General features: G+C 61.8%; 40 protein-coding genes. 18 read left to right on the forward strand and 22 right to left on the reverse strand.

Annotation, left to right across the window (positions count from 1 at the left end; genetic code table 11):
• Window positions 1-140 precede the first annotated feature (140 nt).
• The gene (gene zigA / locus BraRD5C2_RS27345) at window positions 141-1,346 is read right to left on the reverse strand and encodes a zinc metallochaperone GTPase ZigA (protein WP_223974011.1); all 1,206 of its coding nucleotides are present in this window, start codon (window positions 1,344-1,346) and stop codon (window positions 141-143) included.
• Window positions 1,347-1,590: 244 nt separating this feature from the next.
• Between zigA and BraRD5C2_RS27350 the strand changes: the two genes are divergently transcribed.
• Window positions 1,591-2,256 (forward strand): DUF2278 family protein, encoded by a 666-nt coding sequence (locus BraRD5C2_RS27350; RefSeq protein ID WP_223974013.1) that lies wholly within the window; start codon window positions 1,591-1,593, stop codon window positions 2,254-2,256.
• Between the two features lie 51 nt (window positions 2,257-2,307).
• Here the strand turns inward: BraRD5C2_RS27350 and htpG are convergent, their stop codons facing one another.
• The 3 genes from htpG to BraRD5C2_RS27365 form a co-directional block, all read right to left on the reverse strand.
• Window positions 2,308-4,170, reverse strand: a complete 1,863-nt coding sequence (gene htpG, locus BraRD5C2_RS27355; protein ID WP_223974020.1) for a molecular chaperone HtpG — start codon at window positions 4,168-4,170, stop codon at window positions 2,308-2,310.
• 85 nt (window positions 4,171-4,255) lie between these two features.
• A complete protein-coding gene (locus BraRD5C2_RS27360; protein WP_223974022.1) occupies window positions 4,256-5,062 on the reverse strand; it encodes an MBL fold metallo-hydrolase in 807 nt (268 codons plus the stop codon).
• A gap of 59 nt (window positions 5,063-5,121) precedes the next feature.
• Window positions 5,122-6,102, reverse strand: a complete 981-nt coding sequence (locus tag BraRD5C2_RS27365) for a helix-turn-helix domain-containing protein (protein ID WP_223974024.1) — start codon at window positions 6,100-6,102, stop codon at window positions 5,122-5,124.
• A 174-nt stretch (window positions 6,103-6,276) separates the two neighbouring features.
• On the opposite strand from BraRD5C2_RS27365, the gene BraRD5C2_RS27370 reads away from it, so the two are divergent.
• A complete protein-coding gene (locus BraRD5C2_RS27370) occupies window positions 6,277-6,834 on the forward strand; it encodes a sigma factor-like helix-turn-helix DNA-binding protein (RefSeq protein WP_223974026.1) in 558 nt (185 codons plus the stop codon).
• Here BraRD5C2_RS27370 and BraRD5C2_RS27375 read toward each other — a convergent pair.
• A complete protein-coding gene (locus BraRD5C2_RS27375) occupies window positions 6,813-7,913 on the reverse strand; it encodes an asparaginase (RefSeq protein ID WP_223974027.1) in 1,101 nt (366 codons plus the stop codon). The two genes, BraRD5C2_RS27370 and BraRD5C2_RS27375, sit on opposite strands and share 22 nt — an antisense overlap.
• A gap of 227 nt (window positions 7,914-8,140) precedes the next feature.
• Here BraRD5C2_RS27375 and BraRD5C2_RS27380 point away from each other — a divergent pair, with 227 nt between their 5' ends.
• The 4 genes from BraRD5C2_RS27380 (at window position 8,141) to BraRD5C2_RS27395 (ending at window position 12,080) form a co-directional block, all read left to right on the forward strand.
• Entirely contained in the window at window positions 8,141-9,313 is a 1,173-nt protein-coding gene (locus tag BraRD5C2_RS27380; protein WP_223974028.1) for an acyl-CoA dehydrogenase family protein, read from the forward strand.
• 85 nt (window positions 9,314-9,398) lie between these two features.
• Window positions 9,399-10,013 carry a TetR/AcrR family transcriptional regulator gene (locus tag BraRD5C2_RS27385; protein WP_223974029.1) on the forward strand — a complete coding sequence of 205 codons (615 nt, stop codon included), beginning with the start codon at window positions 9,399-9,401 and terminating at the stop codon, window positions 10,011-10,013.
• A gap of 175 nt (window positions 10,014-10,188) precedes the next feature.
• Window positions 10,189-11,358 carry an OpgC domain-containing protein gene (locus BraRD5C2_RS27390; protein ID WP_223974030.1) on the forward strand — a complete coding sequence of 390 codons (1,170 nt, stop codon included), beginning with the start codon at window positions 10,189-10,191 and terminating at the stop codon, window positions 11,356-11,358.
• A gap of 11 nt (window positions 11,359-11,369) precedes the next feature.
• Window positions 11,370-12,080 (forward strand): alanyl-tRNA editing protein, encoded by a 711-nt coding sequence (locus BraRD5C2_RS27395; RefSeq protein WP_223974031.1) that lies wholly within the window; start codon window positions 11,370-11,372, stop codon window positions 12,078-12,080.
• Window positions 12,081-12,107: 27 nt separating this feature from the next.
• Here BraRD5C2_RS27395 and BraRD5C2_RS27400 read toward each other — a convergent pair whose 3' ends face one another.
• The 3 genes from BraRD5C2_RS27400 to BraRD5C2_RS27410 form a co-directional block, all read right to left on the reverse strand.
• Window positions 12,108-13,397: an MFS transporter gene (locus tag BraRD5C2_RS27400; RefSeq protein WP_223974032.1), complete on the reverse strand. Its 1,290-nt coding sequence runs from the start codon at window positions 13,395-13,397 to the stop codon at window positions 12,108-12,110.
• A 230-nt stretch (window positions 13,398-13,627) separates the two neighbouring features.
• Window positions 13,628-15,292 carry an amidohydrolase gene (locus BraRD5C2_RS27405; protein ID WP_223974036.1) on the reverse strand — a complete coding sequence of 555 codons (1,665 nt, stop codon included), beginning with the start codon at window positions 15,290-15,292 and terminating at the stop codon, window positions 13,628-13,630.
• A gap of 12 nt (window positions 15,293-15,304) precedes the next feature.
• The gene (locus BraRD5C2_RS27410) at window positions 15,305-15,700 is read right to left on the reverse strand and encodes a hypothetical protein (protein WP_223974038.1); all 396 of its coding nucleotides are present in this window, start codon (window positions 15,698-15,700) and stop codon (window positions 15,305-15,307) included.
• A 127-nt stretch (window positions 15,701-15,827) separates the two neighbouring features.
• On the opposite strand from BraRD5C2_RS27410, the gene BraRD5C2_RS27415 reads away from it, so the two are divergent.
• Together BraRD5C2_RS27415 and BraRD5C2_RS27420 are read left to right on the forward strand one after the other, a co-directional pair.
• Window positions 15,828-16,259: a winged helix-turn-helix transcriptional regulator gene (locus BraRD5C2_RS27415; protein ID WP_223974040.1), complete on the forward strand. Its 432-nt coding sequence runs from the start codon at window positions 15,828-15,830 to the stop codon at window positions 16,257-16,259.
• A 202-nt stretch (window positions 16,260-16,461) separates the two neighbouring features.
• Window positions 16,462-17,979 carry a helicase HerA domain-containing protein gene (locus tag BraRD5C2_RS27420; protein ID WP_223974042.1) on the forward strand — a complete coding sequence of 506 codons (1,518 nt, stop codon included), beginning with the start codon at window positions 16,462-16,464 and terminating at the stop codon, window positions 17,977-17,979.
• Between the two features lie 162 nt (window positions 17,980-18,141).
• Here BraRD5C2_RS27420 and BraRD5C2_RS27425 read toward each other — a convergent pair whose 3' ends face one another.
• A complete protein-coding gene (locus BraRD5C2_RS27425; protein ID WP_223974044.1) occupies window positions 18,142-25,143 on the reverse strand; it encodes a hypothetical protein in 7,002 nt (2,333 codons plus the stop codon).
• 42 nt (window positions 25,144-25,185) lie between these two features.
• Window positions 25,186-26,496, reverse strand: coding sequence for an autotransporter strand-loop-strand O-heptosyltransferase (locus BraRD5C2_RS27430; RefSeq protein ID WP_223974046.1), 1,311 nt, complete (start codon window positions 26,494-26,496; stop codon window positions 25,186-25,188).
• Window positions 26,497-26,643: 147 nt separating this feature from the next.
• On the opposite strand from BraRD5C2_RS27430, the gene BraRD5C2_RS27435 reads away from it, so the two are divergent.
• Complete coding sequence (locus BraRD5C2_RS27435) at window positions 26,644-27,447, forward strand: FkbM family methyltransferase (protein WP_223974048.1); 804 nt, start codon at window positions 26,644-26,646, stop codon at window positions 27,445-27,447.
• Between the two features lie 21 nt (window positions 27,448-27,468).
• Here the strand turns inward: BraRD5C2_RS27435 and BraRD5C2_RS27440 are convergent, their stop codons facing one another.
• Window positions 27,469-28,881, reverse strand: a complete 1,413-nt coding sequence (locus BraRD5C2_RS27440) for an HlyD family type I secretion periplasmic adaptor subunit (RefSeq protein WP_223974050.1) — start codon at window positions 28,879-28,881, stop codon at window positions 27,469-27,471.
• On the reverse strand, window positions 28,865-31,006 hold the full coding sequence (locus BraRD5C2_RS27445) for a type I secretion system permease/ATPase (protein WP_223974051.1): 2,142 nt from the start codon (window positions 31,004-31,006) through the stop codon (window positions 28,865-28,867). Before BraRD5C2_RS27445 ends, BraRD5C2_RS27440 begins: the two co-directional genes overlap by 17 nt.
• Window positions 31,007-31,732: 726 nt before the next feature.
• Here BraRD5C2_RS27445 and BraRD5C2_RS27450 point away from each other — a divergent pair.
• Both BraRD5C2_RS27450 and BraRD5C2_RS27455 read left to right on the forward strand, forming a co-directional pair.
• Window positions 31,733-34,600 carry a hypothetical protein gene (locus tag BraRD5C2_RS27450; RefSeq protein WP_223974052.1) on the forward strand — a complete coding sequence of 956 codons (2,868 nt, stop codon included), beginning with the start codon at window positions 31,733-31,735 and terminating at the stop codon, window positions 34,598-34,600.
• Between the two features lie 128 nt (window positions 34,601-34,728).
• On the forward strand, window positions 34,729-35,856 hold the full coding sequence (locus tag BraRD5C2_RS27455) for a hypothetical protein (protein WP_223974053.1): 1,128 nt from the start codon (window positions 34,729-34,731) through the stop codon (window positions 35,854-35,856).
• A gap of 120 nt (window positions 35,857-35,976) precedes the next feature.
• On the opposite strand, the gene BraRD5C2_RS27460 is transcribed toward BraRD5C2_RS27455, so the two are convergent.
• Both BraRD5C2_RS27460 and BraRD5C2_RS27465 read right to left on the reverse strand, forming a co-directional pair.
• Window positions 35,977-36,714 (reverse strand): metallophosphoesterase family protein, encoded by a 738-nt coding sequence (locus BraRD5C2_RS27460; RefSeq protein ID WP_223974054.1) that lies wholly within the window; start codon window positions 36,712-36,714, stop codon window positions 35,977-35,979.
• A gap of 81 nt (window positions 36,715-36,795) precedes the next feature.
• The gene (locus BraRD5C2_RS27465; protein WP_223974055.1) at window positions 36,796-37,041 is read right to left on the reverse strand and encodes a hypothetical protein; all 246 of its coding nucleotides are present in this window, start codon (window positions 37,039-37,041) and stop codon (window positions 36,796-36,798) included.
• A 366-nt stretch (window positions 37,042-37,407) separates the two neighbouring features.
• Between BraRD5C2_RS27465 and BraRD5C2_RS27470 the strand changes: the two genes are divergently transcribed.
• Entirely contained in the window at window positions 37,408-38,814 is a 1,407-nt protein-coding gene (locus BraRD5C2_RS27470) for an exopolysaccharide biosynthesis polyprenyl glycosylphosphotransferase (protein WP_223974057.1), read from the forward strand.
• Between the two features lie 88 nt (window positions 38,815-38,902).
• Here BraRD5C2_RS27470 and BraRD5C2_RS27475 read toward each other — a convergent pair whose 3' ends face one another.
• Window positions 38,903-39,163 carry a hypothetical protein gene (locus BraRD5C2_RS27475; RefSeq protein WP_223974062.1) on the reverse strand — a complete coding sequence of 87 codons (261 nt, stop codon included), beginning with the start codon at window positions 39,161-39,163 and terminating at the stop codon, window positions 38,903-38,905.
• A gap of 551 nt (window positions 39,164-39,714) precedes the next feature.
• Here BraRD5C2_RS27475 and BraRD5C2_RS27480 point away from each other — a divergent pair.
• From BraRD5C2_RS27480 to BraRD5C2_RS27495, 4 genes are read left to right on the forward strand one after another with little or no spacing between them, the layout of a single operon-like run.
• Window positions 39,715-41,799 carry a right-handed parallel beta-helix repeat-containing protein gene (locus BraRD5C2_RS27480; RefSeq protein ID WP_223974064.1) on the forward strand — a complete coding sequence of 695 codons (2,085 nt, stop codon included), beginning with the start codon at window positions 39,715-39,717 and terminating at the stop codon, window positions 41,797-41,799.
• Window positions 41,796-42,932 carry a glycosyltransferase family 4 protein gene (locus tag BraRD5C2_RS27485; RefSeq protein WP_223974066.1) on the forward strand — a complete coding sequence of 379 codons (1,137 nt, stop codon included), beginning with the start codon at window positions 41,796-41,798 and terminating at the stop codon, window positions 42,930-42,932. Before BraRD5C2_RS27480 ends, BraRD5C2_RS27485 begins: the two co-directional genes overlap by 4 nt.
• A 39-nt stretch (window positions 42,933-42,971) precedes the next feature.
• On the forward strand, window positions 42,972-43,709 hold the full coding sequence (locus BraRD5C2_RS27490; RefSeq protein ID WP_223974068.1) for an FkbM family methyltransferase: 738 nt from the start codon (window positions 42,972-42,974) through the stop codon (window positions 43,707-43,709).
• Entirely contained in the window at window positions 43,706-45,049 is a 1,344-nt protein-coding gene (locus BraRD5C2_RS27495) for a hypothetical protein (protein WP_223974070.1), read from the forward strand. Before BraRD5C2_RS27490 ends, BraRD5C2_RS27495 begins: the two co-directional genes overlap by 4 nt.
• Before the next feature lie 79 nt (window positions 45,050-45,128).
• Here BraRD5C2_RS27495 and BraRD5C2_RS27500 read toward each other — a convergent pair whose 3' ends face one another.
• Window positions 45,129-46,628: an arabinofuranosidase catalytic domain-containing protein gene (locus BraRD5C2_RS27500; RefSeq protein ID WP_223974072.1), complete on the reverse strand. Its 1,500-nt coding sequence runs from the start codon at window positions 46,626-46,628 to the stop codon at window positions 45,129-45,131.
• Window positions 46,629-46,730: 102 nt separating this feature from the next.
• A complete protein-coding gene (locus BraRD5C2_RS27505; RefSeq protein ID WP_223974074.1) occupies window positions 46,731-47,993 on the reverse strand; it encodes a lipase family protein in 1,263 nt (420 codons plus the stop codon).
• Between the two features lie 511 nt (window positions 47,994-48,504).
• Between BraRD5C2_RS27505 and BraRD5C2_RS27510 the strand changes: the two genes are divergently transcribed.
• A complete protein-coding gene (locus BraRD5C2_RS27510) occupies window positions 48,505-49,824 on the forward strand; it encodes an MATE family efflux transporter (RefSeq protein WP_223974076.1) in 1,320 nt (439 codons plus the stop codon).
• A 155-nt stretch (window positions 49,825-49,979) separates the two neighbouring features.
• Window positions 49,980-50,663 (forward strand): acyltransferase, encoded by a 684-nt coding sequence (locus BraRD5C2_RS27515; protein ID WP_223974077.1) that lies wholly within the window; start codon window positions 49,980-49,982, stop codon window positions 50,661-50,663.
• Between the two features lie 226 nt (window positions 50,664-50,889).
• On the opposite strand, the gene BraRD5C2_RS27520 is transcribed toward BraRD5C2_RS27515, so the two are convergent.
• The 5 genes from BraRD5C2_RS27520 to BraRD5C2_RS27540 form a co-directional block, all read right to left on the reverse strand.
• Entirely contained in the window at window positions 50,890-51,648 is a 759-nt protein-coding gene (locus tag BraRD5C2_RS27520; RefSeq protein ID WP_223974078.1) for a hypothetical protein, read from the reverse strand.
• Window positions 51,649-51,652: 4 nt separating this feature from the next.
• Window positions 51,653-53,890 carry a polysaccharide biosynthesis tyrosine autokinase gene (locus BraRD5C2_RS27525; RefSeq protein WP_223974079.1) on the reverse strand — a complete coding sequence of 746 codons (2,238 nt, stop codon included), beginning with the start codon at window positions 53,888-53,890 and terminating at the stop codon, window positions 51,653-51,655.
• 112 nt (window positions 53,891-54,002) lie between these two features.
• Complete coding sequence (locus BraRD5C2_RS27530; RefSeq protein WP_223974080.1) at window positions 54,003-54,632, reverse strand: hypothetical protein; 630 nt, start codon at window positions 54,630-54,632, stop codon at window positions 54,003-54,005.
• 60 nt (window positions 54,633-54,692) lie between these two features.
• Window positions 54,693-56,138, reverse strand: a complete 1,446-nt coding sequence (locus BraRD5C2_RS27535) for an O-antigen ligase family protein (protein WP_223974081.1) — start codon at window positions 56,136-56,138, stop codon at window positions 54,693-54,695.
• A gap of 35 nt (window positions 56,139-56,173) precedes the next feature.
• Window positions 56,174-57,370, reverse strand: coding sequence for a polysaccharide biosynthesis/export family protein (locus BraRD5C2_RS27540; protein ID WP_223974082.1), 1,197 nt, complete (start codon window positions 57,368-57,370; stop codon window positions 56,174-56,176).
• Between the last annotated feature and the right edge of the window lie 301 nt (window positions 57,371-57,671).

Below are 57,671 nucleotides of genomic sequence, written 5' to 3' on the forward strand. Positions count from 1 at the left end.
CCCTTGGATGAAGCGGTCTCCCGTCCGCTACCGCACCGGACACTCTATCCGATCCGGCGATTCGAGACTTACAAGGATGACGGGGCAGCGTATCCTGGATGGAGCGCAGCGAAATCCGGGCTACAGCATTCCGCCAGTGATTACGCCGCCTCGTCCGTTCTCCTCCACGGCGGAAACGGATCGCGAAGTTTTGCCCAGGCCTGCGGGTCCATGCCCGGCTTGCCCGCGACGAGGCAGGCATCGAGACGGCAGCGGATGTCGTCCTCGTTCACGCCGGAGCCGATGAAGACCAGCTCCTGCCGGCGATCGCCGTAGAGATCGTTCCAGCTCCGCTGCATCATGAGCCGCCAGTCCGGATGATCCGGCCAGCGCTCGCGCGGGATCGCGGCCCACCACGAGCCGAGGCCTTCGGTCCGCACGATCGCGCCGGCCTGGCTCATCTCGCCGCACCAGTCCGGCCGCGTCGCGATCCAGAAATGGCCCTTGGCGCGGATCACACCTTGCCAGCTCTCGCGCAGGAAGCCGTGAAACCGCACCGGATCGAACGGCCGCCGCGCGCGATAGACAAAGCTTGTGATGCCGTATTCCTCAGTCTCCGGCACGTGCTCGGCGAAACCGTAGAGTTCCTTGTGCCAGAGCGGATGCTGCTGCGCGCGTTCATGGTCGAAGCGGCCGGTATCGAGCACGCGGTCGAACGGCACATTTGCAAAGTTCGCCTCGACGAGGTCAGCGTCGGGATTAAGCGCACGCACGATGGTGCGGGCAGCTTCGCGCTGTGCCGGCGTCGCGGCATCGACCTTGTTGAGCACGACGACGTCAGCGAATTCGATCTGCTCGACCAGCAGATCGACCAGCGTGCGCTTGTCGCCGTCGAGCGCCTCGCCGCGCTGGCTGAGGAAATCGGTCGAGGCATAGTCCTTCAGCAGATTGGCGGCGTCGACCACCGTGACCATGGTGTCGAGGCGCGCAACATCGGAGAGGCTGTTGCCGTCCTCGTCGCGAAACTCGAAGGTCGCGGCGACCGGCAGCGGTTCGGAGATGCCGGTCGATTCGATCAGCAGATAATCGAAGCGGCCACTCTCGGCGAGCGCGCGCACCTCTTTCAGCAGATCGTCGCGCAGGGTGCAGCAGATGCAGCCATTGCTCATCTCGACCAGCTTCTCGTCAGTCCGGGACAGGTTCGCACCGCCATCGCGGACGAGGTCGGCGTCGATGTTCACCTCGCTCATGTCGTTCACAATCACCGCAACCTTCAGGCCGTGGCGGTTGTTCAGGACGTGGTTCAGCAAAGTGGTCTTTCCAGCCCCGAGGAAGCCGGACAAGATGGTGACGGGGAGTTTTTGCATCGAGATCAAACAGTTGCTTGAGGGATGGGCGGCGGGGCATGCGGCATTCGGTTTTATGTAATGTTATAACATAACATCAAGAGCCATGGTGCTTGTCAAGCCGTCACGTGCGCCGAACGCAACCAGCGCCTGCCGTTCGGCGGTGATGCCAAACAAGCCGGCGATTGTGTCCTGCTTCACGCGCCTGTCTCATCCAGGGTTGTAGTTTGGACGAGACACCCGCCCGAACCGAAAGGACCGCGCCGTGACCCTCGTCTACGGATTCGTGAAGACCAAGATCACCTCCGAACCCAAAATGAAGGCGTCCCACCACGGGCACGAGACGCAGTACCACCTGCACTGCAATCTCGATGTCGACGGCGGCCAATGGGACGTCGCGATCAATGTCGGCACCAACGACGCGGACGACCTGCTGAAATACAAGCTGGTGTTCGATTTCCGCCATCCGGTGATCCAGACTCTGGCGGCGGCCGACAACGGCTCGCGCGAGCTGACCGGACAGAAGGCGCTGCCCTCGCTGGACTTCATGCGCAGCGACCTGCTCGCCAACACCGGCAAGTGGCGTGACAGCGACGTGATGGACGGCTCCGAGGATGTCGAGCCGGCGGCGTCACTGGCCCGGCTGTTGTCGCGCGCGCATCAGCAGGGTCGTGATGTCTACATCTTCGGCCGCTTCTACGAGCAGGGCAACGGCCTGCACGACGTCCATCTCAACCAGGGCTCGACCAAGGGCTTCATCCATCGCCCGGGTGACGATTCCAACGACCACAACGATATCTGGCAGGACGGCGCCGTGATGGTCGATCTCGGCGAGCCGGAATGGGCCGCATATTTCGCGGCCTTCAATCAGCAGCTGGTGCCGACCGATGAGCTCGGCAATCCAAAACCCGACGCCGCCACGATCGGCTGAGCAGCGTTCGAAGCCAGGCGGCATGGCCGGCGCTGACGCCGGCCATCACGGCTATCTTGCGAGGCCGCGCAGCACGAGCTGGTTCATCCGGCTGGCAAACGCGGCGGGATCGTCGGGCATCTCGCCGTCGAGGATCTGCGCCTGCTCGAACAGCAACAGCGACAGATCCTTCGCCTGCGCGGTGTCGGTCGCAAGCGCTGCGACCAGCGGATGACGCAAATTGATCTCGAGGATCGGCTTGGTGATCTCGCCGCGGTTCTGCTGAGCGAGCAGCCGCTCCAGCGCGCGGTCGCGCGCGTCGCCGCCGGCGACCAGGCACGACGCGCTCGCGGTCAGCCGCTGCGAGGCGCGGACATCCGAGACGCGCTCGCCGAGCGCATCCTTGATCACGGCGATCGTGGTCGCGGCATCGGCAGCAGGCTCGTCCTTCTTGTCCTGCTTGTCGTCGACGAGCGGGATCAGGCCGAAATCGACGTCGCCCTGGCTCAGTGACTTCAGCGGCTTGCCGCCGAACTCGAGTGGCGCCGAAGTCCAGAAGGCATCGACGGGATCGGTGAGCAGCAGCACCTCGATGCCGCGGGCGCGCGCCGATTCCAGCTTCGGGTTCGACTTCAGCCGCTCGACGCTGTCGCCGACCAGATAATAGATCTCGGTCTGGTTCGGCTTGAAGTCGTCGACAACCTGCTTCAGCGAGCGCTTCTCGCCCGACGTCGTGGTGAAACGCGCCAGCGCCAACAGCTTCTCGCGGCGCTCGAAATCTTCCCACAGGCCTTCCTTGATGACCGGGCCGAACGCGTCCCAGATCTTTGTGAAGGTCTCCGGCTCCTTCTCGCCGAGCGTTTCCAGCTCGCCGATGACGCGGCTGGTAACCGCCTTGCGGATCTGTGCGAGTTGCGGATTGTTCTGCAACATCTCGCGCGAGATGTTGAGCGGCAGGTCCTCGCTGTCGATCACGCCGCGGATGAAGCGGAGGTACGCGGGCAGCAGCTCGGCGTCGTCAGCAATGAAGACGCGGCGGACATAGAGCTTCACCCTGCCCTTGCGCTCGACCTGGAACAGGTCGAACGGCTTCTCGGACGGCGCGAACAACAGCACGGCGTAGGACTGCCGACCCTCGGCGCGGTAATGCAGCGTCATCGCCGGCTCGTCGAACGCACCCGCGATCTGCTTGTAGGCCTGCGCATAGTCTTCCGGCGTCAGTTCGGATTTGGAGCGCTGCCACAGCGCGCTCGCCGAATTGATCTGGCGCGGCTCGCCCTCCTCCGGCACCAGCAGGATCGGAAACTGGATGTTGTCGGAATATTCGCGGACGATGCGCTCGATCTCGTAAGCCTCGAGATATTTGGAGGCCTCCTTTTTCAGATGCAGCACGATCTCGGTGCCGCGCGCGACGCGCTGGGCGGCCTCCTCGCTTGCCGGCGCGATCTCGAAGCCGCTGCCGCCTTCCGACGACCACACCCAGACCTCGTCGGAGCCGGCGCGGCGGCTGGTGACGACGATCTTCTCGGCGACCATGAAGGCGGCATAGAAGCCGACGCCGAACTGGCCGATCAGATTGGCGCCGTCCTTGGCCTCGGTCAGCTTCGACAGGAACGATTTGGTGCCGGAGCGCGCGATGGTGCCGAGATTGTCGATCAGCTCGGCCCGCTCCATGCCGATGCCGGTATCGACCACGGACAGCGTGTTGGCTGCCTTGTTCGGGGCGATCCTGATCTCCGGCGGCGTGCCGTCGGTGATCAGGCCGGGATTGGCGATCGCCTCATAGCGCAACTTGTCGCAGGCATCCGACGCGTTCGAGATCAATTCGCGCAGGAAGATATCGGTCTCGGAATAGACCGAATGCACCATCAGGTGCAGCAATTCGGCAACCTCGGCCTGGAATGGCTGGGATTCGGCGGCGGCAGTTGTGGTCATGCAGAAACTCGGACAAACGGTAAGGGGCGGGAAAGCCCTGATATAGCGCGATCGCGCCGCGTGGCAAGATGAGCGGGGGGAACCGTCAGTCCGAGATCGCGGCGATATAGCGCGCGACCGAACGGTCGAACGCCGCCCTGGCGTCAGTTGGGATGTTCTTGCCCCACCAGGCGCCGTAGATCCGATCATACGCCAGCGGCCCGACCGTGCGCGCGATGCGGCGGACTGCTGTTGCGTTGAGCGGGATGTAGTTCGGGTAGGAATACATGAAGCTGACCGAGCGGCGGTCCATCGCGACCATCGCGATATCGCCGGTCAGGAGCGCACCGCGCCCGTCCGCCCCCTTGCGCCAATGCAGCATGGTGGCGCCGGCAAAATGCCCGCCGGCCCGCACCAGCAGAATATCGTCGGAGATGCGATGGCTGTCACCTTGCCACGGCACGATCGCGGCATGAGGCCGCGTCACCCATTGTGCATCGTCGCCGTGCAGATAGACCGGCGCATCGTCGAACGCCGCGCTCCAGTCGGCGACGGCGCCATAGTAATGCGGATGCGAGATCGCGATCGCCTTCAGCCCGCCGAGCGATTTGACATGTGCTATCGCCTCGGGCGTGGCCAGCGGCACGCAGTCCCACATCACGCAGCCGCCCCGATCCGGCACCAGGAGCGCGCGCTGCCCGATCGCGAATGACGGCTCGAGCGCCAATCCAACCAGGCCGAGATCGTCGCGCCAGACCAGCCGATGCCGCTGCGCCAGCTCCTCGCGCGTCAGCCACGCCTGCCCCTTCCAGTTCACATATTGCCGCTCGTCCTCGCAGATCGGGCAGCCCGGCGGCGGCGCCGCGGTTTCCGGAAATTGCGCGCCGCATTGTTCGCAGGTCCAGAGGGGCATTGAGAGCACACGCGTTGGGGTGAAGCTGGTCCCTGATCTACGTCAGCGGCGCAACGCGTTCAATGCCGGCGCCCCAGTTCCATCTGCATCTCCGCTGGCGCGGCGCCGAACTTGCGGCGGAACGCGCGATGGAAATAGGACAGGTCGTTGAAGCCGACCGTATAGGCGATGTCGCTGACCTTGCGGCCGGCGCCCTGCGCGTGCAGCAGCAGCCGGCGCGCCAGCAGCAGGCGCTGCTCCAGAACATATTCCGAGAACGTGGTCCCTTCGGAGGCGAACAGGCGTTGCGCCTGGCGTGTGCTCAGTGCGTTCGCCCTTGCTATGGCCTCGATCGTGAGCCTGCCATTGTCGAGATTCTTCAGGACATCGGCCTTCATCAGATCGAGCCGCGCCTTCGCCACGCCGTCGCGTGCAGCGAGCTCCTTCTGCTCGGCACTGCTGCCGAGCACGAGGCCGACCAGATCGGCCAGATGATGCGCCGCCGCCTGCTGGCCCGGCACATCCAGATCGCCGGCAAGCTCGGTACAGAGCGCCGAATAGCGCTCGATCATCGAACTCAAGGCCAGATCGCGGCCGAGCGCCCGCGCCAGCTGCGTCTCCACCATGGGCGTGACCTGGAGCAAAAGACGCCGCGGAAACCGCGTCGTCGTGAAGCTGCCGGACTGGGTGAGATCGGCAGTGCCGACGATATTCATTTCGGTGAGACACATCTGGCCGCGCTTGAGCTCAATCGCCGCGCTGCCTTGTGTGACCTGCACCGTACCGCGTGTCGCTGATATCAGCACCAAATCGTCGCAGCCGTCGCTCAGAAGCGCGCGGGTGCGGGCGAAGCGGGCCGAGCCGCCGCGTGGCGTCGCGATCGCGACCGTATGCAGCAGCGTGAACTCGTTGTGACAATCGATGCTGACGTCGTCGGTCGGTCCGACGTCGAGCCGGCAGAAGCCGCGGCAAATGCCCTCGCGCCAAGCCTCATAGGCCGGCCCTTTCGCCAGCCCGTGATGGAAAATCGAGAACCGGTTGGGCACCTGTGTCTCGGACATGATCCGTGCTCCGAAAGCGCGATCGATCGAAACGAGGCGACGAACGATCGCGTTCTTCCCGGCGTGCGCATGTCGTTCCTGTCCCTACGCTTGGCGCGACGGTCCACGACTCCGGCGGGGAGCCTGATACCACTCCGCCGATTGACGGTAAAGCTATTCACGAGATGCAACCCTATGATGCGTAGTGCGAAGGCCGGGAATAAAACGGCGCAGCAGTTTCGTGACGCCGCCCTGCCATGGCTCGACGATGCCTATGCATTCGCCCAGGTGCTGACGCGAACCGAGGCGGACGCCGAACAGGCCGTGCAGGACTGCTATCTGCGCGCACAGCGCCAGTTCGACGGCTTTCGTGGCACCGCCATCAGGCCGTGGCTGCTCGCGACCCTCAAAACCGTCTGCCAGGAGAAGCCGCCTCGCCGCGGCTCGGCCCCAGATGCCGGCGCGAGCGGGACGCTTGAGCGGCGCAGCTCCCCGACCATCCGACAACTCGTCGACGAGCTGCCCGCACCGCTCGGCGAGGTCATCGCACTGCGCGAATATCTCGATCTCACCTACAAGGAGATCGCCGAGGTCACCGGCGTTCCCGTCACCACCGTGATGTCGCGCATCGCCGAAGCCCGCGCATTGCTGCTCGCGGCGCGGCGAGCAGCGCAAGCGCACCAGGAACCAGCCGCTGCGAGGCCCGCGGGCGGCACGACAAAACCTACGATCTACCGCGCGAACGCCTGTTGAACCGCCGAGGACTCGGTGACGCCGTTGGCGATCAGGAGCTGAAGCAGCAAGCGTGCCTTCTGCGGATTGAGATCGAGCGAGACTGCAAAGCCGAGCTTGTCGTCCTCGACCTCGACGTTGCGGTTGACATAGCCCGAGCCGACCCGAGTGGAACGCACCACGATGACACCCTGCTTCGCCGCAGCCGCCAGCGCGTCGATCGCGCCCTTCGATGAATTGCCGTCACCGACGCCGGCCAGTACGATGCCCTTGGCGCCGCGCTTGACCGCATCCTCGACCTCCGCGGCGTCCATGTTGGCGTGCGAATAGACGATGTCGACCCGCGGCAAGGGCGGCGCATCCGGCAGCTTCAGCCCGGCACGTTTGGCTGGTGCGGCCGGCTGCAGGTAGCGGAGCGAGCCGGTGTCGACATAACCGACCGGACCGGCATCGGGCGAGCGGAACGTCTCCACGCTGGTGGTATTGGTCTTCTGCACCCAGCGCGCGGCATGGATGGTGTCGTCAAGCACCACCAGCACGCCGCGGCCACGGGATTCCGGCGCCGATGCGACCCGCATCGCCTCGTAGAGATTGGCCGGGCCATCGGCACCGATCGCGGTCGAGGGCCGCATCGATCCGACCAGCACGACCGGCATGTCGGTGTCCAGCACGCTTTGCAGGAAGAACGCCGTCTCCTCCATCGTGTCGGTGCCGTGCGTGATGACGACGCCGTCGACTTCCTTGTTGTCGATCGCGGTACGGATGCGCTTGACGAGATCGAACCAGACCTTGTCGTTCATGTCCTGCGAGCCGATCGACGAGATCTGCTCAGCCGAGATCTGGGCGAGCTTGTCGATCCCCGGAATGGCCGCGATCAGGTTCGCTGCACTGACCTTGCCCGAATCATAGGCATTGCCGGCGCGTGCATTGGCCTGGCCCGCGATGGTGCCGCCGGTGCCTAGCACGAGCACACGGGCCAGCGCGGTCCCGGCGGGGGACTGCTGAGCGATGGCCGGCGACGCAAGCCCGATGACGAGGGCTGCGGCAAGGCCGACGATGGTGCGTGCAGAACGAGCCGATCGGAACAAGTGCAGCGTCATTTCTTCCCCCAGCGACAGATTTCCTGCTTACAACTCGTGGTTTTATCGCGCAAGAAATGGACAAACTTGCGGCGGAAACCATCGGGGACAGAATTCCGACCTTCCCGGCCGCTCTCACCCGGTACCCTGCTCACACCGCCTTGCTCGCCGGCGAGCCTGCAAAATGTTGACACCGCAGGAATGGCGTCGCACATTTTTCGAAGATTATTCGAAATATGGGGCCCGCCATGCATTTCGAGCTTCCCGACGATCTCCGCACTCTGCAAGGCCGGATCCGCGAATTCGTGCGCAGCGAGCTCAAGCCCCACGATGCCGCGATCGAGGCAACGGGCGAGGTGCCGGAAAGCGCGATGGCCGGCCTGCGCAGGATGGGATTGTTCGGCACCAACACGCCCAAGCAATTCGGCGGTCTCGGCCTCTCAATGCTCGGCAGCTGCCTCGCGATCGAGGAACTCGCGAAGGCGCACACGGCGTTCTACTATCTGAGCGGGGTGAACGTTCACATCGGATCGAAGGCGATCGAGTTCTTCGCGCAGCCCGCGGTTCGCGACCGGTATCTGCCCGAGCTCGCCAGCGGCCGGATGATCGGCGCCTTCGCGCTGACCGAGCCGAACGCCGGATCGGATGCCGCCCGCATCCAGACCAGGGCGCGGCCGGACGGCGATCATTACGTGCTCGACGGCAGCAAGACCTACATCACCAATGCGCCGGTCGCCGGCGTCTTCACGGTGTTCGCCACGCTCGACCCGTCCGCAGGCGCGAAGGGCATCGCGGCGTTTGTCGTGGACGCGAAGACGCCGGGCCTCGCCATCGGCCGCCTGGTCGAGATGGCCGCCGGTCGCGGCTCTGATCATGCCGAGGTGATCTTCGAAGACTGCCGCATTCCCCGCGAGAACCTGCTCGGCCAGGAGGGCGAAGGATTTGCCATCGCGATGCGGTGCCTGGATGCCGGGCGCACGCATTGGGGCGCCTATTGCGTCGGCGCGGCGAGCCAGCTCATGGACTACGCGCTCGATCATGTCTCGGAGCGCGAGACGTTCGGACGCAAGCTGCGCGACCATCAGGGCATCGAGTGGCAGATCGCCGACATGGCGAGCGCGCTGCATGCCGCACGCCTGGTCGCGTATGAGGCGGCCTGGCGTTACGACCAGGGCGACGACGCCGCCCGCACCGCTGCGGCGGCACTGTCCAAATATACCGGCGCTGACATGGTGCAGCGGGTGGCCGACATGACCATGCAGCTGTTCGGTGGTGCCGGTTATTCCAGGGACCTGCCGATCGAACGCATCTGGCGCGAAACGCGGGTGGTCCGCATTCTGGATGGCACATCCGAGATCATGCGGCAGATCATCGCCCGCAACGCGTTCCGCAACCATCAACGGCGGAACACGTCAATCTGACAACGGCCTCTTCCACTTTATGTTGCAATAGTTCTTGGTGATCCACTTCCGCTGTCTTAGTGTTTTTGCGGGATGGGAGAAGGAAGTGGCTTCGGGGACGACGCTCAAGCTCAAGCAACAACGCAGCCGCGATCGGCGCGAGCAGATCCTCTCGGCGGCGACCAAGCTGTTCGGTCAGAGGGGCATCGACGGCACGTCGCTCACCGAGGTCGCTGCGGTGGCGAAAGTACCGCTCTCCAGCATCTACGATTATTTCGAGGATAAGCGCGCGCTGGTGCTGGATGTGCCCGAGGGCAATTTCGAGGCGCTGTATCAGCAGACCGAGCCGCTGCTGGTGAAGGGGGGCGACCCCGTCGAGCAGCTTCGCATCATCTTCCTGACCAACTTCCAGTACATCAAGGACAATCCGAGCTGGGGTCGCGTGTTCTTCCTGGAGATATGGCCGAGCGTCCTTGCCGCCGAGCCGCGGGTCAAGAAGGCGGTCGACAAATACGCGCTCCGTTACGTGCAGCTGATCAAGCAGGCGATCCGCGCCGGCACCTATCGCCGCAATCTCGATCCCTACACCGCGATGTCGCTCATGATGGGCGGCATGTGCCACTTGACCGCGGTCTGGCTGCTCTATGGCCGCAAATACGATCTGGTGAAGAAGGGCAAGACGCTGTTCACCACACTGCACAACGGGTTCGTTCAGCGTTAGCTGCGCCCGGCTTCGGCGGCGCGAATGATTTGATCCAAAATCAGCGCTGTTTGGCCTGCCGTTGAGACGATCCTTTCCCAGAAAGCCAATACACAACCGTCGAAATCCTGTTCTAGTATGATGCCATGGGCGACCCGCAGATGGACGCGCGGGCACTGGGGATGGGAGCGAACCGATGGACGTCAAGGCTGTTCTGCCGCCGCGTGGCCGCGACTATCGCCTCGACCTGCTGCGCGGCTTCGCCAACTGGGCGATCTATCTCGATCACATCCCGAACAACGCGGTGAACTGGATCACGCAGAAGAATTTCGGCTTCAGCGATGCGGCCGATCTGTTCGTCTTCATCTCCGGCTATACCGCGTCCTTTGTCTACGCGCGGATGATGCTGGAGCGCGGCACCGTGATCGGCGCCACCCGGCTGATCAAGCGGGCCTGGCAGATCTATGTCGCGCATGTGCTGCTGTTCGTGATCTACATCGCCGAGATCGGCTATCTCTCCCAGCGCTATCACGACCCCAATCTGCAGAATGAATTCAACGTCGCAGGCTTCATGCAGAACCCGGCGGAGACGCTCTATCAGGGCCTGATCCTGGCGTTCAAGCCGGTCAACATGGACGTGCTGCCGCTCTACATCGCGCTGATGCTGGTCTATCCGCTGGTGCTGTGGGCGATGCTGCGCAAGCTCAATCTGACGCTGCTGGCCTCGTTCCTGCTCTATCTCGCCGCACGGCATTTCGACTGGAATCTGCCGGCCTATCCGGGTGGCTCATGGTACTTCAACCCGTTCTGCTGGCAATTCCTGTTCGTGTTCGGCGGCTGGTTCGCGCTCGGCGGCGCCAGCGAATCGATCACGTTCATCCGCTCGCGCGCCTTTCTCTGGCTCGGCGGCGCCTACCTTTTGTTCGCGCTGGTCATGACGCTGGCGGGCCGCTTTCCGGAACTGGGCCAGGCGATGCCGCCCTGGCTCTATGACGCCTTCAACCCGAACGACAAGACCAACCTCGCGCCCTATCGCGTGCTGCACTTTGTGGTGCTGGCCTTCTTCGTCACGCGCTTCCTGCCGCGCGAGTGGGCCGGATATGAATGGCCGATATTCCAGCCGATCATCAAATGCGGCCAGCAGTCGCTCGAGGTGTTCTGCTCGGGCGTCTTCCTTGCCGTGGTCGCGCATGTGGTGCTGGTCGAGGTCTCCGGCAGCCTCTGGATGCAGATCGTTGTCAGCGCGTTCGGCATCGTGCTGATGACCGTGCTCGCCTATTATCGCTCCTGGTCGAAGAAGGTCGACAAGGCGCCGAAGCCGCCTGTGGCTGCGCAAGCGCCGGCGGCCGCGAAGCCGGCGGAATAGGCGCGTCATCGATGTCGCGTGCCTTCTATCACGATCATCCCGAAATCCTGCAGCTCGAAGCCGAGGTGCGCGACGCCAGGCCCGGCGCCGTCCTCGTCGAGCGCTCGCCGTTCTTTCCCGGAGGAGGCGGGCAGCTTCCGGACCAGGGTGTCCTGAGATGGTCCGGCGGCGTGCTGCCCATCACCGGACTTGAGCGCGACGAACGCGGCCTGTGGCATCTGTTTGCCGGCGAAGCTTTGCCCTCCGGCAACGTGACGCTCGAAGTCGAGCCGGCATTTCGCGCGTCGATGTGCGAGCTGCACACGCTCGCCCACGTCGTCAACGCGCTGGTCTATACCCGGTTCGGCGGCGTGCTCCTGACCGGGGCACAACTCAATGCCGACGGCACCTTCCGGGTCGATTTCGATCTGCCCGGCGCCGACAATGAGGCCCTGCGGGCGCTTGAGGCGCCGCTCAACGACATCATCCGACAGGACCTTCCGGTGAGCGCCGCCTTCATGGCGCATACCGAAGCAGAAGCCACACCCGGATTGTTTCGCAGCAAGGCCGTCGCTCCGCCGGTCGGGGAGGATGGCCTTGTCCGGATCGTCGAGATCCTCGGTCTCGACCGGCAAGCCTGCGGCGGCACCCATCTGACGTCGACGGGGCGCGCGCGACCCGCACGGATCGTCAAGATCGACAACAAGGGCCGCCAGAACCGCAGGATCAAGGTTGCGGTCTGACCGGCTCTCGCAAGCCGCCTGCGTTTGCTATTTCGCGAGCGGCTTGCCGGCCGTCTCCGGCGCCAGGGCGATCAGCGGCAGGCCGATCAGATAGATCAGCGACAACATCGAGATTGCCAGCGGGAAACTTCCGGTGCGCGCGGCGAGCGCGCCGATCAGCGTCGGGCCGGCAGCGCCGAGCACGCGGCCCATGCTGAAGGCGAAGCCGGAGCCCGAGCCGCGCAGCGCGGATGGAAACATCTCCGGCAGCCAGATCGTGAACAAGCCAAACACGCCATTGGTCAAGAAGCCGAGCACCGGCAGCAGAGCCATGAACAGCACCAGGCTGTCGAGCCATTCGATCGCGACTTCATAGCAGACCACAACGGAAATCAGTCCGCCGATGAAGAACAGCACCGCGGTGCGCCGCCGGCTGCCGAGCCAGGTGGTGAGCGATGGCACGAGGAAGCAACCGATCAACGTGCCGACATTGGTGATCAGCCCGGCCACCGCGCCCATCTCCTGCGCATGCGCCGGCGTCGCCCCCGCCGCGACCAGCTTGGTCGAAATCACGGTGGGCGCCCAGAAGTTCGACGACCACAGGCCGAAGATGATGCAGGCCATCATCAGCGCCGCCGCCCAGGTGGTGCGCGCCTGATCCCCGGTGAACAACGCCGCGACCGACGGCCGCTCGCGCGACGCGCTGCCCTCGGGTTCAGGAATGTTGCTGCGCAGATACGCAATCAGCAGCGCCGGCAGGATGCCGAGCAGGAACATGCCGCGCCAGCCGAGCGTGCTGCCGATCACGAGCGTCACGGCGGCGGCGAGGAATAACCCGGTCGGCGTGGCCGTATGCAGCCAGCCAGCGAGTCGCACCCGCGTATTCTCCGGCACGGATTCCTGCAGCAGCGGCGTGCCCGCGGCCCATTCGCCGCCGATGCCGAAGCCGGCAACGAAGCGAAACAATGCGAACATCACGATACCGGTCGCAAGCCCGCACAGCGCCGTGAACAGCGAGTAGACCAGCACCGTCCAGCACATGATCCTGACGCGCCCGTAACGGTCCGCGGCCCAGCCCCAGACCATCGAGCAGGCCCAGCCCAGCATGAAGATCGAGAACAGCAGGCCGCCATAGATGCCGATATTGGCCTTGCTCGGCTCGATGCCGCTGGCGGGCAACAGTTCGCTCAGCGCGCTGACCAGGATGTAGCCGTACATCGAGGAATCGAAGCCATCCAGCATCCAGCCGAACCAGGTCGCCCAAAACACTTTTCGCGGCGACGCCGCGCCAGTCGCCGTGACCGACGGCGCAACGGCATCAACGATGCTCTCAGTCATGTTTCCTCGCACGTTTTTTTGTGCTGCGGACTATGACGAGGTTTGCGCGACGAGACACCTCCGCCAAACGGGACGGAGGTATCCGGCATCAGAATGGCGGCGCCGCTCGGGGACAGTGCCTTCTCGCCAAATTCGAACGGCGGCTGGAATTTCTCAAGCGGTAATCCCGAAAGTCGGGAAGGGCATGTCATCTTGCAAGAGGCACTTTCGAGCCAGCCGCGCGCGAGTTTTCATCCGGCCTCGTGAACCTGACGGCCCTCGAACCATGTCGAAAGCACCCTGGTCTGCGATAGAAGCTCCGGCGCGGTCGCGAACAGGTCGCGATCGACCAGGATGAAATCTGCCGACTTTCCGGCTTCGATCGATCCGGTGAGATCGGACAAGCCCATCGCCTGCGCCGCGTTGACGGTGTAGATACGCAGCACCGTCTCGAGATCGAGGGCCTGCTCCGGCCAAAGCGCGCCATCATATCCGCCCCGCGGATTGCGGCGCGTGATCATCCCTTCGATCCCGAGCCAAGGGTCCGGATTGGCCACAACCGGCCAGTCCGATCCGGCCGCCATCAACGCGCCGGCGGCGTGGAGATCGCGAAGCGGCCAATAGCAATCGGCGCGATCCTCGGGCATCGCCGCGCGGATGGCTTCCTGGATCGGGCCGGGATACCAGATGATCGGCGACAGGTCGGCCGCAACATCGAGCGCGCGGAAGCGCGGGATATCGGCGGGGGCAACGAAGCCCGCATGCGCGATCTGGTGCGTAGCACCAGCGCCGTTTCCGGGTCCGTTGAAGCTACGCACGGCGTCGATGGCATCGAGCGTATCGCGAACCGCGGCATCGCCGGTGCAATGCACCTTGACCCGCATCCGATGTTTCTCGGCCTTTGCGATCCACCGCACCAGATCGGGAATCGAGATCAAGGAATCGCCGCAAAAGCAGCAGCCTTGCAAGCGCGTGGCGCGGTATGGCGTGAGCATGGCGGCGGTACGCGTCGTCGGCACTCCGTCCATGAACAGCTTGATGAAATCGGGGCGGACGTGGCGGGTGCGATAGGCCTCGCGGCGCACGATCAGCGCGTCGCCGACGAGATCGGCACCCGACAGCGTCCGCTGCGCGGGCAGCGAGGCGACGCACCAGCCATTGAGCTCATTCGCACGATCGAGCGCGGCCAACGCTTCCAGGAACGGGAGCGTCGTGGTCGCATCCTGAAATGCGGTGACGCCGAAGCCATTGAGAATCTCAACCGCGCGGCGGCACGAAGCCTTGTTGCGCTCCGCAAGATCCGGGATGCTTCGCTCGACCGCCTGCTCGGCAAGCCCCGAGGCTCGCTCCAGCAGCAGCCCGGTCGCAGCCCCGGTCTCCGCATCGCGCAGGATTTGACCGTCTTGCGGATCGGGCGTGCCGGCGTCGATCCCGATCAGCTCCAACGCACGAGAATTGACCCACCGGTTGTGCTGGCTGTCGTCGCGCAGCATCACCGGATGCGCCTCGGAAACCGCATCGAGTGCCGCCAGCGAACTTGCACGGCCGATCACCTCGACCAGTTGACTTCCCCAGATGCCGCCAAAGACCCACTCGCCCGGTTTCGTCGTCGCGCATCGCGCGCGCACGGCTTCAAGCACCGCATCGAACGACATCGTCGGCAAGAGTTTCAATTCATAGAGGTCGGCTTGCCCGCCACGGAGATGGTGGTTGTGCACGTCGACGATACCGGGCAACAGCATGCTGCCGCCAAGGTCCACCATCCTGGTTCCGGGACCGGCCAGACTTTTGATGTCGAGATCGTGACCGACGGCAACGATGGTGCCGCCGGCCACCGCAATCGCCTCGGCGCGGCTCGCAGCGGCATCCGCCGTGAACACGTTTCCATTATGGAAGATCAATTCCGGCCGCATCATCGTGCTTGGCCCTCAGTGCGCCGACAAGGCTCGCGGCTGCCGCGAGAAAATAGTGAGGCACAGAGCGTAAGCCGCGATTGCGGCGGTCTGCAGCCAGTAAGGTAGTGTGGACCTGCCGTCGAGAACGACGTGCAGCGCATCGGAAAGATTGACGGCGCAAAGACCGAGAACCGTGACCCAGATCGCGACCAAGGCGAAGACGACCTCACCCGAATGCGCGGCGGAGACAAACAGGCAGATATAGGCCACCACTGCGAACGAGATGATCTTGTCCTGATAGGCGTAGTAGGGTGTATCGTAGTAGACAAAGAGGATGGGCACCTTGATCCCGAAGAAGTGCGCCACCGCCATGCAGCAGAAATAGGCTACGCCGGCCCAAAGAAGCAGACTGAGAATTCGACCGCTCATCGAGTCACCCCATAAAGGACCCTGCGAGATATTCCTGTCGGCGAGCTGGTTACATCGCTCGCGTCGTTTCACGGTCCCACATCAATCATGGACCAGCCAGACACATTAATTTCTGACCGAGGAAACCATGGCCTACCATCGCAAGCGCCCCGCCCAGGATCCCTGCCCCGTCGAGACGGTCCTCAAGATCGTCTCGGGAAAGTGGAAGGTTCGGGTGCTTCATCTCCTTTCACTAGACGAACTCAGCTTCGGCGAATTGCGCAACTCGATCGTGGGCGTTCGCCAGCAAGTCTTGTCCAGCCTGCTGCGGGACCTGATCGCCGACGGCGCGGTCCGGCAGCGCAAGATTTCATCCGAACGATCGATCTACGCACTGACGGAGAGAGGATTCGAGCTTGTTGCGCTGCTGACCCCGCTGGCCGAGTGGGGAAACAATCTGCTCGCCGAACAGGGCGTTACGTGGCGACCGCCCGAGCCGCGGCGAAGCGCTCAGCACGGCGGCGGTGACGAGACCTACCGGACATCGGGGCACCCGTCCGCGCAGAGCGCGCAACGATAATTGCGTTCGACCGGTTTGCTTACCGATTGCCGCGCCGGCTGACGTAGAACACGCTATAGTGGCTCGATCAATCGTCATCTCGTCAGACGAGCATCGCGCTTGTCCAGATCCCGGTCGCGCCTGGGGATCATGCCGCGGTTCGCTCGACGGGGCGCGATCGGCTTGTTAAGCCGCGTCCCGCAAGGACAATTTGAGTCGGGACATGACCGTAGCGATCGAGATGGGACAAACGACGGCCGGCGCTTCGGCGGCCATCGACCTCGAGGAGCTATTGGCCACGCGCCTCCTGGTGCAGGGCAATTCGGGTTCCGGCAAATCCCATCTGCTGCGCCGGCTGCTGGAACAGAGCGCGCCATGGGTGCAGCAGACCATCATCGATCCCGAGGGTGACTTCGTGACCCTGGCCGAGCGATTCGGCCACCTCGTCATCGATGCCGAGGACCATACCGAGCGCAGCCTGCAGGTCGCCGGCGAGCGCGTGCGCATCCATCGCGTCTCCACCGTGCTCAATCTCGAGGGGCTCGACGCCGAGAACCAGATGCGGCGCGCCGCGGCCTTCCTCGGCGGCATGTTCGAGGTCGCCCGCGACCACTGGTATCCGATGCTGGTGGTGGTGGACGAGGCGCAGCTGTTCGCGCCGGCGATCGCGGGCGAAGTTTCCGACGAGGCGCGCAAGCTCTCGCTCGGCGCGATGACCAACCTGATGTGCCGCGGCCGCAAGCGCGGGCTTGCCGGGATCATCGCGACCCAGCGGCTGGCCAAGCTCGCCAAGAATGTCGCGGCCGAAGCATCGAACTTCCTGATGGGCCGGACCTTCCTCGATATCGACATGGCGCGCGCCGCCGACCTGCTCGGCATGGAGCGGCGGCAGGCGGAAGCGTTCCGCGACCTGGAGCGCGGACAATTCATGGCGCTGGGACCCGCGCTCTCCCGCCGCCCGCTGGGCTTGCGCATCGGTCCGACCGACACCCAACCGCGCAACGCGGCACCGCGGCTGATGCCGCTGCCTGAAGCGGCGCTTGAGGATGCACGCGCCATCATCCTCGCGGCCCCGCCGCCCGAAACTACGGCCAGACCGCCGCGCCGCGCGCCGTCGCCCGACCTGCTCAGCCAGTTGATGGCCGGCAAGCCAACTGTACCGGAGCAAGATCCCGAAACCGCGGAACCGCCGCTCAGCGCCGAGCAGCTGGCCGAGCGGCGTGAGCGGCTGGATCGCATCTTGCGCGCGATCCTCGCCGAGCCCGACGCCGGCTTCCGCGCCATCGGCGTGCTCTATCAGGAGTTCGTGGTCCGCTGCCGGATCGAGGGTCTCGGTGCCGTCGTGCCCGAGCTGACCGATTTCCGCCGCATGCTGACGCGCGCCCGCGCCGGGCTCGGCGCCGAGATGGCGGAGGACGACGCGTGGCAGGATGTCTCGCTGCGTGCCGCGATCCTGCCCGAGGACATGCAGGGCGTCTTCATGATGATCGCCCGCGCCGCGAAGGAAGGCTGGCCCTGCCCGAGCGATGCCGCGATCGCCCGCGCCTATGGCACGCACTCGCTGCGTCGCGCCCGGCATTTGCTGACCTACATCGAGGAGCAGGGCCTGATCGTCTGCCAGCTTGACGGGGCCGGCCGGCGGATCGTGACACTCGTCGAGCTCGCCTGGGCCACGGCCGCAGCCGACCCGAATGCCGACGAAGTGCCGGCGGAAGCAGCCTGCAACAGCTCGACTCCGTAATCAGTCGCTGGGCGACGAAGCGTTCGGTCTTGCATGGAATCCCGGAAGCGTCGCAAGACACGAAAAGGCCCGCCGGAAGGCGGGCCTTTTTGTTTCTGCTGGTTGAGGAATCTGGTTGCGGTGGGCCCGCGACAGGCCCCCATAGCTCCTCATCTTCAGGCCTCACGCATGCTGTGGCTGCGCAAGCTGGCTGACCTGCGTCGCCGGCGGATCGACAACCAGGGTCCCGCCATGGCCGTCGCTCGAGGTCGTGAAGGTCGAGGCCATGTAGTTGCCGAGAAGCGCAATACTCGCCGTAACAGTGCCGTCCGTCACCGTGAGCGTTCCGTTCGTACTGGTTCCGCTGAAGGTCGGCGTGTGAACGCTCGCGAAATTGATGTTCGCGAAATCGATCGCATCCGAACCCGTCATCCCGGCGACGGTCCCGCTAAAGCTCGCGGAATTGTCGAGCTTCAGCGTCCCCGTCGACCCTTGGAACGTCACGCCGGCATTCGACCCCCCGGTCAATTCCAGGGTGCCGCCCGGCACGATGTTGGCGCTGCTCGGGCTCTCTCCTGTCACATTGAACGACTGCCAGGCGCCCCATGCGGTGCCGTCATTCGCCCGGATCCAGAGTTGGTCGGTGCCCGAGCCGGCCTGATAGGTCGTCTGGGAAAGCTGCGCCGCAGTGATGTCGATCTCGGTATTCGCAGACTGGTTGACTCCGTTGACGTTCCAGCGCCCGTTGGTGTTGGAATCCCACAGCGCATATTTCGTGATGGCATCGCCGTCGGCGTCCGCCGCAGTGACGAGGTTCGCGGCAGCAAAGGTCTGCCCCGAGACCGTCACGACGTTGGCGACCGAGACGGTTGGCGCCTGGTTGGTTGCGGTGGCCGTGAACGACTTCCACGTACTCCACTCGCTGCCGTCATTGGCCCGCACGAAGAGCGTATCCGACGGCGAGCCGCCGGGGCCGAACACGTAGCTCACCTGCGAGAGATTCGCCGCCGAGACATCGATCTCGGCGTTGGCCGCCTGGGCGACGCCGTTCACCACCCAGTGGCCATTTCCACCGGTGTCCCAGAACGCATACTGGGTGATCGGATCGCTCTCGGCATCCGAGGTCGAGAACAGGGTCGAGGCCGCCACCGAATGGCCGTGAATGCCGCTGACGTCCGATGCCGTCACGACCGGAGCCGTGTCGGGACCCGGCGTTGCCGTGAATGCGGCCCAGGAGCCCCACTCGCTGCCGTCATTGGCCCGCACATAGAGCGTATCTGATGTCGAGCCGCCGGGGCCGAACACGTAGCTCACCTGTGAGAGGTTCGCCGCGGCAACATCGATCTCGGCGTTGGCCGCCTGGGCGACACCATTCACCACCCAGTGGCCATTGCCGCCGGTGTCCCAGAACGCGTACTGGGTGATCGGATCGCTCTCGGCATCCGAGGTCGAGAACAGGCTCGACGCAAGAGCCGACGTCTCACCGTGGACCGCGGCCACGTTCGCCGCCGTCACGACCGGAGCCGTGTCGGGGCCCGGTGTTGCCGTGAATGCGGCCCAGGTGCTCCACTTCGATCCGTCGTTCGCCCGCACGTAGAGCGTGTCGGGCGTCGAGTTGCCGGGACCGAACACGTAGCTCACCTGCGAGAGGTTCGCCGCGGACACATCGATCTCGACGTTTGCCGCCTGGGCGACACCATTCACCACCCAGTGGCCATTGCCGCCGGTGTCCCAGAATCCGTACTGGGTGATCGGATCGCTCTCGGCATCCGAGGTCGAGAACAGGCTCGAGGCGAGAGTCGACGCCTCGCCGTGAACCGCGGCCACGTTCGCTGCCGTAACGACCGGAGCAGTATCGTCCCCCGGTGTTGCCGTGAACGCGGTCCAGGTGCTCCACTTCGATCCGTCATTCGCCCGCACGTAGAGCGTATCGGGCGTCGAGCCGCCCGGTCCGAACACGTAGCTGACCTGCGAAAGATTCGCCGCGGCAACATCGATCTCGACGTTTGCCGCCTGGGCGACGCCGTTCACCACCCAGTGGCCATTACCGCCGGTGTCCCAGAACCCATACTGGGTCATCGGATCGCTGTCGGCATCCGAGGTCGAGAACAGGCTCGAGGCGAGAGCCGACGTCTGCCCATGGGCCGCTTTCACGTTCGCCGCAGTCACGGCCGGAGCAGTATCGCCCCCCGGCCCTGCCGTGAACGATGTCCAGTTACTCCACAGGCTGCCGTCGTTTGCCCGCACGAAAAGCGTATCAGCCGTCGAGCCGCCGGGACCGAATACGTAGCTCACCTGCGACAGGTTCGCCGCGGCAACATCGATCTCGGTGTTGGCCGCCTGGGCGACACCATTCACCACCCAGTGGCCACTTCCGCCGGTGTCCCAGAACGCATACTGGGTGATCGGATCGCTCTCGGCATCCGAGGTCGAGAACAGGCTCGACGCAAGAGCCGACGTCTGCCCATGGGCGGCGGTCACGTTCGCGGCCGTAACAACCGGAGCAGTATCGACCCCCGGTGTTGCCGTGAACGACTTCCAGGCCCCCCACAGACTGCCATCGTTGGCCCGCACGTAGAGCGTATCGGGCATCGAGCCGCCGGGCCCGAACACGTAGCTGACCTGCGACAGGTTCGCCGCGGCAACATCGATCTCGACATTGGCGGCCTGGGCCACACCATTCACCACCCAGTGGCCATTTCCACCGGTGTCCCAGAACGCATACTGCGTGATCGGATCGCTCTCGGCATCCGAGGTCGAGAACAGGCTCGACGCAAGCGCCGACGTCTGCCCATGGGCCGCTGTGACGTTCGCGGCCGTAACGACCGGAGCGGTATCGCTCCCCGGTGTTGCCGTGAACGACTTCCAGGCCCCCCACAGGCTGCCGTCATTCGCCCGCACGTAAAGCGTATCAGCCATCGAGCCGCCGGGGCCGAATACGTAGCTCACCTGCGACAGGTTCGCCGCCGCAACATCGATCTCGACATTGGCGGCCTGGGCGACACCATTCACCACCCAGTGGCCGTTGCCACCGGTGTCCCAGAAAGCGTACTGGGTGATCGGATCGCTCTCGGCATCCGAGGTCGAGAACAGGCTCGAGGCGAGAGCCGACGTCTGCCCATGGGCGGCCGTCACGTTAGCGGCCGTAACGACCGGAGCGGTATCGGCCCCCGATGTTGCCGTGAACGACTGCCAGGCTCCCCACAATGTTCCGTCGTTCGCCTTGATGAACAGCGTATCGGGGGCTGACCCTGTCGGCCCGAACACGTAGCTCACCTGCGACAGGTTCGCCGCCGGAACATCGATCTCGACGTTGGCTGCCTGGGCGACACCGTTCACTACCCAGTGGCCGCTTCCGCCGGTGTCCCAGAACGCGTACTGGGTCATCGTGTCGGGATCCGGATCGCTCACCGTGAACAGGCTGGATGCGGCGATCGACGTCTGGCCGTGCGCCGCGGTGACATTGGCTGCGTTCACGGTTGGCGCGGTGTCGACAAACGCCTTTGCGGTAAACTGGGTCCAGCCGCTCCAAGCCGTGCCGTCATTGGCTCGTACGAAGAGGGTATCAGTCGAACCGCTCGGACCGAACACGTAGCTCATCTGCGACAGGTTCGCCGCCCCAATATCGATCTCGGCGTTGGTCGCCTGCGCGACGCCGTTGAGGACCCAGTGTCCGTTACCTTGGGTGTCCCAGAACGCGTATTGGGTGATGGGATCGCCATCGGCGTCCGTGACCGAGAACAGGCTGGAAGCGAGCGCAGAGCTCTCGCCAAAGATTGCCGTTACATTGGGCGCGGACGTGACCGGTGCGACGTCGGCACGCGTCGTGACCAGCGTGCCGGTGCCGCCATCGGTGCCGACGCTGAACCGGACGCCAGGGGTTTGATCAAGCTGCAGATCAAAGGAGGAAGCCCCCTCGGTGACATGCAGGATGTTGCCCGCGAGCAAGGACGCCGATCCGCCGGATACGAAATTGAGGCCAGCCAAATCGATGCTGTCGCCCAGCACCAGACCGCTGATGGTGGTGCCGGCCAAAGATGTGCCATCGACCTTGAGCTGCCCGCCGGAACCGCTGAATGCGATGCCGCTCGCGAGGCTTCCCGCCTGCAATTCGACCACGCCGCCGGAGATCGTCACCACCCCTGCGGAGCCGCCGGACGATACAATCTCACTACCACCAGCGAACACGAAGACGTTGCTCGTCGTCGTGCCTGCTAGATTGAACGCGCCACCACTCGACACCGCAATGTCGTGCGCCGTGCCTCCGGCGGCAACGTTGAACACGCCGCCACTGGAAACGGTCAGGTGATCCAGCGCGCCGCCCGAAAGGACGTTGACCGTGCCGCCGGAGACGGCCGTCCCGGAGCCCACGGCGCCGTTGACAACACCACCTGAGACGACGTTCTCAACACCACCGGCATAAACGCCCACGCGGCTGAGCACGGTGCCCGACACATTGAATATGCCGCCGCTGGAGACGCCGACGAAAGCCGCCGTGCCGCCGGCCAGAACGTTCAATACGCCGCCTGCGCTGACGCCGGTGCCTGAACTGACGGCTCCGGTGATCAGTCCACCGGACAGCACGTTCTCGACACCGCCGCTAGTGACGCTGGCATTGCTCAGCACGGTGCCGGCAACATTGAAGATGCCGCCGCTCGACACGCCGACAAAGGCCGCCGTGCCGCCGGCCGACAGGTTCAACGTACCGCCCGAAACTCCAGTCCCGGATCCGCTCGCGCCGGAGATCGATCCTCCGGACAAGACGTTCTCTACGCCGCCGGCGTACACACCGGTATTGCTCAGCACCTTGCCTGCGACATTGAAGATGCCGCCACTCGACACACCGACGTGAACAGCCGAACCACCGGCCAGGACATTCACGACGCCTCCGGCGAAAATGACGGTCGCCGCACTCGATGCCCCGGAGATGAACCCGCCGGACAGCACGTTCTCCACGCCGCCGCTCGAGACCAGCGTGTTGCTTGTGATCGTACCCGCAACATTCAGGGTGCCGCTCGACACCGTAAGGTCGTGGGCCGTACCACCGGCCGAGACATTCAGAGTACCGCTCGAAACTGTCAGATGATCCAGCGCACCGCCCGCAAGAACGTTGACGGTGCCGCCGGATATGCCCGTCCCGAGGCCGGGGGCGCCGGTGACCACACCACCCGAGAGAACATTCTCAACGCCGCCGTCAAAGACGCCGACATTGCCGAGTACGGTGCCAGCCACGTTGAACGTGCCGCCACTCGACACACCGACGAAAGTAGCCGAGCCACCGGCAAGAAGATTCAAAGTGCCGATAACTCCGTTCCCCGCGGAGAAGGATCCCGAGATCAGTCCACCGGACAGCACGTTCTCGACACCGCCGCTCGACACCGTCGTGTTGCTCGTCGTCGTGCCGGCAAGATTGAACGTGCCGCCGCTCGACACCGCTATGTTGTGCACCATGCCGCCGGCGGAAACATTCAGCGTTCCGCTCGACACCGTCAGGTGATCCAGCGCGCCGCCGCCAAATACGTTGACCGTGCCGCCGGATACGCCGGTCCCGGAACCGGTAACGCCGGTGACAACACCACCCGAGAGGACGTTTTCAACGCCGCCATCATAGACAGCGACATTGCTGAGCACGGTGCCCGACACGTTGAACGTGCCGCCGCTCGAAACACCGACATAGGCCGCCGAGCCACCGGCCAGAACGTTGAGGGTACCGATAACACCGGTCCCCGAGCTGATGGCGCCGGTGATCAGACCGCCGGACTGCACGTTCTCGACGCCGCCGGCAAACACCATGCCGTTGCTGAGCACGGTGCCCGCGACATTGAACGTGCCGCCGCTCGACACGCCGACAAAAACCGCTGAGCCCCCGGCCAGAAGGTTTACCGTACCGCCGGCAATGCCCGTCCCCGAGCCACTGGCCCCGCTGATCAGACCACCGGACAGCACCGTCTCGACGCCGCCCGCCAGGACGCCCGTATTGCTGGTCATGGTGCCGCCGACGCTGAGCACGCCGCCGCTCGAAACAGTAACGTGGTCGGCGGTGGCGCCGGCTTCGACGATGACCCGCCCGGAATCGCCAACACTCGTCGCCGAGCCGCCGGCGAGAATGTCGAGCAGACCGCCGCCCGAAACTTGCACGCCCGACGCGAGGCCACCCGACGAAACGGTCTCAACGCCGCCGCTGAGCACGAATTGATTGGTGACGATACCGCTGTCGTTCAGCGCACCGCTGGCATAGACGAACATCGCGGTCGCGGTCGCGCCCGACAGCACGTTCACCGTGCCACCGGAGATCGCGGTGCCAAAGCCTCCGGACACACCCTGCACCACACCGCCCGACAGCACGTTCTCGACGCCGCCGCTATACACACTGACAGAGCTCAGCACCGTACCGGCGACGTTGAAGACGCCACCGGCCGAGACGCCGACATAGGCCGCCGTGCCGCCGGCCGAAAGGTTCAACGTACCGCCCGAAACGCCGGTCCCGGATCCGCTCGCTCCGGAGATCGACCCGCCCGACAGGATATTCTCGACGCCACCGGCGTAGACGGCCGCATTGCTCAGCACACTGCCAGCAACGTTGAACGTGCCGCCGCTGGAAACGCCAACATGGACGGCGGACCCGCCGGCAGAAAGGTTCAATATGCCGCCGGCGGAAACGCCGGTCCCGGAGTTTGTTGCCCCCGAAATGAAACCGCCCGACAGTACGTTTTCGACACCGCCGCTACGGACCCCGATCATGCTGAGCGTCGTGCCGGCTACGTTGAAGACGCCGCCGCTCGAAACCGACAGGTATGAAGCAGAGCCGCCGGCGAGAACATTGACGGTGCCGCCGGAAATGCCGGTGCCCGAGCCGACGGCTCCGGAGATGAATCCGCCGGCCTCGATGTTCTCGACGCCCCCAGTGAACACCGCCGTGAAACTGTTGACGGTCCCCGCCACGTTGAGCGTGCCGCCACTCGAGACGGCGAAGCGATCGCCCGCGCCGCCGGCGCCGACGACGGCACTGCCGCCGCTGGAAATTGTGGTCCCAACCGCGTAGCCGCCGGCATCGACCAGGAGCTGGCCGCCGCCACTGAGCGTCGTCTGGGTTGCCGAGCCTCCGCTGAGGACCTCGAGCGTGTTGGCTCCCGTTTCGGTCAGTCCTGAGCTGGTAACACCCGAGCTTACAAAAGTGGTGCTCATGGCAGCGCGCCCCCAAAAAAAATGGTCAGTTCTTGAAATAGGCTAGAGCTTGAATCCAGGAATCGTCCTGATCACCGACTTCACATGGTCCACGGTGATCAGCTTTGTGCACTCGAACTGACGCGGCGTTCCCTTGTGGCGGGGACACCAGAAAAAATCTTTGTGGTCGAATCGAACCGCCGGATCGTTCCAGCAGCTATTGCAGGCGTGATAGTTGATCACGCGATACGGCGTAGCAAATTCATTTGTCGGATGCGTGAAGCCCGCGATCATCACGACCGGGGTGCCGACCGCCCAGGCCAGCCAGGCAAGTCCGCTGGAAAGGCCGATGAAGAAGTCCGCGTGATCGAGCAGATTCGCTCGCTCCTGAATCGGGCGGTCACCGGTCCAGTCCTCCGCGCCGTTCGGAATGTGATTCCATACCAGCTCGTGGCCGTGCGTCGGCTTCTGATCGATGCAGATCACGCGATAGCCGGCCTGCTTGAGGAAGCTGATCAGCTCGCGCCAACCGTTCGGGTTATTCCAGTACTTGCACTGCGTCGTGCTCTGAACCGCGATGCAAACATAAGGCTCGGGAATGGGCCTTTGCTCATCGGCCAGCGAGATGCGCGGCGCCACCTCGGTCGGATCGACGCCGAGGATGTATCCGGCGGTCCGGTGCAGCCCCACAAAGCGGAAGTCACACGGCTGGTAGACGAAATTCTTGTCGTCGAAAAACAATCCGACGCTGTAGGTGGCGTAGTATCGGTCGGTTTGAATTTCCTCATGCGTAACGAAGTTGATCTCCGGATACGCATCGCGAAACAGCGGAATCAGCTTCTCCGCCATCGCACAGGTCAGCCTGCAATTGTGAGCTTGCCTGAACTTTTCCACATAGGGAAACCAGCCGATCGTGTCGCCCAGGGTGCCGACCGGAAGCTGTATCAGGACGTGACGATCCGTCGCGTTGTACTCATGCGAGAAAATGACATCCTCGCCCTGCAAGACCTCGATACGGAAACGAATGTAGTAGCGCTTTGAGCTGTTGACGCGTCCGCCCGCGAACTGCGTCTCGAAAAGAACATTGCCGGTCTCGGCGTCCCAAAGACGCACGCGCCAAGGACCTTCGGCTTCGGGACAGACGACCCGGGCGCCGTCGTTGAAGTCGAAGCGCAGGCCCTTCGGACCGACTTGAGTGGGAAGTTCTGCCGCTGCCGGATAGGCCCGCTTGGGCGTTTCGGCATCCGGCGCAACGGCTTCCGACTTGGCGGGTACCGCGCTGGTCGACCGATCAACGATGACTTTGGGTTGGTCGGCCACTTGGTCAATCGGACGCTTCAGCCCGATCGCCGGCGCGACGGCAATCGCATTCACGAATATCCCCTGCCCTGAAAATATAAAGAAAGCTAAAAATACCGGCAGACGGTAGGCGAGATTGACAATCGCGTCAACGGACGAAAACCTTAGCGCACACTTCTCTCGCGGCCGCTCCGGAGCCGCAGAAACAAAGAAACACAAGCGATGAGTCGCAATCCCAGCAAGGTCCCGTTTGTGATCGCAGCGTCGGCTCATGGCCCGCTGATCGTCAACCGGCTAGACTACCACACCGCCGGCGAACACACCTTTGGAGTCGGGATTCAGATCCTCGAGCACGGCGCGTTCGACGTCACAGAAATCGAGCTCACGAAGGGTCTTCTTGCACTGCGAAGAACCTACCGGGGGGACGGCGTGGTCGCCATCGACTGCGGGGCGAACATCGGCGTTCACACCATCGAATGGTCCAAGCACATGAACGGCTGGGGCTCGGTCGTTGCCATCGAGGCGCAGGAACGAGTCTACTACGCCCTTGCCGGCAACATCGCCATCAACAACTGCTTCAACGCGCGGGCGATGCACGCGGTCATTTCGTCGGAAACCGGCAAGACCTGGGTGCCGACCTTAAGCCATCAGGAGCCCGCCAGCTTCGGAAGTCTGGAGGTGACGCAACGCCCCGGCACGGAGCAGATCGGTCAGAAGATCGACTATACCCAGGCCAACGGCACTGAAACGACGATGATCACCCTGGACTCCCTGAATCTGAGCCGTTGCGATCTGATCAAGATCGACGTCGAAGGGATGGAGCTGAAGGTGCTGGAGGGGGCCAGCGCCACGATCCGGCAGCATCACCCTGTGATTCATGCGGAATTCATCAAGACCGACAAGGCCGCACTCGTTCGCGCGCTTGCCGATCATGGATACCGGACCTACGACGCAGGGCAAAACTGCCTCGCGATCCATGAATCCGACCCGAGCCTGAGCCACGTGGAATCGCGAACCACGTCATGACGGCCTGACCGCCGAATTCCTTCACCGCTCCCGGAGAGCATCCTGCCGGTAGCGCACGATCGGCGACAACAAATAGCTCATGATGCTGCGGGCGCCCGTCCTGATTTGGACGGTTACGGTCATTCCCGGCGAAAGATTGATCTCCTTGTCATCGACGACCATCTTGGTCCGGTCGATCGAGACATGCGCGACATAGACGGGTCCCGTCCCCTTGGGCTCGCTGCTTTCTTCCGGCGCGCCGCCATTGGGCTCGCGGGCTGAATCCCGTGACCGGTCGCGGGAGACGGAATCGGGCGAGACGCTGACGATCTTGCCGTGCAGCAGGCCGTAGCGCGTGAAGTTGAAGGTATCGACCTTGATTTCGGCGTCCTGGCCGGGGTGCACGAAGCCGATATCGCGATTTGAAACCATCGCTTCGATTTCAAACAGATTGTCGCTGGGTACGACGACCGCGAGCGTCTGGGCGGCGGTTGCGACGCCGCCGACCGTGTGCACGGCCAGTTGCTGCACCACGCCATCGATGGGGGCGGCAAGTTTTTGAAGGCTGGTCCGGTGCTCGGCTTTGGACACTTCGTCCTTGAGGCTGCCGGCCTTCTGCGTCGCCTTGGCGAGATCATCGTACAGGCGGTGCCGGTATTCCGAGACTAGCTTGGCGCGCGTCTCTGCGAGCGCGGCGACGGCCGCGTTGGCCTCCTCGAGCTTGCTCCGTTGCACCAGGACGTCCTGCTGCATCCCGACGAGTTCCTGGAGTTCCTGCAAGTATTGCAGCTTTGAACCGTACTCCCTATCCGCCAGGTACTTGCGAACGCCGACCCGCTCCTGCAGGACCGGCAGTAGAGCTTCAATCTTGGCGATGCTGGCGTCGATCGTTTTGGTCTCCGCGACCTTCTGCACCCGCTGCCGATCCAGTTCCGACAATTTGGCGCGCTGCTCGGAATCCTGACTGCGCAGGTACTCCAGATGCATCTGGATCAACGCGGGCGGCGTGTCGGCCGGTGCGCCGTCAAGCGCGTCGGTGTTTCCGTCGAGCGCCGAACGGGCGCGTGAAATATCCAGCTGTGACGCGAGAAGATCGTTCTTCAGGTGCTGAAACTCCGCCTGATTGCTGGTCGGATCCAGCTCGATCAGAATCTCACCTGCCTTGACCCTTTGACCGTCGCGGACGTGAATGGCCCGCACCACTCCGATCTCCAGCGGCTGAACCAGCTTGACACGGTCGCCCGGTACGATCTTTCCAGGTGCTGAGGCAACGATGTCGATCTTGCCGAGAGCCGCCCACGCCACGGCGCAGCAGAACAGGGCAGCAAGCAGGACGGCGGTCAGCCTGGCGGTGGGAGATGGCGGCGTCTCGACAATTTCGAGGGCGGCCGGCAGGAAGGCCAGCTCGTCCCGGGTTTTGCCCCCGACCGCAACCACTTCACGAGCCGACTTCATGGATCCCCGCCTGTATCCGGTACAGCGACGCGTATCTTCCGCCTGTGCTCAACAACTCCTCATGGGATCCCTGTTCGACGAGCCGGCCGCGATCAATGGTGATGATCCGATCGGTGCGCCTGACAGCGGATAGACGATGTGCAATGACAAAAACCGTTCGTCCCTTCACGATCCGGTTCATATTGTCCTGAATGACCCTTTCGCTTTCGTAGTCCAGCGAACTGGTCGCTTCGTCGAAGATCAGGATGCGGGGATCGGTGATAAGGGCCCGTGCGATCGCGATGCGTTGCCGCTGCCCGCCCGACAGACTGGAGCCGCGCTCGCCGACGACGGTGTCGTAGCCTTCCGGCAGTTCCAGAATGAATTCGTGAGCTCCCGCAAGCTGAGCCGCGGCGACCACTTTCTCCATCGGTGCGGCAGGATCGGCGAGCGCGATGTTTTCCCGTACGCTGCGATTGAACAACACGTTTTCCTGCAGGACGACGCCGACCTGGCGACGCAGCCACGCCGGATCGACCATCGCAAGGTCAATCCCGTCGACAAGGACCCTGCCCTTCTCCGGAACGTAAAGGCGCTGAACGAGCTTCGTGAAAGTGCTCTTGCCCGAACCGGACGGGCCGACGATGCCGACGACCTGGCCGGCCGGAATGCTGATGTTGATGTCATGCAGCACTTCGGGTCCATCGACCCGATAGCGGAACGCCACGTGTTCAAGGGTGACCTGCCCCTTGATGGGCGGCGGCACGGCGCGACCGGGGCTGAACGTCTGTTCGGCCGGCGTATTCAGGATGTCACCGAGCCGCGCGATCGAGAGCCTGGCCTGATGAAAGTCCTGCCAGAGCTGCGCCAGTCGCAGAACCGGCGCACTTACGCGTGACGAGAACATGTTGAAGGCGATCAGCTCGCCGACCGTGAGGCTGCCGTCGATCACCAGCTTGGCGCCGGCGTAAAGGATCACCGCGGTGACGAGCTTGCTGACGAACTGGACCGATTGGCTCGCTACATTGGCGAGGCTGAGCACGCGGAAGCTCGCCGCAACGTATCCGGCAAGCTGCTCCTCCCAGCGGCGCTGCATCTGCGGTTCGAGCGCCATGGCCTTGATCGTCTCGACCCCGGTCACGCTCTCGACGAGAAAGGACTGGTTTTCGGCCCCGCGCTCGAATTTGGTATCCAGCCGCTGACGGAACATCGGCGTCGCGCCGGCGGAGATGCCGACATAAAGCGGGAATGACCCAAGCACGATCCAGGTCAGGATCGGCGAGTAGACAAACATCACCGCGATGAACACGATGGTGAAGAACAGATCTATCACGACCGTCAGCGCGGAGCCGGTCAGGAAGTTGCGAATGTTCTCCAACTCGCGGACCCGCGCAACCGAGTCGCCGACCCGGCGCGCCTGGAAGTAGGCAATGGGCAGCCCGATGAGATGCCTAAACAAGCGGGCTCCCAGCTCGACATCGATCCGGTTGGTCACATGCGAGAACAGGTAGGTCCTCAATATCGCGAGGGCCGTTTCGAAAGCCGCGATGCCGATCAACCCCACGACGAGCACATCGAGTGTGCTGAGCGTGTGATTAACCAGGACCTTGTCGATCACCACCTGAAAGAACAGCGGCGACACCAGTGCGAACAGCTGCAAGAAGAACGAGGCGATCAACACCTCGACGAAATGATACCGATATTTGTGGATTGCCCCCAGAAACCACGACAGGTCAAAGCGGCGCGCAAGATTGACCAGTCCCGCCCGCCGGCTCACCAGGATCAGCTTGCCGGTCCACACCGCTTCCAGGTCGGCCCTCGTGATCAACTCCGGGCGCTCTGCCAGAGGCGATTGAACGAGGATCTTGTCGGCGCCCACCTTGGCGAGGATCAGATGGCCGCCGTCGCGCAACGGCGCGATGGCAGGAAGCGGGACCTTCTCGAGTCTCAGCCAGTTGGTGCTCAGCTCGCGCGCCTTGACGCCGGTCGAGCGCGCGTACCGCAGCATCTCCGGCGTTCCGAACGGGCCATTGCCGACTTGATGACGAATCTGGTCGACATCGGCCGGGAGGCCGTGAAAACGCAGCAGCATCGCGAGCGCAACTATCCCGCTGTCTGCTGTCGTGCCGCTCCGCGTTTCAATCATCTCGCGATTTAATCTGCTCAGTAGCTGAAAATAACTGCAGTCGAAGGTGGGCCGAGATTGCCGTGAGCCCGCCCCGCCCCTGCTCGTCGGCCTCGCCGTCAGCGCACACTGACTATTCGTAACGAAACGACAGAGCAGCAAGTGAATATGACGGGCAGAGTACTATGGCTCTTCGGCGAGATGCAATTGGCGTTATCACCGGCCATACCGAATTCGCGAGCAACATCATGCCGATCCTGGAGTCCATCGGGGAACCGCTCGGAAAGCCGAACCAGGCTCCGTAGTCTTACGGATCGCGGCACCCGGCATGGCCGTCACCGGGGTCACGGGGATGATCGCGTCGGCCTTATCGCTTATAAGGTCATGCCCTTCCGATCTTGCCGCATGCAAAGAATGGCCGGACTCTGTGTGATGCCCCAAGGTGACGCCCCAACATGACGCCCCAAGCAGATCGCGCCAGAGGCCCTGGACATGAACAGCCTCACGTGCCGCCTTGTCCGGGGCCGGCCATTTGGCGTCTATTAACTACCCGGTGACTGGTCCGCATGAATATTGTCTATTATTTCTACGCTACCATAGATTGAAAGCTCGACCAAGATGACTTGGAATTATTCCGTAACATTAAACGATTCATCGAACGTAGGCGGATCTGCCGACACGTCTCTTGTTTACGATCTCGAGCAGGCCCTCAATATTTGGCAGCGATATATCCTGGGCGTTGGCACCATGGTGGTGTCACTCAACATCCTGCCCACCTCCGTCGGCCGTGCCGACGGCGGGCCCACCTCCAGCTACTTGGTGGGCACGAATGGCGGGCTCGCGGTGTATGAGCCGTCAAGCCAGTACGAGCTGACCACGGGGCAGCACGTCCCTGGAACGACAAGCGACATCACCATCAACATCGATCCCGGCTACTTCCAGTACATCGACCTCGACTATGGCCTGAGCTGGTCCAGTCAGGTGCCTGGGAACGTGATCAATCCGATCAACGTTTTTCTGCACGAGCTCATGCACGGCTTCGGCATGACGGGCTGGTACAGCCAGAGCGGACAGTTGGCCGGCGCCTACGAATCCACGTTCGACAACCTGATTCAAAAGACCGCAACCGGCGCCTACTTTGTCGGCGCCAATGCCGAGGCCGCCTACGGCGGCCCGGTGCCCCTGACCACAGACAGCACGACCCAGAACTATTACCATTTCGGCAACCAGCAATCCGACCTCTACGCCACCCCGTCGACCGTCAAGGACCCGCTCACGCTGGACCTGATGAACGGGATCGTTTTCTACCCCAATTACCAGTACGCGATCTCCAACCTCGACATCGGAGTTCTGAAGGACCTCGGATACAGCATCCGGACGACACCGGTCGTTACCGCCAGCGATCAGTCCGCCGCCCGAAATCAGGTCTATGCGGCCTCATCGTTGTTCTCGGTGAACATGGCCGCGGGCGATTCCATCACCGAATATTCCTTCTGGGACACCAACGGCAACGGTCACTGGACGGTGGGAGGAACAGTCCAGGGCACCAACACCGAGATCGACATCAGCGCGTCGCAACTGGCCCAAGCGAGTTACCAGGCTGGACCTGGTTCGGACACGCTGTGGGTGAGAGCCTTCGACGGCTATTTTTGGAGCGACTGGAAATCCTTCGTGATTTCGCCGGCTGATCATGCACCCGTGGTCACGGCAGCCAACGTGACCGGTTCGCATGGGCAGCTCTCGGTGGCTGAATCCTCGCTGTTCTCCGCGAGTGACGCGGATGGCGACACCATCACCCAATATGCATTCTGGGACACCGAGGGCCACGGGCACTGGGCGATCAACGGTGTAGCCCAAGCCACCAACGCCGAGATCGACGTCTCGGCCGCCAACCTTCCGCAAGTGAGCTATCTATTCGGTGCGGCGCCGGACACGCTCTGGGTGCGGGCCTATGATGGATATCTCTGGGGAGCATGGGTCCCGTTCACGGCCACGCCAGGTCTGGATCACGCTCCCGTTGCTTCTGCTTCCAGCTTCACGGCAGCCCACGGGCAAACGTCGGTCGCGGCTTCGAGCCTGTTCACGGTCAGCGATGCCGACAACGATACGATCACCCAATACGCACTGTGGGACAGCAACGGCAACGGCGCATGGGTGGTGAATGGTGCCGTTCAGGCCACCAATGCCGAAATCGACCTCACTCCTGCGCAGCTTGCCCACACGAGCTACCAATTTGGCTCGGCTCCGGACCAGCTCTGGGTCAGGGCTTACGATGGCACGCTGTGGGGAGCATGGGTGCCGTTCACGGCCACCCCGGGTCCGGATCATGCGCCGGTGGTCAGCGCGACCGACGTGTCCGCAACCCACGGCCAGGATATCGCCGCATCCAGCCTCTTCAGCGTGAGCGACGCCGATGGCGACACGATCACCGCCTACCAGGTTTGGGATTCAACGAGCGATCCAGCCAGCGGTCACTGGGTGGTCGGCGGAGTGGCGCAGGCCACTAACATCGCCATCGATGTTACGCCTGCTCAATTGGCGAGCACCTCGTTTCAGTCGGGCTCCGGCTCGGATGATCTGTGGGTGCGAGCCAATGACGGCACGACATGGGGAGCCTGGAAGGAATTCCACGTCAACGCGCCGATCGACCACGCGCCCGTGGTGAGCGCGTCGGACGTAACCGCAACGCACGGCCAGGACATCGCCGCCTCGAGCCTGTTCACGGTCAGCGATGCCGACAACGATACGATCGCCAACTATCAGTTCTGGGACTCGACCGCCGATCCTGCCAGCGGGCATTTTGTTGTGGCCGGCGTGACACAGCCCGCGGGCCAGAGCATCGATGTGAGCGCGGCCCAATTAGCCAGCACATCGTTCCAGAGCGGTTCGGGCTCCGACGATCTCTGGGTGCGCGCCTTCGATGGCTTGATGTGGAGCAGCTGGAAGGAGTTTCACGTCAACGCGCCGGCCGACAATCTTCCGATCGTGTCGGCCGCCGACTTTTCAGCGAACCACGGCCAGGATATCGCGGCCTCTGCGCTGTTCTCGACCGCCGACGCGGATGGAGACACCATCACGAACTATCAGCTGTGGGATTCAACGTCTGATCCCGACAGCGGGCACTGGGTGGTCGCCGGAGTAGCTCAGGGCACCAATGTCGCAATCGATGTGACTGCTGCCCAGCTCTCGAACACGAGCTTTCAGAGCGGCTCCGGTTCAGACGATCTCTGGGCGAGGGCTTACGACGGCTTCGCCTGGGGGCCGTGGAAGGAATTTCACGTCAACGCACCGATCGACCATGCTCCGGTCGTCTCGGCATCCGACTTCCACGCGACCGCCAACCAGAGCGTGGCCGCATCGAGCCTGTTCTCGGTCACGGATGCCGACGGGGACAGCATCCCCCAATATCAAGTCTGGGATTCGACGCCGTCGGCAAGCAGCGGCCATTGGAGCATCGGCGGGACGGCGCAGCCGGTCAACACCGCAATCAACGTCAGCGCGGCGCAACTCGCCAGCACGACTTTCGATGGCGGCACCGTATCTGACGACCTCTGGGTTCGCGCCAACGACGGTATGATCTGGAGCGCCTGGCAGGAATTTCATTTCATCGTCTAGGAAGCGGCCCGGGTTGCAGGAAGGCCACGATCCGCCCCTAGATGTCTGGTCCCGGAGTGTGGGATATGGCGGGAAGATCCACGATCCCGCCAAGGGGCAACACGTCCGGGCAGATAGAAACGGCTTGCATGAATAAGCGCGATCTCGAGCAGGTATCTGGGCAGGCCGGCGACGCTCCTATGCCTGAAGTTGAGTTTGCGCTGGTCCTGTCTCGGATCATCACGTCGGTCAGTACCGATCAGGATAGTTTGCGCCAGACGGTTTACGACCTGGCGCGGTACAAGCTGAGCGAACAGCTGCTTTCTACAGGGATGCCTGCCGACGAGGAGGCGAAGGCCAGGAAGGCGCTGGAAGCGGCCATCCATGGCGTCGAGAGCTTTTCGAGGAATAATGACAAGCAGCTGCCGGTTCCTCTGGGCGCGGCGCCTTTGCCCTTGGCGATTTCGGACTCCGCGATGGTGTACGCGAAGGACGCCACCCAAACGATATGGTCCGACCCCGAGCCTCACGCACTTGGCCGTTCTGCTTCCAGGCGCAAAGCGCGAACCGGGTCCCTTGCAGTGATCGGTGTGGTACTGGCCGTCCTCGTGCCCATGATCGGCGGCTTGCTTGCGGTCGTCTACCGCGACGATATCGCGCACATCGGAAGGTCACAGCTCAACAAGACTGCCACTGTGGCTCCCCCCAAGCCTCCAGACGCTGTCGCCGTGGCCGAGCCAGCGAAGCCCTCGCGGCTGTTGCCCTCGGATTTTGGCGTCTATGCATTGAGCGAGAACAAGCTTTTCGAATTGAATCCATTGCCGAACAAGGCCCAGGACGCGCGGGTCGCGATTTCGCCGACAATGGGAATCACCAAGCAGCCCGTTCTTCGCGACGGTAATCTCAAGTTCATCGTCTATCGGCGTGAGGCGGCCTTGAATATTCCGGAGCGCGCCGAAATCCGGATCATTGCGAAGGTCGCCCACTCCATTTCCTACGACGCGGTCGGCAAGCCGATCACGACAGCCGACGAAGGGTGGTACATTCGGAACATTTCATTTCCCTATCGCGTCTCGCCGATCAAAGAGAATGCCGAGATGTACGAGATTCAGCCGGAAAGTGGCGGGGCCGCTCTGTCTCCAGGCCGTTATGGCCTGGTCGTCAAGGGACAGCTTTATGATTTTATCGTTGGCGGCGACGTCAAGGATCCGCGCCATTGCCTGGAACGGCTAACGGCGGCGAACGGAACCTTCGTTTCCGAATGCCGTCAGCACTGACTAGCGCTTTCACCGCGGTTCACGAAACTCATTGTCCGCATTCAGGCTCCGAAGAACCCGAGCTACCGGGCATCGCTCCGTGATCGCGGCATGTTGTCTGCGCGGAATGAGACTCTCTGCTCAGAGAAAGCCCATCCGGCCGCCTTCGATCCACATACAGGTCAGCTGCCCCGTGGCGTAGGCGCCGGTATCGATGTTGATACGGTTCGGTCGAATTTCGGGGGTGCGGACCGGGGTGTGTCCATGGATGACGAGCCGCTCGAACAACCCGTCATGCAGCAGAAAATCGTCGCGTATCCAGCACAGATCCGTCAGCGATTGCTTGCTCAGCGGTACGCCGGGTCGAACCCCTGCATGCACAAAGAACACGTCATCGAAAGCGAAGCAGGGTCTCAAGTTTCGAATGAAATTCAGGTGTGAGACGGGCAGCGCTTCGGCGAACTCTGCCGCCAGCCGCGACTGGTCGGCCGGGCTCGGGTTGCGCGGTGGGCGGATGCCATAGGATATCAGGGTCTCCAGGCCGCCGACGGAAAGCCATGTCGGCAGGACCGTCGGATCCTGGATGAAATCCGTCAGGATCGTTTCGTGGTTGCCCAAGATGAAGACGGTATCGCAGGTCCCCTCGAGTGCCATCAGGTAGTCCAACACCTCCCGCGAATGCGGACCACGATCGACATGGTCGCCCAGGAACACCCGGACAGAGCGCCAACAGGGCCTTCTCTTCAAGTCGGTCTCGATCCTGGCGTTAACCTTCTCAAGCAGATCCAGCCGTCCGTGGATGTCTCCGACCGCGTAGAAGCGCAGCTGTGGGGAAGTGAGGAAGCCAGACGGCAGCGGTTGACCGGGCTGAGCCTGCATAGTCGCGATGCACCAATGTGACCAGCGGTTGTGGAGGTACCGACAGGCGTATTCGAGAGGGCTGCCAGCCCGCCACCAATATCAGAAATTCGGGCGGGGCGAGCCGAGGGTGATCGCTTTGACGCGAAGGGCATTGTGCCAGGCGAGCCCTTCCGGAACGGAAGCGAAATAGCCTGGCCGCAAACTTATTATGGTTAACGCGACCATCTGGAGCGCCGTCCAGACCCCAAGGTCCACCAGAATCGCAAGCGCGGTATCCGTGACCAGGATTACGGCGTGCGCGGGCAGCAAGGCTAGCTGGTGGCAGCGGGCGTTGCCGATCAGCAAAGGCCGATCACACCAGCGAGCAACGTGACGATGGTCATCTTAACATCCGTCCAGTCTTGGTACACCTTCGTCAGGCAAGCCTTGGTTCATCTTCGAAAAAAAAGCCTGAGGCAGCCCTCCATCGGGCACCGAATGCCGAGCGCGGCGTATGTCTGACGTACGAAAAGTTCAACGCCGCGGCGAAAAAATTGATCAGCGGCTGCCCTCGAAATCGGCTTTTCGAGCAAGTACAGATACGGTAAGGTTACCAAATTCTTACTACCATTACGTATTTTGTGGTTGTTTTCAGTGACGAATATTGTCGAGAGGGGCGCCCTCCTCCCCCATAGCTGCCCAGAGCCCAAGCAGAACGCCCTCTGGCGTTCCATGACAGCCTCGCTGCCGGCGCGCGCGGGTCTCGCTTTTGTTTTGATAGGCATTGTCGAGTTCACCTGCGTTGCGATGACCGCTTTCGCATCGGCTTGGGTGTACCACGTACTCGCATCGACTCCCGGCTTACGCGTGAAGGTCTATCTGCTGGCATCCTGCTTCATCGGGGCAGCGGAGGTCTGCATTGCCGCAATGGCTGGTCAATTCCTGCATCTGGAGAAGCAACGGGAGATCCGGTTCGCTTCCGCAGGAATCGGAGCCGCGGCCACCACGTTCGTTCTCCTGACCTCACTTCTGTTTGTTTTCAAGCTCTCGGACGTTTACTCCCGCGGCACCTTGATCTTGCAGTTTGTCAGCTGCTTGACGGCGGTCGGGTTGGTCCGGCTGGCGGCCTATCGCACATTCCAGAATGCCGCTGAGGAGGGACTGCTTCAGAGGCAGCGCGTGGTGCTCGTCGGGCGCAACGACGATTGCGATGCTTGTGCAAGCCAGTTGCGGAAGTCGGGCGGAGGTCTGGAAGTTCTTGCCTGCCCGCTCGGCTGGGACGCCGCGTCCGGCGAGCCGGCTCATTTCGATCGCGCGACCGGCGCAAGTCTGGTCGAACGGTGTCGGATTCTGCAACCCGATAGCATCATCCTGCTCGTCGATCGAAAGCAGGAGGACGGAAGCGTCGGGATGCTGCTGTCGCTCCTGAGGCAGATCCCCGCCGACGTTTACGCGGTGCCGACGCATAGGGACATCTTCTGGGCGAACGCGCAGACGGCCGACATCGGCGGCCTCGCCACCTTCACCATGTCGCGCCGACCGCTGTCCGTCTTTGACCTCGTCGTCAAGCGGGCATTTGATATCCTGGCGGCGGCCGCGGGGCTGATTGTGTTGTCTCCCCTGCTGCTGCTCTCGGCACTGGCCGTGAAGCTCGATTCGAGGGGACCGGTTCTCTTCGTCCAGATCCGCCACGGCTATAACAACGAAGCAATCCGCGTTCTCAAATTCAGAACAATGTACGTGTCCGATAGCGCCGAATTTCGACAAGCATCGAAGGGCGATTCGCGCGTAACCAGGATCGGCCGCATCTTCCGCAAGACCGGGATCGATGAACTGCCGCAACTCTGGAACATTCTTCGGGGTGACATGTCCGTCGTTGGCCCGCGGCCGCACGCGATCACGCACAACGAGCTCTTCACTCCGCGCATCGACAGCTTCGATCGGCGGCATACGGTCAAGCCGGGACTGACGGGATGGGCTCAGGTCAACGGATTGAGGGGCGAGACCAATACGCTCGAGAAGATGCAGAACCGGATCGAGCACGATCTCTACTACATCGACAATTGGTCGCTGCTGCTTGATCTCAAGATCATCTTGCTGACCCTGTTCTCGGGCAAGACCTACCGCAACGCGTGGTGAGGTGTCTTCGCTCCGGCAGGCCGACGGCGATTGTGCAAAGCCTGACGGGAGGGGAGCCGGGCTCCCATCCCAGACAAGGCCGAACAGATCAGTATTCGGTATAGACGCTGAGGAAAGCCGTGCCGCCATAGGGCCGGTATGCGTCGTAGAGCCCGTAGCAGGCATAACGATCCGGACAGCGGCAGAGATTGACGACCCGGCAGCCGCGGGGGCCGCAGCGCTCAACGTGGCATACATCGACCGCCGCGCGGCGCGGAGCTACGCGCTGCGGTATAATGGAGTAATCGGCTGCAATGGCCGCGCCCGCAGACATCGTCAGCAGGGCCGCGGCGACGATCGACTTCAGCATCTGAAATTCCCCCTCAATTTTCCTGTCCAGAGTCGTCATCTGGAAGCGTTCCGAAATCTAGAAGCGCTCCGAATACTCATACCGAAAATCCTTAGTCGCTGGTAGGGTCCCAAGGATGGCTTCTTTCCGCTCGTGGCCTCCAATATCCATGTCGATGCAGTTTCGCGTGCCATAGTAGCATACCTGGACCCTAACACGATCGCCGCAGATGTTCTCTGCATAGATCCAATGATTGAACAGACGGTCGTTGTTGGGAAAGGAGCGAGATGCCGCGCTGAGCCTGAGGCAGACGGCTCCGGTCGGGCTGCGGTGCCGACGGGATGAGATATCGTCGGCTGGCGGTGGGGCTACGCCAAGCGTGGCTCCAACACCGGATCGCTGCATCTGCGCCTGTGCATTCGCAATGGCGAGAAGCTGCGCAGCCACGCAAAGTGCAAGGCAGATTCGGCCCGGCTTCCGGTGGGACAATTGACCTCCTCCAAGGATGAAATTACTGGATGCCGGCTCTGGTAGGCTCGGCAAGTCTTACACCTTCGATTCGAGTGTCAGAAATGAATTCTGCCGTAATGCCGTCGGGCCGGTCCCCTCTCGTTGCTGGGCTCGCGAAGCCTTGCCTCGCGTTGCTGCTGGCAGTCCTGACGAGCGCATGCAGAGCGGACGACGTTTCCATCAACGTTGAGGGCACTCCCACGAGCGTTCCCGGCCAGGAACGGACGGTCAAGGCCGCCTCGCTCGCTGAGGCAATTGAATTCGTGCGGAAGGATGGAAAAGAGCGCACCGCGCCGGTGACGTACAGGATCAACCTGCCCGCCGAAGTCCAGATCTTGAGTCAGCCTCTTGCCATTTCCGGTCCCGAGCCGCCCGCGGGCTCCAGCATCATCATCCGCGGCGCGCCCGGCGGCACCAGGATATCAGGAGCGACCTTCGTACAGAACCATCTCAAGCTGTCGCGCTCCAGAGACGGACGATACGAGTACACATTGCCGTTTTCCGATTTGCCCGGAGAAACGGCGCAGAAGCTGCTGAGGAAGCTCTCGACGATATCGCCGAGGCAGCTGATGATTCGAGCCAACGGCAAGACGCTGCTGCGATCCACAAGGTGGCCCACCAGCGGCTTCGTGCCGGTGATCGAGATCGCCGGCGATCCGCGGAGCAACACGGCGACCATGGCGTTCGCCGATCTGCCGGACGGGGTGCGCCGCTCCTCCGATCTCTGGATCGGCGGATACCTCACCGATTCCTATCTCTTCGTGAACGCACGGGCCCTTGCCGTCAATTCAAGTGGCGTGCTGACGGATCGAAGCCGGTTGAGAGCAGACGGCAAGCCTCCCGAGAGGGTGTCTTTCTACAATCTGGCGACCTTTGCCCAATGTAACTCGTTTTTCTATGACGCCTCGGCGAGAACGCTGAACTTCTGCTCCGAGGAGCCGATCGAGACCCTCGAGGTGCCGGTGCTCGATACCCTGCTGGCGATTTCCGGCTTTCATAATTTGACCGTCCGAGACGTCGTCTTCGAACTCGCGATCGAGACCGCCGTGACCGTGCGCGACAGCGTGGCGATCAATTTTTCGAACGTTATCGTCCAGCTGGCGGGCGCCGATGGAATTGCCTACGCGAACTCCAGCGACTCCCGGATCGATCATGCGAGCATTCGCGCCGTCGGCAGGCGCGGGGCGTGGCTGTCTGGAGGTGACCGCGCCAGCCTGACACCGGGGCGTATTTCGATCGAAGACAGCAGTATCCAGGACTTCTCCCAGATTTACCGTACCTTTGCTCCGGCGGTGCAACTGGATGGGGTCGGGATGAGCGTACGTCGAAGCGTCATCTTCAACGGACCGCAGTCCGGAATCATCTATTCCGGGAACGATCATGTCATCGAAGACAATGTCCTGGCTCAGCTTGTTGCCGAAGCGGGCGATTCGGGATTCATCTACAGCGCACGCGACTTCACCAGCCAGGGCACTCTTATTCGCCGAAACGTCCTGCTCGGAACGGGCGGACAATACTTCAACGATGCTCGGGGAATTTATCTCGACGAGTTTTCCAGCGGGAATCTCGTCACCGACAACGTCATCGTGGGCGTCCCGTACGGGATACTGATGAACGGCGGTAAGGATAACAATTTACTGTCAAATCTCTTTATCCTAAGTTCGCCGTCGATTTGGGCGGCCGCATTGGGATATGCATCCTGGTGGCAGGTATGGCGCAACGATCATATGCACGTTCCGGGCGGGCTCAGCGTCAGGAATTTGTATAGCTTGCCCGTCGATAGTAAGCGCTGGACGAGCCGCTATCCCGAAATCGCCGGCTACAAGCATTCGGACCTTCTCCGACCCGAACGAAATCTGATCGAGGGAAACAAGTTCATGGGTGCCGGGTCCATCACGGCCTTTGACGGCGATATTCCCACTGCCGAGGTCCGGAACAACAGTGCGGTCGTGTACCGAGGCAGCCTTCAGCTTCTCGAACGTTTGCGCAACTGGATTGCGCCGTCACAACTCGACGAGACCCTCGCGCTCATCTCGTCCGAGCTCGATCGCCATGGCTTGACGGAGCACATTCCATTGCGTGTCCCGGATCGAGCTGGAGCACAGCTGCCGGGGGATCGCTTTGCAACGCTGTCCGAGTCCAAATGAATAAGAAGCGTGTTCTGATCGTCTATCGGTCCTTTTTTCCGTCGTTGTCACATCTCGGCCCCGCCACCGCGATCCGTAACCTGATGCACAACATGTCGGACGATTATGAGTTTCACCTTTTGACCCTCAACCACGATTTCACCAGTGGCGCCGCCATGTTCAAAACGCCCGTTCATCGCGAACGGATGGGGGCTGCCACAGTCGAGTATATTCCGAGGGGCCCTGCCGGCTTGCGCATTCTCTTCGACCGCGTCAGGGAGGACTTCGACGTCGTCGACATTCAGTGCGCCTTCGATCCGCTGGTTGCGATTCCAACGCTCATCCTGAAGCGCCTGGGATTTCTGAGAGGCAAGCGCGTCTTCCACACGCCGCACGGTATCTTCATGGATGTGATCATGTCCGCGTCCGCCCTGAAGAAGCGGCTGTTTTGCCGCCTGGCCGATTTGACCGGCCTCTATCGCGGGGTCGTTCACCTCGCGGGGTCTCCCGCGGAAGAGCACGATATCCGCCGCAACCACCTCCGCCGCCAGGAGGTGCTGATGGTTTCGCAATTCGTCGAGAGCGGAGCGCCTCGACCGACCAAGAAAGAAAAGCCGCCGGGACAGCTCAGGATGGCGATGGTCGGCCGGGTGACGGTGCAGAAGAACGTCACCTTTGCGCTCGACGTCGTGCGCCGCCTCACCGTCGCGTCCTCGCTCGATATCTTCGGCGAGGTTGATGACAGTTCTTATGCGCAACAATGCGTCGAGATGGCCCGAGCCGGGACCGGACGGTGCGATGTGACGTTCAAGGGAAACCTGCCCAAGGACGAACTGTTCGCGCAGCTGGCGGATTATGACGTCCTGCTGCATCCGACGCTGGGGGAGAATTTCGGTCATTCGATCGTGGAGGCATTGACGCTCGGGCTGCCGGTGCTGATCAGCGACAAAAGCCCCTGGACGGACGTCGCGGCGAGCAACGCGGGCTGGGCGCTGCCGCTTTCGGAACCGGAATCCTTTGTCGAGAAACTCGAGGCGCTTCACGCAATGGGGCCGGAGGAGTGGTCCGCGATGAGTGAGGGAGCCCTTCGCTACAGCCGGGCAACCTTCGACGGCCAGGCAACGTCCGAGCGATATCGACAGGCGTACGGTTGAGTTCCGGGTCGTGTGCCTGAGGAAGAGGAATTTCGCAAAATGCAATTGATCACCATCCAGAAAGGCGTGTTTTGCGCGCTTCGCCCGTCACTATGGCGGCTATTGAGCATGCGGATAGCTCCCGCCATCGAGCACAGGGAGGCTCTGTCGCGCCTTTCCTTTCAGACGGTCGTGGATGTCGGCGCGAACAGGGGGCAGTTCGCAGTGATGGCGCGGCGGCTGTTTCCGCAGGCGCAGATCTATTCCTTCGAGCCCCTATCGGAGCCGGCCGCCCGCTTCACCGAGGCTCTCGGCAGGGATGACAGGGTTCGGCTGTTTCCCTGCGCCATCGGCCCGACGTCCGGGCCGGCCAAGATCTACGTCACGAGCAAGGACGATTCTTCGTCGCTCCTGAAACCGGGATCCGCCCAACGCGAAATATTCGGGGAACAGACCGCGCGAATGGATGAGATTGCCGTTCGCCGGCTGTCGGACTGTCTGGAAGCGGGCGCCATCCGGGGGCCGGCGCTCCTGAAGGTGGACGTTCAGGGCGGTGAATTGGACGTCCTGGAGGGATCTGCCGATCTCATTAACCAATTCGAGGCGCTGTATATCGAGTGCTCGTTTATCCATCTCTATGAAGGCCAACCGCTGTTCGGCGATATCTCGCGCTGGACGGAGGCACATGGATTTCGGCTGGGAGGTGTATATAATCAGTATGTTGATCCGCAGCATGGCCCGGTGCAGGCGGACTTTCTTTTCCTCAAGACTGCCCCCGCCGGGGCCGGCCCGCGATGAGACTACCGGTCTTCGTCACAGAGAATCTCGCAATTCTTCGCAACCTCGCGAAGGGGGGCGCATTCAACGCGGCTGGGCTCGGCTTTACCTTCTACGTGCTCGCAATCTGCTATCCCGGCATCAAAGGAACGCCGGCTCAACTCATGGAATTGAGAAGCGGCATCATCTCCCAGTCAGACGTGGGTGAGAGCAGCCTGATTATCGCTGTGCCTGCTCTGCTGTTAGGTCTGCTCGTATTCGCTCGTCACGGCGCGTATGCCGCGATTTATCGTACCCTACCCTTCTTGATGTTTCTTCTGTTCTACTCGGGATTGATCGTCTTGGCATCCATTGTCGAGGCCGAGTACCTCCAATCTTCAGCGCAAATCGTTCAGTATGCCGTGACCGTGGGAGCATTCATTCTCTGCCTCTGCTTTTGGCAGGCTTCGCCACAGGATGTCGACAACGCACTCGCCATGGGCTTTCTGGCGCTGGCGGCTTCGCTTTCCGCCGCTGCTGCTGTGCAGGGCTTTCATGACTATCGCTGGGTCGGCCTGATTCACCCCAACCACTACGCTCGCTATGCCTACGTGGCCCTAATACTTCATTCGATACTGGTGCGGCGCGTCAGCTTTCCGGTATTTGCAGCATGTTTCGCGGCAGCCTACATGGTTAGTGCGCGCACCGTCATGATCGGCATGCTCGTTTTTTATCTGGGCTATCTGGCCTTTGCGCACCATCGATCACTTTTCAGTCGCGCTCAACAGATCTTGAGCGTCCGTCTGCTTGCAGTCGGAATGATCACTCTACCCGTGATGTTGTTCGCATTGCCGCTGTTCTTTAATATGGATCGGTTCATCGACAAGATCACAGGCGACCTGGCGCTGTTTGATCCGGATCGTGGGGTGCTTTCAGGTTTCACCGGGCGGACCGACTCATGGAACGTCTTCTTCAATGCTGTCGATGAGTATGTTTTCTTCGGCTACGGATTCAGGTCAAGTCGATACGGGCTGCACGCTGTTCACAGTGGTATTCTGTCTTACTTCATGGATTTCGGTCTCATCCTCGGCGGCCTGCTGCTGATCGTTATCGCGGGACGAGGCGTCTACTTGGTTTGGTACGGCGTGAGAGTTCAAGAGTTCCGAACTCTGTTGTGCGGCTTGGTGATAGTTACATCCCTGTTGATCCAGTGGTTCGAGCCGGACAACTTCAATATCGGCTTCATTGGCGCCTTCTTCTTCATGCTCTGTCTGGCTTACACGCCTCGACTGAGCAGGCGCCCCATGCGCAAGAATTCATCGCACCGAACCTCGGCATTCACTGCACAGGAATCGCTTCGGCCTGAGCCCAACATGCGGTGACATGCTCTCGCGCTGAACCAGTTCGCGGTCATTCTGATCAGAGTGAGCTTGGCCAGGCGTCGCAGAACGGGCCTGGCGCCTAGCGTACCTGCGACAGGATCGCGGCTCCGTCGATGCGGGCCAACACGCTGTACCCGGTATCGTTTGGGTGAATGCCATCGAAGTAGTAGTTCTTGTTTTTCCACGAATCCTGCTCAGAAAAGCCGACATGGCCTGTTCGGTCTGACGCAATGTAACCGTTCATGGCCGCGCCAGAGACGACCAGATCGTTGTAGACGACGCGGGCCGTCTCCCACCAATTGCTCGTGGTGTCGAAGCCGCTGCGTGGGATGACGGTAGGCACCACTGCCGACGCATTTGGACTCAAGGACTTGATCGCGGCGACGAACGGGAGAGTGACGTTCCTGTAAAACGCCTTCGCCTGCGCGGTAGCATCCGCAGCACCTTGGAATCTGGCGCTTGCGATGTCGTTGGAAGGCGCGTCCATCACAACGATGAATGACGCCTTCCTGGCATCATACATGGCCAGTTCCACGCTGGCAGCATTGGCATATTCACTGGCGAGCCCTTGGCCGCTAATCCCGAAGTTATAGATTTCCACGCTCGATGGCATGTTGATCTTGCGGACGATATTCTGATTGAGCGTGGATCCAAGCCCGTAGATCCCGCTCGATCCACCATAAATGAGCCGCGTCGTGAAGTGCTGAGGAATCGAAAATGACGCATCGAACGTCGCCATAACGGCGTCGTGAACGGCGTCGCTGACAGCTGAATTGTAGAACACGATTGCGAAGATATCGGCTCGCAGCGGATACGAGGGGTTAAGAGACGAGCCGATCGTCCCGCCGGTGTTCATCGTGGCCGGTCCTGCTGCAGGCAGCGGCGATGCTGCCTGCCCATTGACGGTAACCAGCTGCGCATTCTGTGCCGACCGATAGCCCAGTGTGGTCATCTGGGCACGAAGGCGAATCCGGCTCTGGAGGACGGTCGAGCCGTCGTGGATATTGATGCCTGAGTTTCGGTCGGCATCGGCATCGAGGACACTCGCCATCTGAACCGAAGCTTCGTTGGTAAACTCGAAGAAACTCTGGCTCGTCAACGACGCGGTCGGCCGCATCGCGGTGAAATACGAGAAGTTGTCTCGCGCCAGTGAGAGCGATCTGGGAATCAGGAGCGACTTTTGCGTAGCCGCGAAAGTGCCGTCGACGATGATCGGCATGATGCCGTTGAGCAATGACGTAACCGAGAAGTCCGGTTGGTTTGCCGCGGTCGGTTGAGTGAGGTCATGACCGTTGCCGCTCTGGTCGTAGAGGATTGAATAGGTAAGTGACGAGCCATTCGCGAACTTCAGCGCTGCGTTGTAGTCAGGAACGCCGTTCCTGAAGCGAATATCGAACGACGCGCGATCAGAGGCTCGTACCACACGGGCAAAATTGCCATTCCATGAAGACAGTCGCACGGCGGAAAAAACCGCCTCTGGCGCGCCGGGTAGTACCAGTTCGTGCTTGCCGACCTCATCCGAATGGGCCGGGGCGGCAATCAATGAAAACACCGCAATTGCAAGAATGGTGCGCTTCATGGCACTCCGGCTCTACGCTCATGTCGAATGGTGCAGCCCGCTTTCTCTACTAGTCAGACAAAGCGTGAAGGTGGATACCGAGACGCTCCCGGCTTGCTCTCTTCAGGAGGCAATTTCGACCGGTGGCAATCCCAATTCCGACCACGCCTGCTTGCGGGCAGCAGCGTCGCCGACTGCGATAGTGAGCGCAGCCGTGGGGTTGGTGGCACGGTCCCCCAAGCTGACCGGCCCGCACATCATCATGAAGAAGTCATAGGCATTGGGCTGCTCGTTTGCCATGAAGAACTGAGCATGGCCACGAAACGGGTGGCGACGGAAGGTATTCCAGTTCTTCGGATCGATGATGTCGCGGAACTTCACGTCCATGATCCTGGGGTTCCGTTGCGCTTTGCCGACACGGATGCCGTGCCCCGTGACCGGTTCAAATGGATAGAAGTTCATGACGTCTGTAACCGACTGGCAATCGACCCAATCGATGGATGGTTCGACGGCCAACTTCTGCAAACGTTCGCGGAATGCCCGCGACACGGGCAAGAACCCGACGATGGGAAGATTGGCTCCGATCGTAAGCAGCATTGCCTTCGGCCCGCGGTGTCCTAACTCGGGATCGATTTCCAATGCGCGCGAAAGAATTTCAAGTCCAAGAAACGAGCCCGAGCTGTGACCGACTATGATCAGTTCGTCAGCGTCGCTCTTCTTCGTAACCTCGACGAGGTGACGAGCGAATTGCTCGACGCGCTCGTCCCATTCGGGATGACGGCGATGAGCGTAGTTCCACGTGAATATCTGATCCGACATCAGATAGAGCGTATATGTTCGACCGTCCAACAGCTTGAACAATGCACCCAGCAAAATCAGGAAGACAACAATTGCCACCGGGATCGAAACAAAAAGGGACAGGCCGACGAAGTGCAATCCTCTCTCGACGACAAATGCGCCGATCAGTGACAGTACGGCTTCAATCGCGAAGACAAGCTGGGCATAGCTGTAGAATGCGCCAAAACGCCAGCTTGCCTTCATGAATTTCAACAACGTGCCATCGAGGAGCTGTCGGCAATAGATTGCATTCGCGCTGATGACTGTACGCCAGGCCGGCCATTCCATGTTGCGCTTGATAAGGTCTTCCCAGCGCAAGAAGTCGTAATGCGTATGGGTTTGCCAGCTGCCGTCGGACGCTTCCGCATCGGTGGTCCAGGACGAGATCGAGGAATTCGAGTGATCAGCTACGGGGCGGGTAATCTTGGTTTTGACGCCGTAGAGTGCGGCGAATTTCTGTAGCTCGGATCTGTATCTTCGATAGTGCTGCGCCAGTCCTCTCGGGTCATAACCCTGAACGTGGACAATAAGCCGCTTTTTAATATGCACAGGGGTCTCCAGGATGATGGCCGCTTATCCTTGCCATCCGACAATGTAATGCAGTGACTCCGGCGAGAGAAGAATGCATGAGCGAGCAATGAAATACGCCGACAGAAATACCATAGCAGAAATTCGACATCAAGTTTCTGCGGGCTGGATCGGCAATGCCCCCCTTGTGCCTGCGGACATGGTTACTGATCAAGCGAGGTGGATCCTCCGTCACATGCGGTTGGCCCGATCGCTCGCTCGATGCCCGGAACCGCACCACTCGGCACGGATCGCGTCCCCGAGCAAGGCGGCCCTTCGGCAGCCGAGCACCGCGACGGAGACTCGAAAGTAAGGATGTTGATCACTCGGCGATTTTTTACCTACTCGGACGGGCCCCGGGCGAGTAAAGAAGGGCATTGGTGGTATGAACTAGAGTTGCCAGTTTGATGCCGCACATATGGTCGAAGGCGGCGCCTGTCCAATCGCCGCTCGACGGCACTCTATAGATTGCACGCTTGGGCTGCTTGAAACCATGAAGTCAATCATCATCTCGGCATCGTCCGCGAGCGCTTGTCGGATTCTCGCGATCGTGTTGAACCTTGTGGGAATACCCTTGGCGCTGGCGAAGCTGGGGCCTTCGCGCTTCGGTTTGTTGCTTGTGATTTTGAGTATCAGTTCCTGGATTGGCTTCGCCAATATCGGAATGGGGCGCGTAATCGCGAACACCGTCGCTCGGAGGAGGAGCAGTAGCAGCAGGTTCACGGTCGAATTCGTGTCCCTCGCAACGGTGCTCGCCGCTGTCATCAACCTGTTGCTCTTTCTAGTGGCGACGGGCCTGTTCTTCTTGTTCTTGTCGTTCGCGCCACTCGGCGACGTCATTGCGGCGAACTACCACGAGTTCGCCGTCACTGTCGTGATCATGTTCTTTGCACTCAGCTTATGGTTCTTTCTTTCTGTCTTCGAGGGTATTGACGCAGGCCACCATCAGCTGCACCGATTGTATTTCTTCCAGCTGATCAGCTACAGCCTTTCGCTTGCTGTTCTGCTGTTGGTGTTTCCGACCCATCCGTCGATTACGTTCGCTGCGTATCTGCTTAATCTGGGCTTCTTGCTGGGATCGGTGTTCCATGCGGTGGACGTCGTGCGACGTAACCGAAATCTTTTCTCGCTCAATTTCGGCTGGCGATGGAGGACGATCAGGCTCCTAACGTTGAGTTCTCTCGATTTCACGATCATTAGCCTGGGGCTCGGCGTCATCTTTCAGCTCGCGACCGGTCTATTTGGATTCATCGATGGACCCGAGGCCGTCGTCGAACTGGGAATATTCATGCGGTTGATGCAGTCCTACGGCTCGCTCGTCATCGCTTTCACCTTCCCGCTATCCAATCTCGTCGCGTTTGAACTCAAGAGACGTGACGTCGCGTCGGTCGTCCGCACCGTTCGTCTGAGCGGGATCATGCTGTTGAGCGGGTCAATGGTGGGGGGGGCCGGCTTTCTGATTTTGGGCGCGCCGATCTTGTCCTTTTGGCTGAAATCCGCGATTCACCTCGATCGTCTCTTCCTGGTCGGCGGATCCCTTCTGATCGTTCTTGGCGCGCTGCATTTTTTCCTCGCCGCATTGATGACCGGCGCGGCGAACATCCGCACGGCGTCACGTATTCACATCTTGGAAGCTGTTGCATTCTTGCCGTTAGCGTTTTTACTGTTTCGGGCTCTGGAACAGGGCGGCATTCTGCTGGCGATGGACATCGTGCTCGGAGCCGGGGTCTTGGCAATGCTTGGGCAGCTGCGGAAGCATTCTGTTCTGGGTAGGGTCTTCGCGGTTCGGTTAGCTTATGCGCCAATCACATAAGTGGCTTGAGACGCCGCCGGCGTTCTCGCGCTTGGCGCTGCTTTTGCGGTCGTGGGCGAGCTATCGGGCATACGGCCAAGGGCTGAGGATCCACTTGGTCCGAGGTATGAAGAAAGCCTTACAGGCGACAGGGTAATGTCGAACTGCGACTTTTGATGGGTTTCGAAATGTTGAAGGCGTTTTTCCAGCTGCTGTGCGTCGCGCTTCCATGGCCAATTCGCCGGCGGCTGCTCAACAGCGTGCTTGGCTTCTCGATCGATCCTGACGCTCGTGTCGGCCTGTCTGTGATACTTGCAGATGAACTGGTGATGGCACCGAAGGCCTCGATTGGCCACTTCAACTACGTCGGAAGCCTCGATCGACTGCAACTCGGGGGCGATGCCCTGATCGGAAATTTCAACTGGATTACCGGCATATCGAGCAGGTCCAACTCACGATACTATCGTAGGAAGCCAAATCGGCGCTCAGAGCTGATTATGGGAGAATCCAGCAGCCTGATTCATCGTCACTATATCGATTGCACTGACAGGATCGAATTCGGGCGATTTTCGGTGCTCGCGGGGGTACGAAGCCAGCTGGTTACGCATGGCGTGAATCCTATTTCTTGCCGGCAATCCTGTTCACCGATCAGGATCGGGGCCTATACGATGATTGGTACCGGCGTGATTATCCTGAAGGGAGTTCAGATTCCAGATTTTAGCGTCGTCATGGCAGGCGCTGTGGTCTCGCATGTGAGCGCTGAGCAATACTCAATGTTCGGCGGGAATCCGGCCGTTCGTATCCGTGAGATACCGAAGACTGCCCGAATATTCGCGCGAACGGTGCGGGAGATTCTTTGACCGCCGTCGACGGAGGCGCAGGGCGATGTGTCTGTGACGATATCTGCTTCGTCTCCCTCATGGAATTGTTCGGGCCTTGCCGGCGAGGCGCGAACTGCGAGCGGCAGGATCTAGTCCGCCTTTGAGGCGGCTCATTGCGTCGGCGACGCTGATCACCGATATCTATGGCCACTCTAGGATCCGGTAGACTGCTGGTTTCCCACTCAAGCCGATTCCTCCCGGCGTATCAGCGTACGACCACCGACGTTCCCGGGATATGCGGATCGATGCCCTTGCGCGCGAGCTGAACTGCAAACAGCTGACGATTCTTGAGCGGGATCGTTTCCAGGCGTCTGACAATCAAATCTTGGTAGGGCTGCGCCGCACCGAGGAAGACTGTGATGGCCTCCGCATAGAGCTCGGTCCGCACCAGCAGGCAGAACTCGTCGAGCACCCTGGATTGAAGTGCTTCGGAAAGGGCTGGAAAGATGGCGAAGGCGGCGCGGTTTCTGGGAATGGCAAGCCAGCCCTCGTTGGGTCCGACCTGGTAAGACATGTCCAGGTAGCGGATGTATTCCTGCCTAAGACCTGCCCGGAGGCTTTCGACCTGGAAGAGCGAAAACCAGAGATACGAATCCGAAGGCAAGCATGACAACGCGGCCAAGAGAGAGCGCCGACTGCGTTCGAGGTCGGCGTCGATTGCCGGCGAGGCGTCCAACCTGCCTCTGACGATAGCCAGATCGACGACCGATGAGTCGTGGGCAGCAGTGGCGCCGCAGGCAATCAGATTGCCGGTCTCGCGATAAAGCCGGAGCTTCTCTTCCAGCTGATCCACCGGGAAGGTCTCTCCGCGAACAATGCGGTTCGCGAATTGCTCCAATGGCAATTGTCGCCAAAAGGTCGGCAACGTGATGGCTGACCAAGCCACCCCGCCCAGTCCCAGCAGGGTCGCAAGCAGACACGTGATGCCAGTCGCAGCTGCACCGGTGAAATCGGCGCTCCTCAACGATCTAGCTCGGCTGCGAGTACTTGGGATCGTAGTAGTAGCTAGTCCCGTATCCTTCGTATCGCTTCAAAAGATTCGTGTCGGCCTTGTTCATGATCACGCCAAGCAGATTTTCACGAACCGACCGGGCGTTCGCCAATGCTCGCTCAAGGACATCGATATTGGTCTTGCCCCATTCGAGCACCAGGAGATAGGTGGGAATGAAGTGTCCGGTCGCGCGGACATCGATCACCGGCGCCAGCGGAGAGAGATCGATGATGATGTAGTCATACATGTTGCTGAAGCGCTCGATGAGCGCTCGCATGCCTTCGGAGGCGAGAATCTCGCTGGTGTGTGCGATCGGGGTATGGATCACCGCGGGCAGGAAATCCACGCCGGTTGTACTCTCCCGAAGAACGACGTCTTCGAACTTGCGTTCCCCAAGGACAACCTCGACGAGGCCGGCGGCGGCGTTTGGCGCCATCAACTTCGTGAGCGACGGATTCCGAAGATCCGCGTCGATCAAGATAACCTTGTGCCCGGACTGCGCGCTGAGCAGCGCAAGGCCCGCGGCAGTGGTCGATTTCCCCTCGCCGGGGAGCGCCGAGGAGAGGCCCACGACGCGACCGCTGCGTAGTCGACTATTGAGGTCTATCGCGGACTTTATCGAGCGGATGCCTTCGGCGTATCTGGAGAACGGCGAGCTTACCACGGCCCAGAAAGCTCCGGCCTCGGCTTGCATCTCATGCGGTGACAGAGGGGTGTCGTTGGGCTGGTGAGCGGGCGCCGGAAGAACAGGAAGGGTTGCGAGGCAATCAGCTCCCAGCAACCGCTCGATCTGATCGCTGGTGCGTACCACGCGATCGGACAGGTCCCTCATAAGGCCGATGCCGAAGCCCAGCATCAGGCCGCCGGCGCACGCCATCGAGAGAACGAGAATGGTCTTGGGACTGCTGCGCTTGGAGGGCCGGTCCGCGCTCGATATGATGCGGGCCTCCGTGATCGGGAACGATTGCTGCTGAATGGATTCAGTATAGCGCTGCAGGAAGGTCTCGTACATCGAACGGTAGGTCTGGGAGTTGCTCTCCAGCTCCTTCAGCTGGACCTGGGCCTGGCCACCGATTTGAGAGCGGGTGACCGCGGCCTCCAGCGCGCGTTGCGCCTCATCCTCGCGCTGCTTGGCGATCTCGTAGTCGCTCTTGTAGGTTTCCGCGAGGCGGCCAAGCTCTGCGGTAATCGACTTGGCGATTTCACGCATCTGGTTGCGCAGGTTGACTGCCGCCAGATGGTTCGACCCGTACTTCGCAGAAAGGTCGGCCTCCCGATTGGCGATCTCCAGATATTGGGATCTCAGCTTGCTTACGACGTCGCTTCGCAGGGTATCCGTTACCGTTGCGTCGCGAACGTCCGATTTCATGACCTGCTCGATGCGATCGAGGCGTGCACGCGCGTCCGCGGTGACCGTCCGTGCTGCGAGCAGCTGGCTGTTGAGCTCTGCGACCTGCTGTTCGGAAATCGACCGTCCGCCGGCATCGACGATGTTGTTCTTGCTCTTGAAGTCGACGATCGAGCGATCGGCGGAGATCGCCTGCTGCTTCAGCTCCTGGATGCGACTGGAAAGCCAGTCGCCCGCACGGCGGGCCGACTGATACTTGGCGTCGAGCTGATCGGTGATGTAGGCCTCGGCGACGGCATTGGCCACCTGGGCAGCCCGCCCCGGCAAGGCAGAGCGATACGATATCTCGATCACGTAGGTAACGCCTACGCGCTTCGCCGAGAGATTGTTCGAGAATTCGCGCAAGGCGCGGCGCTCAATCTCGTCCTGGGACTCATCGCCGGGTTCGAACAGCTGGTAGAAATAGTAGAGGAGATTGCCGACGAAACCTCCGCCATAACGGGCGAATTCGGGCTCTTGCGCCAGATGCAGGTCGCGGATCACCGATCGCGCAATGTTGTCGGACTTGATCAGCTCGAGCTGACTGTCCACGGCAGGCGAGTCCACGGGGACTTCTGTAAAGAGGGAATTCTGGGACGAGTAGGGCTGAAGCTTTCGCGTGTCGATGATGATCGTCGCCTGCGCGGTATAGGTCGATCGGGTTATCACGAGATAAGCTGCACCCAAGGCGAGGGTGATCAGCATCGTGACCAGAAAGATCGGATACTGGCGGCGAACGAAACCGAGGGTGGCCGCAAACATCTGATCGGGCGACACGTAGTCCGCGCGTTCGATCTCGCGTTCCTCGGGCTTCAGGAGCTGGAGCATTTTGGGATCATTGTGATGCGGCAAGCCAAAACGGCCGCCTGTTTCGCAAGCAGTCGCTCACTCCGGCCTGGGCCGGTAATGTAGCCAATGCCGGATTTCCCCGGCATTGCTCTCACGGGCTTACTGAACTCGAAACGGTGCCGGAATTCGTGAACGTATTGCCCAAGCCGGTCACGTTCGACGTGTAGCTGAACATCGGCGTGTTGGTGCCGTTTCCGCCGATCTGCTGCGGAGCACCGCCCCCGCCTCCGCCGAACTGAAGCGGATTGGTCTGACCGCCGCCAGCACCGCCACCACCACCACCGCCGCCTCCGGCGCCGATCGGTCGGTCGCCAGCGCCTGCGGCAAAGGCCAGAACGACGTCCTGATCCTTGGTGTTGAGAATCGCCTGCTGGATTTCCGTGGCAAGACCGGGGTTGCTTCGGACGATGACCTTGGCAGCCTGCGCCAGGCCGGCGCCGATTGCCGCCTTCTGGTCCTTGTTGGCATTCGCGATCAAATTGATGATCGGCTGAAGTGTTGCTGGGTCACCCGAGACGAGTTCGCGAACGGCGCTGACGAGCTCGGCGCCACCGGTGGGATTCTTGGCTAGAAGCTCTGCCGGGTTGCTCAGGAATTGAGCAGTGGCTTGCGGCGAACGCTGGGCCGACGCGGGTGTCGGGACCTGAGTGGCTACGCACATTGCGAGAATTGCCAACGCTGCAACGCCAGTGATTTGTTGCTTAAAAGCGATTCGGAACATACCGTGAACCCTTCCAAAAATATAACGATATCTTAACCGCATAGCGCCGCAACATCAACGTCAGTCGAGGCTTTCCGGACTTTGGTTCACTTCAAAGTTAACCGCGTCAGCCGCCTCAACCTCGGCCACTGGCCTCTGCGTTTGCGCGAGCGCGGCACCGAGCAGAACAATTACAGTGCCGGCGTAGGCAGGGATCTGCAGGGAAAAATCAATCAGGGAGTGCAACACCGCGACCGTTGAGACGGCCAGGGCGGCGCGCGGCAGAGTACGGGAGCGTTGAGGATCGAGGCAGGCGCGTAGCAGCATCGCCATTGCGCCAATCCAGGCCAGGACGACGATGCCCGCCAGGACCAGGCCGCCTTCTGCGGCGATCTCAAGGGCGACGTTATGCGCCCGATCCCACACGCCCCAGCCCGAAATCTCGCTGCTCCGATAGGCGGCGAAGCTCCAGCGGAACGAGCCCAAACCGCTCCCGAGCCACGGAAAATCCGAAATCATGCGCACAACCGAGGCCACGACGCTGGCACGTCCACCGCCGGCTGCGCCTTCCGTTTCCAGCCGTTCGCCCAACCCGCTGTCGAAGATTTGGTAGATCGCCAGGATGACGACGACGGCAGCACCAAAGGCCAGCCAATTGCGAAGCCTGGGCGACATCTCTGATCTGAAATTCAGCCCAAAGGCCACCATCAGGCCGGCAAAGCTGCACGCCACACCCGCACGGGAGCCGGTCAGGACCAACGCCAGCAAGCAAATGCAAAAAAAGCTGCCCGGCACCGCAAGGACACGCCAATTCACGCCGGTGCTCGATGGGCGGCGGCGTTTGCCGGAACGGCGCTTCTTGCGCAGACTGAGGCGCCGGAACGTGAGCAGCAACCATACAATGGCGATCGACCCGAAATAGACCGCCGCCGCATTGCGGTTCGTGAACGTTCCGGTGAGATTGCCGACATAGGCGATCTTCTCGCGCCACAGCACCAGGTTGGGTTCGAGCGCGTAGGAGCAAATCGCGTAAACGGCATAGAGGCCCCCCGACCATGCGATCGTGCGCAACAGGCGGCGCGAGAGTGTCTCGTCGGCGCCGCACATGTAGCCCCCCGTGAACAGCAGCAGGTTCAAGAGCGGCGTACCGATCGCGAGATAAGGTTGCCCCCTGGCGATCGACGCGCTGGCCTCCAGGGGTATTCCCAGAATCTCGCTGGCCACGGCCCAGATCGGATGGACCAGGGGATCGGACGGCGTTCGAGCCACGACCTGAAGGTAGAGGATGGTCGCATAGCTCGCGACGCCGACGGCAATGATGGCTGCAAGAAAAAGCGGTGAAGCAATCGCTGGCGGTCGCAGGGCAAGCCCGACCACCGCTACGCCCACCAAACCGCACCAAAGCGAAATGGCGACGGAGGACACTGATGCAAACGGGAAGGGCATGATGGCCACGGCCGCGAACAGCAGCGCAGCGAACGCATCCGAAGTCTGCCGCGGTTTGAGGGCGACCACCGCCGTCTGCAAGACGGCGATGTATCGCCGGTCATACCGCATGCGGATCAGGGAGTCGTTACGACCAGATTCCGAAGCGCTGCACCATTGTAGGCTGCAACTATCGGATCGTTGACCGTTGCGGTGACCAGTCTGATGTACGTCATCAGCTTCGCCGATTCCACCGCTGGAGCGTTCGACGTGTACAGAACGTCCTTGTTGCGGATCAGAACTTTCGTCGCCAGGAAGTACGTCGATGGGTCGCGCATGTTGAAATTATACACGATCGGGATGATCGGCGTCGTGAAACGGCTCACGTCGACGCCCATCATCGCGGCGATTTCGCGCCGCTCACCGCGATAGAGGAAGATCGCTCCGGGATCAGCCAGCGTATCGTTCAGGCCGCCTGCCTTGCCAACGGCCTCGGCCACCGAAATTCGCCAGGCGTCGAAGTTGAACTGACCCTGCTGGCCGGTTGCGCCAAAGGCCACAAACGTCTGCGGCTCACGATAGACGTAAACCGTATCGTTCGGATGGACCCAGATATTGTTCGACGGCTCGTACACCAGCGACCCAAACGGCACGGTCGCCTGCTTGCCGTTGCGCTCGAGCATGACCCAGGTGTCGAAGCCTTGTCCCTTGGGGCCGCCGGCACGCGTGATCGCATCAAGCAGGCGCTCGCCGGCAGCGTTTGCTGGATAGCGAACCGGATTGTTCACTTCGCCGAGAACGCTGATGAGCGACGTCCGCTGATCGATGAGGGCGACGACAGCCTGCGGCTCGATCGCGCGATTCTTCAGCGCATCCGCAATCGCCTGCTGGACTTCGGAAGGCGTCCGGCCTTGCGCGCGGATAGCACCGGCATAAGGAACCGAGACATTGCCGTTGTGGTCCACCGTCTGATTAGGCAGGGCGATGAAGTTGCCGGGCCGAACACCTGCTTCAACCGGGATAAACAGACCACCTGCGGCGGCCTCGAAGATGGTGACGCTGACGACGTCGCCGATGCCAAATCTGATTTCGCGGGGGGGCTGACGATCGGGATAGGTAACCGTCAGCTTGCCGGTATTGCGCGCCAGCACGGACACCACGTCTGAATTGACGCGGACCAGCGCATACGGAAGGCTGTTTTCATCGACCGGCGTCTCGCTTTTTACAGCTTGGCTGGATGGCCCCGACGTCGGCAAATAGCTGCAACCGGCCAGAGCAATCGTGGCGCTAAGCGCGATTCCGGCAAAAAATCTGATTTTAAAAAAAGTCCCCATGCTTTCGGAACTATCATGCGCTCGGCGCAATCTCTAAGTGAATCTGCGTTGGGGCCGATTTTTGGGTTACCGTAGTTGCTGATCTGCAACGATCTTGCGGGCGCTTAACTAGCAACTAACCAAGCTTGGCACAGCAGCGCGATTTTGTGCGCTGGCTGCGAAGGTATCTCTACGCAGGGAGGGCGACACAGACGGCGGATTTGACGAACCTCACCTTGGTGATAAAGAATCACCGGCTCGAGCCGGTACCGGCGTAGCCGCCCTTCGATTGGGTGCTATTGGAATTCCCGAACGGGCTTGT

Origin of the sequence: Bradyrhizobium sp. RD5-C2 (assembly GCF_019972155.1) — a bacterium.
Taxonomy (GTDB): Bacteria; Pseudomonadota; Alphaproteobacteria; order Rhizobiales; family Xanthobacteraceae; genus Bradyrhizobium.

Coding starts and splice junctions, on each gene's coding strand:
- zigA (WP_223974011.1), bottom strand. CDS start 1,346: ATGCAAAAACTCCCCGTCACCATCTTGTCCGGCTTCCTCGGGGCTGGA.
- htpG (WP_223974020.1), bottom strand. CDS start 4,170: ATGACCACAACTGCCGCCGCCGAATCCCAGCCATTCCAGGCCGAGGTT.
- BraRD5C2_RS27360 (WP_223974022.1), bottom strand. CDS start 5,062: ATGCCCCTCTGGACCTGCGAACAATGCGGCGCGCAATTTCCGGAAACC.
- BraRD5C2_RS27365 (WP_223974024.1), bottom strand. CDS start 6,102: ATGTCCGAGACACAGGTGCCCAACCGGTTCTCGATTTTCCATCACGGG.
- BraRD5C2_RS27370 (WP_223974026.1), top strand. CDS start 6,277: ATGATGCGTAGTGCGAAGGCCGGGAATAAAACGGCGCAGCAGTTTCGT.
- BraRD5C2_RS27375 (WP_223974027.1), bottom strand. CDS start 7,913: ATGACGCTGCACTTGTTCCGATCGGCTCGTTCTGCACGCACCATCGTC.
- BraRD5C2_RS27380 (WP_223974028.1), top strand. CDS start 8,141: ATGCATTTCGAGCTTCCCGACGATCTCCGCACTCTGCAAGGCCGGATC.
- BraRD5C2_RS27390 (WP_223974030.1), top strand. CDS start 10,189: ATGGACGTCAAGGCTGTTCTGCCGCCGCGTGGCCGCGACTATCGCCTC.
- BraRD5C2_RS27395 (WP_223974031.1), top strand. CDS start 11,370: ATGTCGCGTGCCTTCTATCACGATCATCCCGAAATCCTGCAGCTCGAA.
- BraRD5C2_RS27400 (WP_223974032.1), bottom strand. CDS start 13,397: ATGACTGAGAGCATCGTTGATGCCGTTGCGCCGTCGGTCACGGCGACT.
- BraRD5C2_RS27405 (WP_223974036.1), bottom strand. CDS start 15,292: ATGATGCGGCCGGAATTGATCTTCCATAATGGAAACGTGTTCACGGCG.
- BraRD5C2_RS27410 (WP_223974038.1), bottom strand. CDS start 15,700: ATGAGCGGTCGAATTCTCAGTCTGCTTCTTTGGGCCGGCGTAGCCTAT.
- BraRD5C2_RS27415 (WP_223974040.1), top strand. CDS start 15,828: ATGGCCTACCATCGCAAGCGCCCCGCCCAGGATCCCTGCCCCGTCGAG.
- BraRD5C2_RS27420 (WP_223974042.1), top strand. CDS start 16,462: ATGACCGTAGCGATCGAGATGGGACAAACGACGGCCGGCGCTTCGGCG.
- BraRD5C2_RS27425 (WP_223974044.1), bottom strand. CDS start 25,143: ATGAGCACCACTTTTGTAAGCTCGGGTGTTACCAGCTCAGGACTGACC.
- BraRD5C2_RS27435 (WP_223974048.1), top strand. CDS start 26,644: ATGAGTCGCAATCCCAGCAAGGTCCCGTTTGTGATCGCAGCGTCGGCT.
- BraRD5C2_RS27440 (WP_223974050.1), bottom strand. CDS start 28,881: ATGAAGTCGGCTCGTGAAGTGGTTGCGGTCGGGGGCAAAACCCGGGAC.
- BraRD5C2_RS27445 (WP_223974051.1), bottom strand. CDS start 31,006: ATGATTGAAACGCGGAGCGGCACGACAGCAGACAGCGGGATAGTTGCG.
- BraRD5C2_RS27450 (WP_223974052.1), top strand. CDS start 31,733: ATGGTGGTGTCACTCAACATCCTGCCCACCTCCGTCGGCCGTGCCGAC.
- BraRD5C2_RS27455 (WP_223974053.1), top strand. CDS start 34,729: ATGAATAAGCGCGATCTCGAGCAGGTATCTGGGCAGGCCGGCGACGCT.
- BraRD5C2_RS27460 (WP_223974054.1), bottom strand. CDS start 36,714: ATGCAGGCTCAGCCCGGTCAACCGCTGCCGTCTGGCTTCCTCACTTCC.
- BraRD5C2_RS27470 (WP_223974057.1), top strand. CDS start 37,408: ATGACAGCCTCGCTGCCGGCGCGCGCGGGTCTCGCTTTTGTTTTGATA.
- BraRD5C2_RS27475 (WP_223974062.1), bottom strand. CDS start 39,163: ATGCTGAAGTCGATCGTCGCCGCGGCCCTGCTGACGATGTCTGCGGGC.
- BraRD5C2_RS27480 (WP_223974064.1), top strand. CDS start 39,715: ATGAATTCTGCCGTAATGCCGTCGGGCCGGTCCCCTCTCGTTGCTGGG.
- BraRD5C2_RS27485 (WP_223974066.1), top strand. CDS start 41,796: ATGAATAAGAAGCGTGTTCTGATCGTCTATCGGTCCTTTTTTCCGTCG.
- BraRD5C2_RS27490 (WP_223974068.1), top strand. CDS start 42,972: ATGCAATTGATCACCATCCAGAAAGGCGTGTTTTGCGCGCTTCGCCCG.
- BraRD5C2_RS27495 (WP_223974070.1), top strand. CDS start 43,706: ATGAGACTACCGGTCTTCGTCACAGAGAATCTCGCAATTCTTCGCAAC.
- BraRD5C2_RS27500 (WP_223974072.1), bottom strand. CDS start 46,628: ATGAAGCGCACCATTCTTGCAATTGCGGTGTTTTCATTGATTGCCGCC.
- BraRD5C2_RS27510 (WP_223974076.1), top strand. CDS start 48,505: ATGAAGTCAATCATCATCTCGGCATCGTCCGCGAGCGCTTGTCGGATT.
- BraRD5C2_RS27515 (WP_223974077.1), top strand. CDS start 49,980: ATGGGTTTCGAAATGTTGAAGGCGTTTTTCCAGCTGCTGTGCGTCGCG.
- BraRD5C2_RS27525 (WP_223974079.1), bottom strand. CDS start 53,890: ATGCTCCAGCTCCTGAAGCCCGAGGAACGCGAGATCGAACGCGCGGAC.
- BraRD5C2_RS27530 (WP_223974080.1), bottom strand. CDS start 54,632: ATGTTCCGAATCGCTTTTAAGCAACAAATCACTGGCGTTGCAGCGTTG.
- BraRD5C2_RS27540 (WP_223974082.1), bottom strand. CDS start 57,370: ATGGGGACTTTTTTTAAAATCAGATTTTTTGCCGGAATCGCGCTTAGC.